The sequence below is a fragment of the Mycetocola sp. 2940 genome (assembly GCF_040548835.1).
In the GTDB taxonomy this organism is placed as follows: domain Bacteria; phylum Actinomycetota; class Actinomycetes; order Actinomycetales; family Microbacteriaceae; genus Mycetocola_A.
This window is the reverse complement of the sequence record NZ_JBEPSK010000004.1, coordinates 282,617-340,287: the sequence shown is the minus strand read 5'-3', so window position 1 is coordinate 340,287 and position 57,671 is coordinate 282,617. Positions and strand designations below refer to the sequence as shown.

The following is a 57,671-nucleotide window of genomic DNA, read 5'->3' as shown; positions in this document are numbered from 1 at the left end:
GTGACGCGGGGGGTGACGATCAACGGCTGCGGATCTGCGATCCGCCGTTCGGTGGTGACCAGGCCGAACGGGTCGCCGTGCGTCACCCGGAGCGGCCCGATCAGGAAGCGTCCTCGTCGCACCGACCGCAGTTCGTACTCCAGCTGGGCGCGGTAGCCGCGGAGGGAACCCGGGAGGCGACGGGGCAGTTCACCCTTCGGCGCACGACCGAACACCGACGGTACGTCATCCCGCCAGGACGCGATCGCAGAGACGTCGTTGTCGCGCGATTCGACGATGGCACGGACCAGGGTCGGCTCCCCGACCGAGACGGATGCGGGGGTGAAGGTGCGCGTGGCGGTGAGGCGGGGACGGTGGGTGCGCACGTAGACGGCAGACCCGGTGAACAGGAGGATGAGGAACAGGAAGAGGAACAGGCCTTCCCTGCGGTCGATCACGGTGGCGGCCACGAGCACGCCGGAGGCCACGAGAAGCACAGCCCAGCCGCGTGCCGTGGGACGGACGGCACGGAATCGGCCCGGCTGGGTGGCTCGCACGGTTACCTCGTGTTCGACGGCGGGACGACCGCGGTCTCCAGGATGCCTGCGATGAGTTCGGCGATGAGGTCGTCGCCACGCTGGTGGTGGCCGAGTGCCCTGCTGGTGGGCATGAGACGGTGGCCGAGAACGGGGAGCGCCAGCTCGTCGATGTCGTCGGGGAGGACGAAGTCGCGGCCGGCCACGAGGGCGAGCCCCTTCGCCGCCCTCACCAGCTGCAGCGTCGCCCTCGGGCTCGCGCCGAGGCGGAGATCGGGGTGTGCCCGTGTCGCCCGGACGATGCCCACCGCGTATTCCTTCACGCTTGGTGAGACGTACACGTTCCGTACCGACACCATCATGCGCTGCAGGGACGCGGCGGATACCACCGGTTCGAGGGTGGACAGCGGGTTGGAGGTGTCGCGGGTGGTGAGCATGCTCAACTCGGAGCCCTCGTCCGGGTAGCCCATCGAGATCCGGGCCATGAACCTGTCGCGCTGGGCCTCGGGCAGCGCGTACGTGCCCTCCATCTCGATCGGGTTCTGCGTCGCGATGACGGTGAACGGCCTCGACAACGGATAGGTGGAACCGTCGACGGTGACCTGACGCTCTTCCATGCATTCGAGCAGGGCGGACTGGGTCTTCGGGGAGGCTCGGTTGATCTCGTCACCGATGACGATGTTCGCGAACACCGCGCCGGGCTTGAACTCGAAGCGGCGGTCGGCCTGGTTGTAGACCGAGATCCCGGTGACGTCGCTCGGCAGAAGGTCAGGCGTGAACTGGATCCGGCTCACCGTGGCGTGCACGCTGCGGGCGAGGGCCTTGGCCAGCACCGTCTTACCCACGCCCGGAACATCCTCGATGAGGAGGTGCCCTTCAGCGAGGAGGACCGTCAGTGCGGTCCGCACGGCGGAGTGCTTGCCGTCGATCACCGATTCGACGTTGCGGATGATGTCGTCGGCGAGCCGGTGCGCTTCAGTGGGCGGGAGGCCGACCGCGTCCTCGACAAAGGCGGTGGAGCCGTCGGTCGGTGCGCGGGTGGGCAGGCTGGTCATGATCGCTGGAGGAACTCGGCGACAGGAGGGGGAACGAACGGGCTCACGTCGCCGCCGAGCGATGACACCTGGCGGACGAGCGAACTCGACACGTGCGCATGGGCGGGATCCGGAAGCATGAAAATCGTCTCCACTCCGGCGAGGTGTCGGTTGACGATCGCCATCGGTGTCTCGTATGCGACATCCACCTGGGAGCGGATGCCTTTCACCAGCACGGATGCCCCGACATCCGTCGCGTAGTCCACGAGAAGCCCGACGCTCCAGGACGCGACGACGATGTTGTCGCCAGAGCCGGCCTCCTCGATCGACTTCTCCAGCAGGGACACCCGTTCCGTGATCGGCAGCAGCGCCGACTTGCCCGGGTTGTGCACGACGAGGACGTGCAGTTCGTCGAACAGTCCGGCGGCACGCTTGATGACGTCCATGTGACCCAGGGTGACGGGGTCAAATGAGCCCGGAACGACGGCGATCCTCTGCATTTCTCAAGACTAGCGGGAGCATCAATCCGCGGGCCACGACCAACAGAAAACGATCAGGCTCGGCCCGGGTGCCCGTTCGGGTGACATGCCTGCTCAGTTCTTCGACAGCGCGGCTCGGGTGGACGCGTCCACTCGATGTTCGAGAGCCGCCCGGAGGACGGGATGGTCCGACAGCGCCGGGTCTGAGTCGAGCACGGCGGCTGCTTCGGACCGGGCGAGGGCGATGAGGTCGCCGTCGTGGGCGACGCGGAGGAGGCGCAGCGACGAGCGGCCGCCGGACTGCGCGCTGCCGAGCACATCGCCCTCCTGCCGGAGCTCGAGGTCGACCTGCGCGAGCTCGAAGCCGTCGAGGGTGGCAGCGACGGCATCCACGCGCTCGCGTGCGATGCTGCCCGGCTCGGCCGCGGTCACGAGCAGGCACAGCCCGGGCAGGCTGCCCCTGCCGACCCGGCCGCGCAGCTGGTGCAGCTGGGAAACCCCGAACCGGTCGGCGTCGAGCACGACCATCGCTGCCGCGTTCGGCACGTCGACGCCGACCTCGATCACGGTGGTCGCCACGAGGATGTCAATGCCGCCGGCCGCGAACTGGCGCATGATGGAGTCTTTCTCGTCGCTCGGCATCCGCCCGTGGAGTGCGGCGAGCCGGAGCGAGCGGGTGGCCTCGGTCGCGGCGAGCTCCGCGAGGGTCCCGACGACGGTGGCGCGGGTGCGCTCCGGCGCGTCCGGCGTCGCGGCGTTCTCGTCAACGGGCGGCTCCCCGTCGTCTTCGGGTTCGCCGACGTCGATCGCGGGGCAGACCACGAAGGCCTGCCTCCCGGCGGCCACCTCTTCGGCGACCCGGGCCCAGGCCCGGTGGATCCAGGCGGGGTGGTCGACGAGTCCGACGACGAAGGTCTCGATCCCGGCCCGGCCGGCAGGAAGCTCGCGGATGGTGCTGACGTCGAGGTCGCCGAACACCGTCATCGCCACGGTGCGCGGGATGGGCGTTGCCGTCAGCACGAGCACGTGCGGGGGCTGATGGCCCTTCTGGCGCAGGGTCTCGCGCTGTTCGACGCCGAACCGGTGCTGTTCGTCGACGACGACCAGGCCGAGGTCGTAGAAGGTCACGCTCTCGCTGAGCAGGGCGTGGGTGCCGATGACGATCTTCGCCTGTCCGCTGACGATCCGCAGCATGGCGCGTCTTCGCTCGGCGACGGGCATCTGCCCGGTGAGAAGCGTCGGCATGAGGCTCGCCGCGAGGTCGGGGCCGAGTGACTTCACGATCGACCGGAGGTGCTGGCCCGCGAGGACTTCGGTCGGGGCCAGGAGCGCGGCCTGGCCGCCGGACTCGGCGACAGTGAGCATGGCCCGCAGCGCGACGAGGGTCTTGCCCGAGCCCACCTCGCCCTGCACCAGGCGGTTCATCGGTACCGGCTGACCCAGGTCGCGGGCGATCTCGGCGCCGACCAGCTGCTGGTCACCGGTGAGCGTGAACGGCAGGGCGGTGTCGAAACGTTCAAGGAGTCCGCCGGGTGCCGGGATCCTCGGCGTGGTCTCCTCGAACCGCGCGATCTGCCGCTGCTGGAGCAGCGCGGCCTGGAGGAGGAACGCCTCTCGGTGACGGAGGGTGTCGCGGGCGACGTGCGCGTCGGCATCCGTCTTGGGCCGGTGGATCAGTTCGATCGCGTCGCCGTAACCGAGGAGGTTCTCGCGGGTGCGGACGTCTTCGGGGATGGGGTCGGGGAGCGGCTCGAGGCCGTCGAGGACGACGGCCATGGCCTTGGCCACCTGCCAGCTCGCGATGCTCGCCGTTGCCGGGTAGATCGGGATCGGGGTCATCGCCCAGGCGCGCGCGGATTCGGCACTGGTGCCCTGCTCGGCGGCCTCGAACAGTTCGTAGTCGGGGTGGGCGAGCTGGAGGACGCCCTTGTAGTCGCCGACCTTGCCGGCGAAGATGCCGCGCGTGCCCGGCGACAGCTCTTTCGTGCGCCAGGCCTGGTTGAAGAAGGTGAGCACGAGGATGCCCTGGCCGTCGGTGATCCGCACCTCGAGGATCGAGCCGCGCCGCGCTTTCATCGGCCGTTCCTGCACGGTGAGGACCTCGGCCACGATGGTGACGCTTTCGCCGACCGGGATGCGGTTCAGCGCCGTCAGTTCTCCGCGTCGCGCGTACCGGCGCGGGTAATGCTCGAGGAGATCCCCGACGGTGACGATGCCGAACGCGCGCTTGAAGGCAGCGGCGGTGCGTCCGCCGAGCACACCGTCGAGCTTTTTGGCGGTCGGGTCGGTCGGCATACGTCGAGTCTAGGCATGGCCGGTGACCGAGTCGCCTGATCGTCTCCTCAGGGCCGGTCGCAGCGGTACTGTTGGGCGGGTGACGAGAATCGTGTCCGGGTTCGCCGGTTCCCTGGCCCTGAAGGTACCGAAGTCGGGAACCCGGCCGACGAGCGACCAGGTGCGTGAGGCCATGTTTTCCGCGCTCGACGCGCGCGACGCCGTCGATGGCGCCCAGGTGCTCGACCTGTATGCGGGATCGGGAGCGCTGGGCCTCGAGGCCGCCAGCCGCGGAGCTGTCGAAGTCGTCCTTGTTGAGCGGGCTGCGCCCGCTGCGGCGGCGTGCCGGGCGAACGCCATCGCCGTGCAGAAGGCATCCCCCCGCAAGCTCGTGGTGACGGTGGCCGCCCGTTCGGTGCAGAGTTACCTCGACTCGGCCGTCGGCACCTTCGACCTGGTCTTCCTCGACCCGCCGTACGACATGCCGGAGCCGGAACTCACCGCGAACCTCGCCGCGCTTCCCCGCGTCCTCGCCGACGACGCCCTCGTCGTCGTGGAGCGCAGTTCCCGCACGCCGGAGCCGTCGTGGCCGGAGGGACTCACGTCGATCCGCTCGAAGAAGTATGGCGAGACCATGGTCTGGTGGGCGGTGCCGTCTGGGCCGGAGTAGTCCAGCTCGGGCGTCCGGCTCGAGGCGGTGCGGTCGGCCCCTGACGCGCAACTCCGCCAATCCGAGTCAGCGGCCAGCTCAACCCGCGCCCGCCCGGCAGCCCCGCGCACTTTGCCGTCGATCTGGCGGAGTCATGCGCAACCCCGCCGGCAGCTGAGCAGGCGCGGCCGTGCCTCCCTTCGCGCATAAGTCCGCCAATCCGTGGGTTGGGCGTCTCGAGCCTGCCCAGTCACGGCATCCCGGCCGCAACCCAGCCCGATCTGGCGGAGTTGTGCGCAACCTCGCCGGCAGCCGAGCAGGCGGGGCTCAGCCGGCCTGGCCGTCCCAGCCGACGTAGGGGTCCCAGCCGAGGACGCCGCCGACGGCATCCCCGTCGAGGGTGACCCCGTTCCCGTGGAGGACGCGACCGATCGGCCGGAACCCGGCGGGGAGCGCTGCATCCGGGCCGAAGGTGGCGAGCAGCGCGTGGTCTTCTCCCCCACGGAGCGCCGACTCGACGTCGTCGCCGAGTGCGTCCCGGTGAAGGTCGAGGCACACGCCGCTGGCACGGGCGATCCGGGCCGCGTCGAGCGCAAGCCCGTCCGACACGTCGAGCATGGCGGTGGCGCCGGCGACGGCGGCATCCACCCCGGAGGAGATCGGCGGCGTCGGCGCCAGCTGCGCCCCGACCCTCTCTGGCTCGCGGGCCCGCAGGGTGGCTGCGGCCGCGGCATCCGGGTGACCGTGCTCGTCGACCCCTTCGGCGAAGAGCAGGCGGAGCCCGGCGGCGGCCTTGCCCGCGTTGCCGGCCAGGGCGACGACGTCGCCGACGCGTGCACCGCTCCGCAGGACCGGTGCACGGCCTTCGAGATCGCCGAAGGCGGTGATGGCGAGGGTGAGGGTGTCTGAGACGGACATGTCTCCCCCGACGACACCGCAGCCCGGCGCGAGAAGCGCACAGGCGTCACGCAGGCCGGCGGAGATCCCCTCGAGGACGCTCACCGGAGTGTTCGGGGTGGCGGCGATGGCGACGACGAGGCCGGTTGGCCGTGCACCCATGGCGGCGACGTCGGCGAGGTTCGACGCGGCGGCTTTCCAGCCGAGGTCGTGCGGCTGCGACCAGGCCAGCCGGAAGTCTGGCCCATGGACCATCATGTCGGTGGTGACGACGAAGCGGCCGTCAGGGGCGGCGAGTACTGCAGCGTCGTCGCCGGGGCCCAGGAGCTGGCTGGCGGCAACCGGCAGGAGCGGGAAGATCCGGTCGAGCACCGCGAGTTCGTGCACCTCTCGCACGGTGTCCGGTCGCGGCTGCCGTTCAGGCGTCTCAAGGCTCTGGCTCATGCGTTCAACGGTAGCCTGAGAGCGATGTCCTCCCGCACCGCGCTCCGCACCCTCGCCCGTACCACCGCCCTCGTCGCACTCGCGACGACGCTGCTCACCGGCTGCGTGCAGGCCGTGCCGCTCGAGCCGGCAGAGAACGCCAACGACCCGGCGTGCGCCGACGTGACGGTGCGCCTGCCTGACACGGTGGCGGACAAACCGAAGCGCGAAACCTCAGCCCAGGCCACCGGCGCCTGGGGGGACCCCGCGGCCGTCCTCCTGCACTGCGGTGTCGCCGTGCCCGGCCCCACCACCGACGCCTGCATCGCCCTCAACGGCGTCGACTGGATCGCTGACGAGTCCGACGCGGAGAACGACACCTACCGGTATACGACGTACGGCCGTGACCCTGCCGTCGAGGTGGTCATCAACGCGAATCCCGAGACCGGCGGCGTGTCAGGCACGACAGCACTCATCGACCTCACCTCGGCCGTGTCGGTCATCCCCGCCACTTCGGCCTGTCTCGCGCCGGGCGACGTCCTGGAGTAGCGGCGCCGACGAATTCACTCACTCCGGACAAACTCACCCGCTACGCCGAGTGAATCGGACCGCAACGCGTGAATCGGATGTCGCGCAGCTGCGTGGCCCGAGACGCCGCTCGCCGCCATCCGCCGAACGCCATCCGCGGATTCACTCACTCCGGACGAACTCACCCGGTGCGCCGGATGACCCGGACCGCAACGGATGACCCGGACCGCACTACCCGTCAGGCGCCCCGCCGCGCCGCCGCCACGTCGAGGAGTTCGGTGATGAGGTTCTCGTAGCTCAGCCCCGACCGGATCCAGCAGGTCGGGAACATCGAAATCGGCGTGAAGCCGGGCATCGTGTTGACCTCGTTGACGACGATGCCGCCGTCCGCGGGCAGAAAGAAGTCGACGCGGGCGAGGCCCTCTGCGCCGATGGCGTCGAAGGCACGGATCGCGACGTTCTGTAGCTTCGTCAGCTCAGCGTCCGACAGGTCGGCGGGGCAGACGAGGTCGATGCCGGGGGCATCCAGGTACTTGGCGTCGAAGTCATAGAACTCCCGACCCGAGAGCACGATCTCTCCGGCGACGGATGCTCGAGCAGGCTCCCCCGGACGACCACCGAGAACGGCGATCTCCAGTTCCCGACCCGGCACACCGGCTTCGATGAGAACCTTCGGGTCCTCGGCGAATGCCGTCGCCATGGCGGCGTCGAGATCGGCAACGGTGGTCACGCGGCTCACGCCCACACTGGAGCCGGCACGGGCCGGCTTGACGAAGACCGGCGAGCCGAGCACCTCGAGCGCCTCTGCGGCGACCGCGGGACGCGCCCGGTACTCGGCATCCGTCACCGTGCGCCAGGGCGCAACGGTGATGCCGGCGTGCTCGAGCACGGTCTTGGTGAAATGCTTGTCCATGCCGAGGGCTGAGGCGAGCACCCCGCTGCCGACATAGGGGTAACCGACGAGCTCGAGCATGCCCTGCAGCGTGCCGTCCTCGCCGAACGGTCCATGCAGAATCGGGAATACGATGTCGGGGCTCCCGAGCGACCGCTCAGCGCCGTCCGGCAGCGTGACGCGCAGTTCGCGCGACAGGATGCTGTCCGGCCAGCGCACGCGGGATCCGTTGTCGACGACCTCGGGCAGGTTCGAGGGGTCGAGGGCGAACTTCGCCGGGTCGTCCTCTTCGAGGACGAACGCGCCGTCGCGGGTGATCCCGACCGGGACCACGTCGAACAGCGACCGGTCAATTGCCTTGAGGACTCCGCCCGCCGTCGCGCAGCTGATCGAATGCTCGCTTGATCGACCTCCAAACAACACCACCACCAGGCGCTTCTGCGTCATCGTTTGTCCTTTCGCCCTGAGGCTCGTCGCTGTCTGTCGTGAGGTGAGGTGCAATGTCTTTGGGGTCGAGCGTTCCGTCGAGCACCTGCTTGACCTGCTCGACGATGGGCATTTCGACGCCGATCGATCGGGCAAGCTCGAGCACCGGCGCCACAGACGCGAGGCCTTCGGCCGTCTGCTGCATCTGCTTGACGACGGCGGAGAAACTGTACCCCTGGCCGAGCAGACGGCCGGCCGTGTTGTTGCGCGACAGCGGGGACTGGCAGGTCGCGATGAGGTCGCCGAGGCCGGCAAGCCCGGCGAGGGTCTCGGCCTGTGCGCCCTGCGCCACCGCGAAGTCGGTCATTTCGACGAGACCGCGCGTGATGATCGACGCCTTGGTGTTCTCGCCGTAGCCGACGCCGTCGACGATGCCGATCGCCACGGCGATGAGGTTCTTGAGCACTCCGCCGAATTCGGTACCGATGACATCCGTGTTGACGAAGGTGCGGAAGTAGCGGTTCCGCGCGAGCAGAGCGACGGCCTGAGCCGTCTCCATGCTCACCGACGAGACGACGGCAGCGGTCGGCTGTTCACGCGCGATCTCGAGGGCGAGGTTGGGTCCGGATGCCACGGCGATGCGCGTCGGGTCGATGTCGAGTCCCTGACGGATCACCTCGCTCATCCGCAACCCCGAGCGTCGCTCGACGCCCTTCATCAGGGAGACCACGATGGTGTCGGGTTCGAGGAACGGCCGGATGGCGACGAGGTTGTCCCGCAGCGACTGGCTGGGCACGGCGATGAACACCTGCTGCGCGCCGCGGAGCGCATCGGCGAGGTTCGACGTCGCCGTGAGGTTCGCCGGCAGCTGGATTCCGGGAAGGTAGTCGCTGTTGCGGTGCTGCTTCGCGATTTCGCGGGCCAGTTCGGGTCGACGCGCCCACATGGTCACGTCGGCGCCGCCGTCTGCGAGGATCTTGCCGAAGGTGGTGCCCCAACTGCCGGTGCCGAGCACGGCAACCCGTGCCGGGGAAGTCAGTCGTCGGCTCAAAATCGACCCGTGTCCTTCTGGTTGTGCTTGCTGGGGTCCCACGGTTCGTCGGGCGCTTTTTCGCCGCGGAGATCCTCGAGCAGCGCGGTGATCTCCTTCATCACGACGGCCGTCGCTTCGGTGAGCGTCGCGGCGTCGAGGGGCCGGTTGGCGAACGCGGAGAGGTCGACGGGGTCGCCGACCTTCACGTCGATCCGCTTGGGCGGGAAGAAGTGAATCTTGCGCGAGTAGCGGGCCATTACCTTGTCGGTACCCCAGTGCGCGATCGGGGTGATCGGGATGCCATGGGTCAGCGCGACCCGGACGGCGCCCGTCTTGCCGCGCATCGGCCACAGGGCGGGATCACGCGTGAGCGAACCCTCGGGGTAGATGACGACGCCCTGCCCTTTTTCGACGAGGAGTCCACCGGCCTGCACCGGGTCGTTGCCGCGGGTCGACCCCGCGCGTTCGACCGGGATCTGACCGGACCTGGTGAGCAGCCAGCCGACGACGGGGATCTTGAAGAGCCCGGCCTTCGCCATGAACCGCGGCGCGCGGCCCATCTTCCAGACGGCGATCCCGACGACGATCGGGTCGATCTCACTGAAGTGGTTGGGCGCGAGCACGAACGGTCCGGAGATGGGCAGTTTGTGCCCGTCCTGGACCCGGATCTTCATCATCAGGCGTGCTGGGGGCAACGCAATGGCCCCCAGCAGCCAGTAGATGGACGGCCGGGATTTCTCCGGGCTCGCTCGCCGGCGGTTGTCGCTCTTCGTCACGGCCATCAGCCTTCGAGAACGAAATCTGCTCCCAGCTGCTCCAGCTTGGTGATGAATTTCTCGTAGCCGCGGCTGATGATGCCGACGTTCGAGACCCTGGACGTTCCCTCCGCACTCAGGGCCGCGATGAGGTGCGAGAAGCCGCCGCGCAGGTCGGGCACGACGATGTCGGCACCGCGCAGGTGCGTCGGGCCCGAGATGACGGCCGAGTGGTTGAAGTTCCTCTGTCCGAACCGGCAGGCCTGGCCGCCGAGGCACTCCTTGTGAACCTGAATGGTCGCACCCATTTCGACGAGCGCGTCGACGAAGCCGAATCGCTGCTCGTAGACGGTCTCGTGCACGATCGACACGCCCTTCGCCTTGGTGAGGGCGACGACGAGGGGCTGCTGCCAGTCGGTCATGAACCCGGGGTGCACATCGGTTTCGATGATGACGGGGTTGAGCTGCGTCCCGGGGTGGTAGAACCGGATGCCGTCGTCAGCGATGTCGAACTTGCCGCCGACCTTGCGGAACACGTTGAGGAACGTGAGCATCTCGGGCTGGCGCGCGCCGCCGACGAAGATGTCTCCCTCGGTGGCAAGGGCCGCCGCGGCCCAGCTGGCTGCCTCGTTGCGGTCGAAGAGCGCCGTGTGCGAGTAGCCCTCGAGGCGTTCGACGCCCTCGATACGGATGACCCGGTCGGTGTCGACCGTGATGATCGCACCCATCTTCTGCAGGATGTTGATCAGGTCCATGATTTCGGGCTCGATGGCCGCGCCGCGAAGCTCGGTGATGCCGTCAGCCCGCACCGCGGTGAGGAGAACCTGCTCGGTCGCTCCCACGCTCGGGTACGGCAGGTGCACCTTGGTGCCCTTGAGGCCGTTCGGCGCTGACATGCGGATGCCGCTCGGCTGCTTCTCAACGACGGCTCCGAACTGCCGGAGCACCTCGAGGTGGTAGTCGATCGGGCGGTCGCCGATGCGGCATCCGCCGAGGTCGGGGATGAACGCCTCGCCGAGGCGGTGCAGCAGCGGTCCGCAGAACAGGATCGGGATTCTGCTCGAGCCGGCGTGCGCGTCGATGTCGGCCATGTGGGCGCTTTCGACGTTGGACGGGTCGAGGTGAAGAACACCTTCCTCGTCGCTTGTGACCTTCACGCCGTGCACGTCGAGCAGGCCGCGGACGACCCGGACGTCGCTGATGTCAGGAACGTCGCGGAGAACGCTCGGAGTTTCCCCGAGAATGGCAGCCACCATCGCTTTGGTGACGAGGTTCTTGGCTCCCTTCAGTTCGATACGACCGCGGAGCGGACGTCCACCGTGGATCGTGATTGTGTCGCCTTGAAGGCCCACGCTGGCTCCCGCCCGTGAAGCATCCTGAAGAAGTGAACTCAAATGTATTACCTGCGCTGCCTGTTACTTGATGGGAAGAGTCTTGGGTCGCCATGACTCTCTTGAAGCCTCGAACTGAGTAATCTGTGCTTCGTTGCGCAGGGTGAGGCCGATGTCGTCCAGCCCCTCGAGGAGCCGCCACCTAGTGTAATCATCGATCTCGAATGAAACCGTGAGGTCACCGATAGCAGCAGTCTGTGCAACCAGATCGACGGTGATCTCTATTCCCGGCCGGGCATCGATCAGCGCCCAGATCTTCTTCGTGTCCTCCTCGGAGATCTGTGCCGCGAGCAGGCCTTGCTTGCCTGAATTGCCCCGGAAGATGTCTCCGAACCGCGGGCTGAGGATGACCTTGAATCCGAAGTCGCGAAGCGCCCACACGGCGTGTTCTCGCGATGAGCCGGTTCCGAAATCCTGCCCGGCGACGAGCACCTGGGCACCCTGGAAGGCCGACTGGTTCAGCACGAAATCAGGATCCTGCCGCCAGGCCGCGAAGAGCGCGTCCTCGAAGCCGGTCTTGGTGACGCGTTTGAGGTAGACCGCGGGGATGATCTGGTCGGTGTCGACGTTGGATCTCTTCAGCGGGGCCGCGATCCCGGTGACTGTGGTGAACTTTTCCATGGTCAGTTCGCTCCTTCGAGGTCGGCGGGGCTGGACAGGGTGCCGCGAATGGCGGTCGCCGCTGCGACGAGCGGAGACACGAGGTGGGTACGCCCGCCCTTGCCCTGGCGTCCTTCGAAGTTGCGGTTGCTCGTCGAAGCACAGCGTTCCCCCGGCGCGAGCTGGTCCGGGTTCATCCCGAGGCACATGGAGCAGCCGGCGAATCGCCATTCCGCTCCGAAGTCGGTGATGATCTTGTCGAGACCCTCAGCTTCGGCTTCGATCCTCACGCGCGCGGATCCGGGCACGACCATGACGCGAACGCCGTCGGCCTTTTTCTTGCCCTCGACCACCGACGCGAAAGCGCGGAGGTCCTCAATGCGGCTGTTGGTGCACGAGCCCATGAAGACCGCGTCGACCGGGATCTGCTTCATCGGCGTACCGGCCGTGAGGTCCATGTACTCCAGGGCGCGTTCGGCCGCGGCGCGTTCGTTCGGGTCGGCGATGGTGTGCGGGTCGGGCACGGCGTCGCTGAGCGACACGCCCTGGCCCGGGTTGGTGCCCCACGTCACGAACGGGTCAAGGGTGTCGGCGTCGAGGGAGACCTCGGCGTCGAAGACGGCGCCTTCATCGGTGGGCAGCGTCTTCCAGTATTCGACAGCGGCGTCCCAGTCGGCTCCCTCCGGAGCGTGCGGGCGACCCTTCAGATAGGCGTACGTCGTCTCATCCGGTGCCACCATGCCTGCACGCGCCCCGGCTTCGATCGACATGTTGCAGATCGTCATACGGCCCTCCATGGAGAGCGCGCGGATGGCGGAGCCGCGATACTCGAGCACGTAGCCCTGGCCACCGCCGGTGCCGATCTTGGCGATGACGGCGAGAATGATGTCCTTCGCCGTGACACCGGGACGGAGCGTGCCCTCGACGTTGATGGCCATCGTCTTGAACTGCTTGAGCGGCAGGGTCTGCGTGGCGAGCACGTGCTCGACCTCGCTCGTGCCGATGCCGAACGCCATGGCGCCGAAAGCCCCGTGGGTCGAGGTGTGGGAGTCGCCGCACACGACGGTGATACCCGGCATGGTCAGCCCCAGCTGGGGACCGACGACGTGGACGATCCCCTGCTCGATGTCACCGAGCGAGTGCAGTCGCACACCGAACTCGACGGCGTTCTTGCGCAGGGTCTCGATCTGCGTGCGGCTGGTGAGGTCGGCGATCGGCTTGTCGATGGCGAGGGTCGGCGTGTTGTGGTCCTCGGTCGCGATCGTCAGGTCTGGTCGGCGCACGGGGCGCCCGGCGAGCCGGAGCCCGTCGAATGCCTGCGGGCTCGTGACCTCGTGCACGAGGTGCAGATCGATGTAGATGAGATCGGGCGTGCCGTCTTCGCCCTTGGCGACGAGGTGGTCTTCCCAGATCTTCTCCGCCAGCGTCCGCGGCTGAGGCGCGGGAGCGGCGTGCTTGGGGTGACCGGAGCGCGTGCCACGTTCAGGCACGGCATTTTCAGTGGGTACGGTGTTCTGCTGCATCGGTTTCCTCGCAAGAAAGGGTGGATCAGGCAGGACAAACCCCGCGACGGGGAGGCCTGGATGTTAGGCCCCGTCGCGGCAACTAAGAAGCAGCCTGAACAGCACGCGTTCAGAATATCACCCGTGCACGCCAGTGCCGCAGCAGCCGCCGCCGGCACCCCCACCCGAACCTGCTCGAGGAGCCCCTCCGCGGACCGACTCGCCGGCACGCCGACCCGCCACCACCCGAAGCGGCGAGTCGCGGAAACCGTCCGTCTGAACCACGAAAGGCCCTCCCGCCAGCAGAGCTGGAGGCAGGGCCTTTCGATGCGTGTACGGCCACGCGGCATCCGTCAGTCGACCGAGATGGATTCCTTCTTGCGCTCGTCCCGACTCGATTTGACCAGGCTGGCGACGGTGGAGACGATCATCGCGCCGACGATGACGGCGAGCGAGGTCCAGGTGTTGATCTCGGGCGCCCATTCGATGTGCTGCCCGTTGTTGATGAACGGAAGTTCGTTCTCGTGCATGGCGTGCAGCACGAGCTTGACACCGATGAAGGCGAGGATGAAGGCGATTCCGTACTTGAGGTAGTGGAGTCGCTCCAGCAGTCCGCCGAGCATGAAGTAGAGCTGGCGGAGACCCATCAGCGCGAAAATGTTCGCCGTGAAGACGATGAACGGGCTCTGTGTGATGCCGAAGATGGCCGGGATCGAGTCGAGCGCGAACATCACATCGGTGGTGCCGATCGCGATGAACACGATGAGCATCGGCGTCCAGACCTTCTTGCCGTCGAGCATCGTGCGGAGCTTGGAGTCGTGGAACTCCGGAGAGATGCTGATGTGGCGCTTCATGTAGGTGATGAGAGCGGTCTCGCCGTCCTCAGCATCCTCGTTGTGGCCGAACGCCTGCTTCCAGGCGGTCCAGAGCAGGAAGACACCGAAGATGTAGAAGACCCAGCTGAAGCTCTCGATCAGCTGTGCTCCAAGAACGATGAAGATACCGCGGAAGATGAGGGCGATGATGATGCCCACCATCAGGACTTCCTGCTGCAGTCGCTTCGGCACCGAGAACCGGGCCATGATGATGACGAACACGAAGAGGTTGTCGATCGAGAGGCTGTATTCGGTCAGCCAGCCTGCAAGGAACTGCCCGGCGTATTCACCGCCGGCGACGAGGAACATCAGCCCGGCGAAGACGAGCGCCAGCGTGACGTAGAACACCACCCAGAGCGTGGATTCCTTCATCGAGGGGATGTGGGGCCGCTTGACGACGAGCAGAAGGTCGGCAAGAAGAATGAGTCCGAGAACGACGTAGGAGCCGATTTCGAACGCAAGGGGCAATTCCGGGTGCATCCGGGGCCTTTCCGTAAGGGGTGGGTGGGTGCGGCAAACACCCGAAAGTCTCTCCCGCCCGGCCACATGGCCGTGCCACGACGCCCGGGGTCTCATCGATGTGACCCGTGATGACGGATGCCGTGCTGAGGGATACTCCCCTTCGCTGATTCCACTTTAGCCGATGAACGAGGCCGCCACGGCCTGACGGGAACTCGCAGCTTCGCCGCCCTAGGATTTACCCGCGCCTTTTTCGCACTTCATCCCGTTGATCTCACAGCCAGGAGCCTCCGTGTCCTCTTCCCCGACTCCTCCCGCACGCAGTTTTGCGGTGTCCGGCATCGGCTACATGATCTTCCTCAGCCGCTGGCTCCAGGCGCCGCTCTACCTGGGGCTGATCGTCGCCCAACTGATCTATGTCTGGGTCTTCATCCAGGAGCTGTGGCACCTCGGCGACGAGGTTATCAACCACTCCGCCGACGTCACAGAGGCGAGCGTCATGCTGGCCGTCCTCGGCCTCATCGACGTGGTCATGATCGCCAACCTGCTCATCATGGTGATCATCGGGGGCTACGAAACGTTCGTTTCGAAGATCAACCTCACCGACCACCCGGATCAGCCCGAATGGCTGTCCCACGTCAACGCCAACGTACTCAAGGTCAAGCTCGCCATGGCGATCATCGGCATCTCGTCGATCCACCTGCTCAAGACCTTCATCGAAGTGGGCAACATGACGGATGCCGGCTCCGGCAGCGACGTGACCGGGGAGAGCTACACCCCACTCGGAGTCTTCTGGCAGGTCGTCATCCACATGGTCTTCATTCTCTCGGCGGTCGCGCTGGCTGCTATCGACAGGATGTCGAGGCACGTCGCACCTCCCGCCCCGGTCATGGCCGAGGTAGCCACCGGCGGCGCCGCTCCCCACGGCAGCCGGGAGTACGTCCTCGCCGACCCGCGAGTCGAGCACGACACGATCGCCCGGGCTGCCTCGGAGCGAGACACCGCCCGGATCTGATCGCGGCGGATCAGCATCCGCCAACTTGCTTCGAAAGGGCTTCGGATCGAAGCGCAGATGGCACACTGAATCTGTGGCCATGGGAATCGAAGACTATGCACTGATCAGCGACTGTTACACGGCCGCGCTCGTTGGCCGGGATGGCAGCATCGACTGGCTGTGCATGCCTCGGTACGACTCGCCATCGATGTTCGGAGCGCTCCTCGGTACCGAGGATCACGGACGGTGGAAGCTGGCGCCCGTCGACGAGCGGGCGACCTCCACCCGTCGCTATGACGGCGACTGCTTCACCCTGATCACCACCTGGACCACACCGTCCGGCGTCGTCGAAGTCATGGACCTCATGCCGCGCGGCGACCACAGGGCAGACCTGGTCCGTCGCGTGCGGGGAATCTCCGGCCGGGTCGAGATGCACCAGCAGCTCCGGATCCGATTCGGTTACTCGGCCGCGATGCCCTGGGTGCGCAAGCTGCACGACCAGTACGGCACCTCCCTCCTGGCAGTCGCCGGGCCGGACGCCGTCGTCGTGCGCGGCCCCGAGATGTTCGCTACCGACCATGAACACGCCGGGTCCTTCGTCGTCGAAGCACGAGAGACGGTCGACGTCACCATGACCTGGTTCCCATCGCATCGTGAACCACCGGATCCCGTGCACATCGACGAGCAGCTCGCCATGACCGAGAAGTGGTGGCATGACTGGGCGTCCATCCTCGAACAGCACGGGGCATACGCGGACGTGGTCGCGCGGTCGTTGCTCGTGATGCGGGCGCTCACCCATGAAGAGACCGGCGGAATCGTCGCCGCGGCGACGACGTCGCTGCCCGAGAACTTCGGCGGCAGCCGCAACTGGGACTACCGTTACGTCTGGCTTCGCGACGCGTCCCTGACTGTCACCGCCCTGGTCTCGTGCGGTATCACGGAAGGCGTGGACCGCTGGCGGCTGTGGCTGCTCCGGGCGATCGCCGGTGACCCGAAGGACGTTCAGATCATGTACGGGATCGGCGGGGAACGCGACCTGCCGGAGCGTGAGCTGCCGGCGTTTCCTGGTTACCGCCGATCGGCGCCCGTGCGCATCGGCAACGCGGCGGCCCTGCAGTTCCAGTCGGATGTCATCGGTGAGGTGATGGTGGCGCTGCACGACGCCCGCGTGGCCGGCGTCGTCGAGACCGCGTTCTCCTGGGCGCTGCAGCGAGCGCTCGTCAGCTTTATGGAGACGCACTGGCAGGCGCCCGACCAGGGCATCTGGGAGATCAGGGGCGTCCCGCGTCGGTTCACGCACTCTCGCGTCATGATGTGGGCGGCGTTCGACCGCGCGATCAAGGCCGTCACCGAATTCGGCCTGGAGGGGCCCGTCGACCGCTGGATCGAGCTCCGCGCGCTGATTCGCGAAGAGATCGACACCGAGGGCTATGACCCCGAACGCAACACGTACACCCAGTACTACGGCACGACCGAGGTGGACGCATCACTGCTCCAGCTCGTCGACGTCGGCTTCTGCCGGGCGGACTCCCCACGGATGCTCGGGACGGTCACAGCGATCGAGTCGGACCTGCTTCGCGACGGCCTGCTGTTGCGGTACCGCACCGAGGCCGGCGTCGACGGTCTGCCGGGCGACGAGCATCCGTTCCTCGCCTGCTCGTTCTGGCTGGTCTGCCAGTACGCCCGCACCGGGCGGCTGGACGAGGCCCGCGCCCTGATGGACCGGCTGGTCGGTTTCTCCAATGATGTCGGGCTGCTCAGCGAGGAGTACGACGTCACTCATGGGAGGCAGGCCGGCAACATGCCGCAGGCGTTCTCCCACCTCGCGCTGGTGCTCGCCGCGAAGGCGATCCGGGCCGCCGAGGCAGGCGAATACGCCTGAGGAAGGTCAGCGCTTCACCGCCAGCCTGGTGAGCAGGCGCTCGAGCGGCCCACGCCCGAGGAAGTACCGCCACAGACTCGCCCCGAGCAGCGAGGCAACGGCGAGCCCGATCAGGAGCGGCCAGCCGGGATAGTCGGGACCCCCGGTGTCCCGCTCGCCAGCGACCATCGCGAGAACGAGAATTTGGGCCGTGTAGACGGTGAGAGCCAACGCTCCGGCGGCCCCGAGGGGCCAGAGCACGACCCGGGGCACCTCTGCCGAATCGTCCAGTGGTCGTGGCGATGAGGAGCAGGCCGAGAATGGCGAATGCGGTGCCGCCTGAGCCGAGGATCTCCGGGGTCGACCCGGAGTGCGCCTCTGCGGTGACCCCGGGCAGGATCAACGCACTTCCATAGCCGGCGATCGCTGCGGCGCACCCCGCTCCGACCAGCCAGGCCTGCGTGCGCCGCCGTTCCAGCCCCGACCGGGCAGCGACCAGCCCGACGAGGAGAAGCGGCAACCACACGAGGGCCGGGTAATACCCGGTCAGGAGATATTCCCGGAGCACGTCGAGAACGGATGCCGGCTCACGGCTGCCCGGATCGACGAGGCGGGCCAGAGCGGGCGCCGCGACGAGCACGACCGCCGCTGTGACGAGAATCACGGCTCTGCCGGCGAAGAGCAGCGGGAGCACGAGCAGGAACATGACGGCGTAGTAGTCGAGGATGATCGCGATCTCGCTGCCGAGCGTCCACAGCAGCACGCCGAGCAGGAACACGAACAGAGCCCGCACGACCACAACCCGTCGCACGGCTGAGCGGCTGCCCGGCTCCGGCGGTTGTGTTCCCCCGGAGAGCAGGCCGAGCGAGACGCCGGCCAGGGTCGCGAACAGGATCGACGACCGCCCGTCGACGAGGAGCTCGCCCTCGTCGGCCCTCGGCATCGCATGGGCGATGAACATGCCGAGAATGGCGAGCCCGCGTGCGATGTCCACGGCCGGGATGCGAGGCGGCGCTATGGTTTCCTGGCCGGTCACCGCGTTCACGAGGGATCCGGTTCAGGCGGTGGACTCGGACGACCGCAGGTCAGCGAGAAGCCGGCGACGTTCGGCCTGGGCGACCGGGTCGGGCACCGGGAGGGACGCCAGCAGTCGCTGCGTGTACGGGTCTTTCGGTGCTCCGAGCACCTCTGCGCCCGTACCTTCCTCGATGAGCTTGCCCCGGTAGAGCACCGCGATACGGTCGGAGAGGATGTCGACGACAGCCAGGTCGTGGCTGATGAACAGCGCCGCGAAGCCGAGATCCTTCTGCAGTTCCGCGAACAGTTCGAGCACTCGCGCCTGCACCGAGACATCGAGCGCCGATGTCGGTTCATCGGCGATGAGCAGAGCCGGGTCGAGCGCGAGGGCACGGGCGAGGCTCGCGCGCTGGCGCTGGCCTCCGCTGAGCTCGTGCGGGTATCGGCTGCCGAAAGCTTTCGGCAACTGCACCGCCTCGAGCAACTCGCCCACGCGCTGGGTCACCCCGCGCTGGTCCATGCCTTTCCTGTGAACCTTGAGCGGTTCGGCGACGCACTCTGCGATGGTCAGCAGCGGGTTGAAGCTGGAACCCGGGTCCTGGAAGACAAAGCCGATCGAACTCCGAAGCGGACGGAAGCGCCGCTCCTTCACGCCGTTCATTTCAGTTCCGAGCACGGTCAGCGAGCCGCCGGTCACCGGGGTGAGTCCAGCGATGGCGCGGCCGATGGTCGTCTTTCCCGATCCGGACTCCCCCACCAGTCCGACGACTTCTCCCGGCGCAATGGTGAAGTCCACACCGTCGACGGCCACGAATCCAGGACGGCCGAGGCGGCCGGGGTATTCGATCCGCAGGTTCTCGGCACGCACAACAGGGACGGCAGTCGTGTCGACAGGTGCCTTGCGCTCGGCGGCCTCGATCTTCTGCCCGATGCGAGGGACGGCGGCGAGGAGCTTCCTCGTGTAGTCGTTCTGCGGGTTCGCGAACAGGGTCACGGCATCCGCCTCTTCGACCACGCGGCCCTGGTACATCACGGCCACACGGTCGGCAATGTCGGCGACGACGCCCATGTTGTGGGTGATCAGAACGATCGACGCGCCGAATTCGTCGCGACACCGGCGCAACAGGTCGAGGATCTCGGCCTGCACCGTGACGTCGAGGGCTGTCGTCGGTTCATCGGCCACGATGAGGCCCGGGTTCAGAACGAGGGCCATTGCGATGACGACACGCTGCTTCTGTCCGCCCGAGAACTGGTGCGGGTAGTAGTCGACGCGTGACTCAGGCTCCGGAATCCCGACCTTGGTGAGGATCTCGACGGCTCGCGCGCGGGCATCCTTCCGTTTCAGTTTCGGATCGTGCGCCCGGAGGCCTGCCGCGATCTGCCACCCAACGGTGAGCACCGGGTTGAGCGCGGCAGACGGTTCCTGGAACACCATGGAGACGTCTGCGCCGCGGATCCGGCGAAGCTGTTCCTTCGAAACGGTGACGATGTCGTTCTCAGATTTCCCGTCCCTGCTTCTCAGGAGAATGGCGCCGGCGCGGGTCGCGGTTTCAGGCAGGAGGCCGAGGATGGTCTTCGCCGTGACCGTCTTGCCGCTCCCCGACTCGCCCACGATGGCGAGCACTTCCCTCGGCGCAACGGTGAGGCTGACCTGGTCGACCGCTTGAATTGCACCGGCATCCGTTGCGAATGACACGTCGAGGTTGCGGATCTGCAATACGTCGCTCATGAGCGTCCTTCGTTCTCGAGGCCGGCGAGTCCGCCGGGGCCGGCAGTCAGCGTCCCACCGGGAACGACGGATGTCTCGGCGACGGTTCCCGAGGCCGCACCGACGGCCCGTCGCCCGCGGAGTCGGGGGTCGGCGAGGTCATTGAGGCTTTCGCCGACGAGCGTCACCCCGAGCACGGTCAAGAGGATCGCGAGGCCTGGTGGAATGGACGTCCACCAGATGCCGCTCGATACGTCGGAGAGCGCCGCCTTGAGGTCGACTCCCCACTCTGCGGCCGATGTCGGTTCGATGCCGAAGCCGAGGAAGCCGAGGCCCGCCAGCGTGAAGATCGCTTCCGACGCGTTGAGGGTGAAGATCAGCGGCAACGTGCGGGTGGCGTTCCGCAGCACGTGGCGGAACATGATGCGGACGTTGCCCGTGCCGACGACCTTCGCCGATTCGACGTACGCCTCTGACTTGATCCGCACCGTTTCGGCCCGGATCACCCGGAAGTATTGCGGTATGAACACGACGGTGATCGCGACCGCGGCGGCGAGGATGCCGCCCCAGAGGCTGGACTGCCCACCCGAGATCGCGATCGACACGACGATCGCGAGGAGCAGCGTGGGGAAGGCGTAGATCGCATCGCAGACCACGACGAGCAGGCGGTCGAGCCAGCCGCCCAGGTATCCCGAGACGAGCCCGAGTGCGACACCGGCGAAAATGGACAGGACCACAGCGATGACGATGACACCCAGCCCGGTCTGGGCGCCCCAGATCGTTCGGGACAACACGTCGTATCCACCCACGGTCGTGCCGAGCAGGTGCTCCGGGTTTGGCGGTTGTTGGGCTCCGAACGGCCCATCGGCGTCACGGAGCTGGGCATATCCGTACGGAGAGAGCCAGGGAGCGAACATCGCCGTGAGGAGAAAGAGGGCGGTCAGCACGAGCCCCGCAACGAGCATTCCGCGCTGGATGCCGACACTCTGGTGGAGCTGATGGACGACGGGCAACCGGCGCCAGAAGCTCGGTTGGCCGGGCGGGGTCTGGGTCGAAAGTTCGGTTCCCATGGTCAGTACCTCACTCGGGGGTCGAGAAGCGCCGCGATCACGTCGACGATGAAGTTCGTTACGGCGACGATCACGGCGAGGAGCACAACAATGCCCTGCACGGCGACGAAGTCACGTGCCTGCAGGTATTCGGTGAGCTGGAACCCGAGACCCTTCCACTCGAACGTCGTCTCGGTCAGCACGGCGCCGCCGAGAAGGAGCGCGATCTGGAGACCCATGACCGTGATGATGGGGATGAGTGCGGGCCGGTAGGCGTGCTTTGTGACCAACCGGTACTCGCTCACCCCGCGTGACCTTGCGGCGTCGACGTAGTCGGTGGAGAGGGTGCCGATGACGTTGGTCCGGACGAGGCGGAGGAAAATGCCGGCCGTGAGAAGCCCCAGCGTCAAGCCTGGCAGGACGGCGTGCCCGAGCACGTCGCCGAGGATCCCGGCGTCGCCGATGCGGAGGGCGTCCCAGAGGTAGATACCCGTCTTTCCCTCAAGCAGTTGCATCTCGAGCTCGGTGTTGGTCGTACCGCGGCCGGAGACCGGCAGCACGCCCAGCCACACCGAGAAGACGAGCTTCATGAGCATGCCCGCGAAATACACCGGAATGGCATAGAACAGCACCGCAAGGATGCGCAGGAGAGCATCCGGGACTTTGTCCCGGAAGTAAGCCGCGACCATGCCGAGCGGGACTCCGACGATGAAGGCGACCACGAGAGCGTAGAACGCGAGTTCCAGCGTTGCAGCGCCGTAGACCCACAACACTTCGAGCACCGGGCGGTTGTCGCTGAGTGTCGTGCCGAAATCCCCGGTGAAGACCTGGCCGAGGTACTCCACGTACTGAACGAATACCGGGCGATCGTAGCCTGCGGCAGCGATGCGTTCGGCGAGCTGATCGGCGGTGAGCCGATCTCCGAGTGCGGCAGTGATCGGATCACCTGTCGTGCGCATGAGCACGAAAACGAGGGTTACCAGTATGAAAACAGTCGGGATGATCAGAAGGAACCGGATAACGAGGTAACCCCAGAGGTGGCTGCCCGGTAGTTTGCGGGAGCGGGCGGGTGCCGGCTTCGCCGCTGGTGTCGGGGTCTCGTTCGCGGGGAGGGTGAGGGAACTCAGGGGTCGACCTGCCAATCACAAAGGGTGTGCAGGGCGACCGGTCTCGCGACCGATCGCCCTGCACGAAGGGACCGAAGGTGAGTTCGGCCGGGTACTTACTTGGTCAGTGGTGCGAAGCGGAACTTGAACGACGCGTCGAGCGTGACCCCGCCGATGTCAGCGCCGGCGACCGCGACCTGCGCACCCTGGAGGTACGGAACGGTCGAGAGGTCCTCGGCCACCTTCGCCTGAATCTCTTCGAATGCGGCTGCGCGCTCGTCTGGGTCGACGATCGACGGCTGCGCGAGGATCAGGTCGTTGACTTCCTGATTCTCGTAGTGGTTGGCGAGGAAGTTCTTGATCAGGAAGAACGGCGTCAGGTACGTGTCGCCATCCGAGTAGTCCGGGAACCAGCCCAGCTGGTACGCCGGGTACACGTCGCTCGAGCGGTCCTTTGAGTACTGCACCCATTCAGTGGTCTGCAGGTTGACCGTGAAGAGTCCGGATTCCTCGAGCTGCGACTTGATCAACGCGTACTCGTCGCCCGAAGACGGACCGTAGTGGTCGTTCGAGTACTGCAGGTTCAGCTCGACGGGCTCGGTGATGCCTGCGGCCTCGAGACGCTCAGCGGCCTTCTCCTCGCTCGGACCGCCATTTCCGTCGCCATACAGATCTTTGAGGACCGTCGTTGCGCCGGTCAAACCCTCGGGCATGAACGAGTACAGCGGCGTGTATGTGCCCTTGTAGACCTCTTTCGCGATCTCCTCGCGGTCGATCAGATCTGCGACGGCCTGGCGCACAGCGAGCGCTTTGGCGGGGTCGGCCTCGTCAGTGGTCGCACCGAACGGCTGGGTGTGGAAGTTGAAGACGATGTAGCGGATCTCTCCACCCGGCCCCTTGTGGACCTTGACCTCGTCGTTGCCCTCGAGGTCGGCGACATCCGTGGCGCTGAGGCTGCGGGTCGCCACGTCGATGTCGCCCTCCTGGACAGCGAGCTTGAGGTTCGACGACTCGGCGTAGTACTTGAGATTGACGGTCGTGTTCTCCGCCTTTCCGAGCAGACCCTGGTAGTCCGGGTTCGCCTTGAACGAGATCAGGTTGTTGAAGTCGTAACTGGCAATCGTGTACTGGCCGGCGAATGCGTTGGCGTCGACGATCTCTTTGTCGGGCGTGACGGCGTCAGCCGCGAACACTTCCTCGTCGACGATCGGGCCAGCAGAACTCGTGAGGATCTGAGCGAAGACCTGGTCGTTCCCTTGCTTGAGGTTGAACACCGCGGTGAGCTCGTCGGGTGTCTCCACGCTCGCGAGGTTGTAGAGGAGCGACGACGGTCCATTTGGATCGGCAATCGCCAGCTGGCGGTCGAACGAAAACTTCACGTCGGACGAGGTGAGCTCGTTCCCGTTGGCCCAGGTCAGGCCTTCCCTGAGCTTCACCGTGAACTGGGTGGGCGTCGTGAACTCGGCCGACTCGGCCATGTCCGGTTCGACGTCCGGGCTCCCGTACGGGGTGGTCATCAGGAACGGGAAAACCTGGTTCTGCACAGCGAGCGAACCATTGTCGTATGAACCGGCCGGGTCGAGAGTGGTGACCTTGTCGGTCGTGCCGACGGTGATCGAACTCGCCTCGCCGTTCGATGAATCGTCGTCGTTGCCGCCTGAAGTGCCTGCGCAGCCGGAGATCGCGAGAGCTGTGACAGCGAACGCTGCGGTGACCGTTGCGATTCGCCTGCCGTTGGTGGATGCGGATGCCATATCCGTCTCCCCTTCTGTGAATGTGCGGACAGAGGGCGCGCAGGGGATGTGCTGCGACGCCGCAGTGCTTGGTGTGTACCTTTACTAGCACAGGACTTCGCAGGAGGTGACGGTTTCTCGTCAGAAACGCGCGGGATTTACGCTTTCGCAACAATGAGGCGCAGAAGCTGCGGCGTGTGACGCAAACCGGCACGAGCCGCGGGCGGCGGCTTAATGCACGAAACCCTCGCAACAGGAACCTGGTGCGAGGGTTTTTGTGAGTTGTGACCCCAACGGGATTTGAACCCGTGCTGCCGCCGTGAGAGGGCGGTGTCCTAGGCCGCTAAACGATGGGGCCGGAAACAACGTGTTTGAGTATGGCACACGAATCGGCGCCGATCAAATCAGCGGTGGAGCAAGGACGCGGAGGCTGTCTGGGAGCACCTCGACCTCGATCGGAAGCGACCCGATTCGCTCTCCGTCGGCATACGCGACGATGCCGGGCGCGTCGATTCTAACGCGGCGAAGAGTGCGGAACGACACGACATCGAGTCCTGTATGCGTTCCCGAGAATACTCTCGGAAAGAACCTCAGGAGCCGCAGTCGTCCGAGGGGCGCGACAGTGAAGAGGTCGAGGAATCCGTCGTCCATACGGGCGTGAGGGACGATCTTCATCCCGCCTCCGAGCGACACGTTGTTCGCGACCGAGAGCAGAACGGCGTCCACGGTCACAGCCGCGCCGTCGACCGTCAGCTCATAACGGCGTGGGGTCAGGGCGACGAGTTCCCGAAGCAGGGCGAGGGTGTATCGGCTCCTCCCCCTCGGCCGTCGCCAGAGATTCGCCCGGTCGTTGACCAGGGCATCGAAGCCTGCCGAGACGATGCCCAGGAATCGGGTCTCCGTGATTCCGTGGTGCACCAGTCCCACGTCGAGAATGCGCGGCGGCGCGTCGAGGGCGTCGCGGAGCACCTGGATCGCCGCGGCGGGGTCTTCAAGAGGAATACCCAGGCCGCGAGCCGTGTCGTTGCCTGTGCCGGTCGGCACGATGCCGAGGGGAATCCCCGTGTCGCCCAGTTCATTGACGGCAAGACTGACCATGCCGTCTCCCCCGACGACGACGAGCGCGTCGACGGGTTCGGTGAGCGCCGAGCGGACGGCAAGGCGAAGCAGCTCAGCGTTGGGTTCGCTCAGTGCCGTCACCAGGCATCCGTCGTTCGACAGCGCGGCAACCACCGCCGACCCCACCTGTCGGGAGCGGCCGAACGAGGCCGCGGGGTTGATGGCTACGACGATGCGGCGCGTGATCGGGTTCACGGTGCACAGTATGACAGTGCCGATTACCTGCGCGTCCGCTTGAAAGCGCTCCCCGGAGGGTATTAGCTCGGTGTATGCGACTGACCAAGCTCGAACATGCGGCCCTGATCCTCGAAGACTCCGGAAAGAAGCTGTTTGTCGATCCTGGGTCGTACACCACGGCGATCACCGAAGCCGCCCAGGCCGTGGCCATCGTCATCACGCATGAACACGCCGATCATTGGACCCCGGAGCAGATCGATCGCATCCTGTCCCGGAACCCGGACGCCCGGATCCTTGCGCCCGCGGGTGTGGCCGCGGCTGCCGGAGCGCTACCGGTGGAGGTCGTGAAGGCGGGCGACGAGATCGAGGTCGGCCCTTTCACCCTGACCTTCTTCGGTGAGAAGCACGCCGTCATCCACGAGTCCATCCCGATCGTCGACAACGTCGGGGTCCTCGTGAACGGGACCGTCTATTACGGCGGTGACTCGTACTCGATTCCCGAGGGCGTCGAGGTGGACGTCCAGGCCGTCCCCGCCGGCGCACCGTGGCTGAAGATCGGTGACGTCATGGACTACGTGCTCGCCGTGAAACCGCGGCGGAGCTTCCCCACCCACGAGATGACACTCTCGAAGGCGGGCAAGGAGATGTCGAACGCCCGGATCAAGTGGGCCACCGAGCAGAACGGCGGCACGTTCCATCCGCTCGAGCCCGGCGACACGCTCGATATCTAGCGCACGCCTGCCGTCGCCGCTTCCTGCGGCAGGCGGAGGGTGAAAACCGTTCCCTCGCCCTCGACGCTGGTCACGTCGAGCTCTCCGCCGTGCGCCCGCACAATGGCCTGGGTGATGACGAGGCCGAGCCCGATACCCGGCACCGCGTTCGCGGTCGCTGTCGTCGCCCGGAAGAACCGGGTGAAGAGCTGGTGGAGCTCAGCCGCGGGAATTCCCATTCCGGTGTCAGTGACGGTGATTTCGAGCTGACCGGCGGGGTCGGCAACGAGTCCCACCCGAACGCTCCCTCCTCGCGGCGTGAATTTGATGGCGTTCGAGACGAGGTTGTCGATTGCCTGGCCGAGCCGCCGCCGATCACCGGGGAACGGCTGAGCGTCCGAATCGACCTCGGCGGAGAGCTGGATGCCTGCGCGCTCGGCTATCGGAAGCGCGGAGTCGAGAGACCCGCCGATGAGCTCGCTGGGGGTGACCGTCTCGATTGCCAGGGGGAACCCGCCTGAGTCTGCCTGCGCTGTGAACAACAGGTCGCCCACGAGGCTGAGCAGCCGGTGGGCGTTGCGTTCGGCAACCCCCAGGTACAACTGCTGCTCCTCGGAAAGGGGCGCTTCCTCGTCGTCCTGCATGAGTTCGAGGTAACCGAGGATTGAGCTCAAGGGGGTGCGCAACTCGTGCGAGACAAGCGCAACGAACTCGTCCTTGAGCCGGGAGACCTCCACGGACTGCGTGATGTCTGTGGCCACGAAGATGTACCCGGTAGTGGTGCCTGACGCGTCCACGCGGGGACTGACCGCGACCTCGACGGGGAACTGGACGCCGTCGCGATGGGTGTACGTCCAGTCGTGGATTTCGGGGATACCGAGACGTGCCGACTCGACGAGCGCCGAAAACCCGGGGTTGAGCACTGTCGCACCAGGCGGGTAGTTCAACTCCCGCGACCGGTCCTCGAGTTCGTCTTCGAGGTGGAAATCCAGAATGGATGCGCGACCGACGACCTCGGTCGCACTCCTGCCGAGTATGGATGCCGCACCGGGGTTCCAGACATCGATGCGGCCGACGAGGTCGGTTCCGATGATCGCCTGCATGGTGACCGAGTCGAGCACGCTCGACGTCAGCCGGTTGGCCTCGCGCAATTCGAGCTCTGACCTCCGCAGCTGGTCCGCCTGCTGTTCCAGCTCGGCCAGGCTTGTTTCGCGGGCCTCGGCCAGCGAGCGGATTGCCTCGAACTGGGCCCTCCTCTGCCGGGAGATCTCGTTGATGATCGCCGCGACGAGGGTGAATACCAACGGCGCGATGAAGCCCCGAAGCCACTCGACCCGGTCGTCAGGAACATCGCCGAGAACAAGGAAGGGCAACATGATCGCCCCCGCTGTTCCCAGGCCCGCGACGACGACCCAGCGCCTGCCCTCTTCGGTGGCGATCCAGATCACCGGAAGGATGATGAGCGATGAGAACAGCGACCCCGCCCCGCCTGTGCCCACCCGGAGCAAGCCGATGGCGAGAAGGGAGACGAGTGGAACGACCATCACCCACTGGGTCTCCGGTCGTCGCGAAAACCATGCGGCGAGAACGACGGATGCCGCCGCGACGACGATGAACGAGAAGAAGGCGACCGGCTGGGTGATCGGGGCACTCGGAACGAGAAGCGGGATTACGATGGCGATCGTCATCGCGAGAGTCGTGGGAAAGTGCCTGAGCAGGGGGCTGGTCTGGTCGAGGTCGATCCGTCGCCTTACTGCTGCGAAGAGCGCGCTCACTCCGCGCTGCCGCGACCGTGGGACAGGGCCACCAGTTTCTCGCTGAGACGCCTGGGGCTGAACGGCTTCGGCATGAAATCGTCGGCGCCGGCCTCGAGACCCGCCTCACGGGATGCGCCGCTCACCCCGGCAGAGAGCAGAAGAACAGGGGTTTCCGCGAAGGCGGGGTCGCTGCGGATGAGACGGCAGACGTCGAGGCCGTTCATGCCGGGCATCGCAACATCGAGGACGATGAGGCCGGGAGCATGGTCCCGGATCAACTGCCAGGCTTCGGTGCCGTCAGCGGCAACCGCCGCGACGACGAGGCCGGCCTTACGGACGGCGATCTCCACGAGCATCCGCATGTCGGCGTCGTCGTCAGCGATCACAACCTGGACGGGGACCGCCTGTTCAGTCATCGGCACGCCAGTTCGGGAGGCAGTTCTCGAGTACCCGCTCGACGTGTGCGCGCGTGAACGGCTTGGGCAGCACGTCGTCTGAGTCGGGAAAGTCTGCGGGGTCGAGCACACTCGTCACGACGATGGCGCAGGTCGGACGCTCGTCTTTCAACTGGGCGATGAGGGACGCCCCGTCCATGCCGGGAAGCAGAAGGTCGATGACGACGAGGTCAGGGCTGGAGTGCCGGTAGGCAACGATCGCTTCCTCCGCCGATTCGGCGAGGACGACGGAGCATCCCGCACGTTCGAAGTTGCGGCGGAGAAGATCCAGCTGGTCGGGGTTGTCCTCGACGATGAGCACGCGCGGCGGGACGGCGGTCATCCGAAGAACACACCCCGCGGACGTGGCGAATGGCCGGCCATGTGATGCACTCCCCCGACATCTCTGTCCTCTGCCACGGCGCGTGAGCGCGGCGGTGCTTATCCATGCACGCGTTCCAATGAGCGTACACACAGAGAACACTATCCGACCGGCCATGCCGTCGATGGTGCGGACACCCCGCTTCGTCCGACGGATTGCGGCGCGTTCGCCGAGTGCTCGATACACCAGAGAGGCCCCACACACCAACGTTGTGTCTCCTTTACCGTTCGTCAGCGATTCCGAGGCATACTCGTGCTACCGAGTGTGGGACTTATCGACGTTTCCCGCGCTGATCGGAACAAGAGGAGCGCGACAGGATGACTGACGAAGCCGAGATCGAGCCGATCGAGATCACCTATGACGAGGATCTCTATCCGGCACGACCCAAGCGGCTCCGGCCGCGCGCGAACATGCGGGCCAGCAACATCCGCCGTTCGTTCTCGGACCCCCGCTCCGCCGACGCCTCGAACCCGTCGTACATCGAATGGCTGACCCGCCAGTCGATGTTGAGGGATGCCGAAGTGCTCGGGCGCGGCCTCTCCGGCCAGCCGAGCATGTGGAGGCACCCGTACGCGCGTCCAGACGCCCGGCGCGCGATCCGCACAGCGTCGGTGTGGTTCACGGCGTACCCGATCTCCCTCATCACCGCCCCCGGGCAGTCCTATCTCGCGGCGCTCGGCGATGACGCGCTCTGGGAGGCGTTCGAGAAGATCGGCATCACCGCTGTGCACACCGGGCCGGTCAAACTCGCCGGCGGCATCACTGGCTGGACCAGCACGGCGAGCGTCGACGGCCACTTCGACCGGATCAGCACCCAGATCGACCCCGCGTTCGGTTCGGATGACGACTTCCGTCAGCTGTCGGATGCCGCGGATCGTCACGGCGGCAGTGTCATCGACGACATCGTTCCCGGCCACACCGGTAAGGGCGCCGACTTCCGCCTGGCCGAGATGGGGTACAAGGACTACCCCGGGATCTATCACATGATCGAGATTCCGGAAGAGGACTGGCACGAACTGCCCCCCGTCCCTGACACCCGGGATTCAGTGAACCTCGATGCCGCGACGGAAAAGAGGCTCGCGGACCTCGGCTACATCATCGGACAGCTGCAGCGCGTCATCTTCTACTCACCCGGCACGAAGGAAACCAACTGGAGTGTGACAGCGCCTGTTCTCGGCGCAGACGGCAAGACCCGCCGCTGGGTGTACCTGCACTACTTCAAGCAGGGGCAGCCGTCCATCAACTGGCTCGACCCCACGTTTGCCGGAATGCGCCTGGTCATCGGCGATGCTCTGCACTCGCTCGGAGACCTGGGCTCCAGCGCCCTCCGCCTCGACGCGAATGGTTTCCTCGGTGTCGAGAAGAGCGCCGAGGGAACACCGGCCTGGTCGGAAGGCCACCCGCTCTCCGAAGCGGCGAATCACCTCATCGCCGGCATGGTGCGCAAGGTCGGCGGTTTCTCGTTCCAGGAGCTCAACCTCACCATGGAGGACATCCGCGACACCGGCCGGGTCGGCGCTGACCTCTCCTACGACTTCATCAACCGGCCGGCCTACCAGCACGCGCTGGCGATGGGTGACACCGAGTTCCTGCGCCTGACGCTTCGCACATCGCTGTCGACCGGGGTGCAGCCGGTCGGCCTCGTGCACGCCCTTCAGAACCACGACGAGCTCACCTATGAGCTCGTGCACTGGGCGACCCTGCACCGGGCAGACCACTACCCGTTCCGTGACGAGGAAATGACCGGTGCGCAGCTGGCCGAGACGATCCGGGCGGATCTCGTGAACGAGCTCACCGGCGACGCGGCCGACTATAACCTCGTGTTCACGACCAACGGCATCGCCTGCACGAGCGCGTCCGTCATCGCGGCCGCACAGGGCCTGACGACGCTCGATGCGATCACTGACGAGCACGTCGAGAACATCAAGCGCGCGCACCTGCTGCTCGTCATGTTCAACGCCTGGCAGCCCGGCGTCTTCGCCCTGTCGGCATGGGATCTGCTCGGCATGCTGCCCCTGCCCTCCAGCGAGGTCCGCGAGCTGATCGCCGAGGGCGACACGCGGTGGGTGCACCGCGGCGCCCATGACCTCATGGACGTCGACACGCACGCCGTCATCTCGGGTTCAGGGATGCCGCGGGGGCGATCCCTCTACGGCTCGCTGCCGCAGCAACTGGCGACCGAGGACTCGTTCGCCAGTGAGGTCTCCCGCATCCTCGCGATCCGCTCCAGCCTCGGCATCGACGTGGGAACGCAACTCGACATCCCCGACGTCGCCCACCAGGGCATGCTCGTCATGGTCCACCGTCTCGACGACGGGGACGCGACGCTCGATGACGCGCGGATCCAGGTCACGGTCCTCAACTTCACCGGCGAGACGATCGAGGGCACGGTCCGCTCGTCGGCGCTGACCCCGCGGCGCACCGTGTACGACGCGACGACCGGCGAGGAGATCGGGCGGGTCGACGACCTGCAGAGCTTCACAGTCAAGCTGGAGCCGTACGCCGGCCTGTGCCTCCTCGGCCGGGACGCCGAGGAGGAGACCCCGGCTGACGATTCCGGGCACCCCTCCCCCTGATCGGTTCGCCGCTTTGCGGCGCGGCAGAAGGAGAGAGACGCGGGGTAGGGATGCCGTCGGCACGGCATCCTTACCCCGCGTCTTTTTCCTTGCGCGGCGGCGGCTGGATCTGGGGTCAACGGGGGCAGGGGCCAACGCTGCGGACGTCGGCCGAGTCGGAGGGTCGGATCGGTCAGAGAATGACGCCGCGGGCCGCGAGGAAGGGGCCGGGGTCGATGTAGACGCCGGTGCGGATCTTCAGGTCCAGGTGGCAGCCGGTCACGACGCCCGTCGCGCCGACTCTCGCGATGACGGTGCCTGCCTTCACCAGCTGACCGGCCGTCACAGCGAATGACCCGGTCTGCAGGTGGCCGTACAGGGACGCCAGACCGCTGCCGTGGTCGATGATGACTCGCTCTCCGAACGAGCCCGCATTGCCGGCAAACGTGACCCGCCCTGGAGAGACCGCCTTGACCGCTGTGCCGCACGCGGAACCGAAGTCGACGCCGTCGTGGAACGAACTCGAGCAGCCGACGGCGTTGCAGATGACTCTCCGGGGGCCGTACGGCGACGTGACCCCGGCGGTGACCGGTCGAATCCAGGGAGCGTCAGCGTCATGCATGTAGTTGCCCCCTCTGCTGGCCGGACCGGCGTTCTGGAGTGGGTCCTCCAGTGCAGCGACGGCGGTCGCTGCGGGTGCGGTGACCACCCCGTGCGCCGGGATCGCGACGATTCCGGCGAGGGCAGGAACAGCGATGCCGACGACGAGGAGCGACCGGAGATATCCGCGCCTGCGCCTGGTCCGGGCGGGGGCGGATGCCGGCGCCGTGCCGTGCAGGAGCGTACTCGGGTCGATCATGGGTGTGTTCCTGTTCGGTCACGGGTTCATCAAAAGTAGTCGAGGCGGCGCCGTGACGATCGGCGGCACGTCCACGCGGCGGAAGGACGTGCTCGCGGTCCCCCCGAATCCCGCACGCCGAGCGTACCGCCAATCGGGCCGATCCGCAGCGATTGCGCTGCAGCTGTTTTCCGGCCGGGTCATTCCTGGAACCCGAAGGATCCGACAACCGCGCCTGCGCCCGCCTCCTCCAGGTAGCCCGGGAGAGTGTGCTGCTCGCGTACGGCAGTCACCTCGACGACGACATTTCCCTGCTCCCAGTCGAGCAGGAGCAGACGCATCTCCAGGGCGGAACCCATCACATGGTGGAGTTGTGACACGCCGCCGCCGATGATCACAGGGATCGCGTGCAGCACTCCGTCGAGCGGGCACGGACTGGTCCATTCGTCACTGACCGTCAGGTCGAGGGCGATCCCCGACAACCCTCCCAGCGACACCGGGGACTCCGCGACGATGTCGAGTCCGGGCACCGTGCGGTACCACGCAGCCAACTCAGCAGAGCCCACACCGACGCCGGCCTCCGTGCCCTCGCCGCACAGCGACGGCGCCCGGACGTTCTGGTAGACACCGACGTAACTGCCGCCCCACACGCCCTCCTCCGAATCGTCGGTCCGGGTCAGGAGGACATTGCCAGGCAGGTCCTCCTCGTTGGTCCAGCCCTCTGGCACGGTATACGACAGAGTCGGCGTGAACGATTCCGTGGCGTAGGTTCCGGCGTCGACCGGGCCCAGGCAGACACCGCCGTGCGGATTCGGGCAGGTCACCTCCGCCACAGCAGGCCGGTTCAGAGTGGCCCCCTCCGGCGTCGCGACCTTCGCTGCGTCAGCAATCTCGTCGGCGTCCAGTGCTCGTGACCACGTCCGTGCGTCGGAAACGGTGCCTGCGAAGAAATCTGTCGCTTCTCCCCTGGCCTGGGCGCGGCCGAAGAGCAGTGAACCCGTCGCAGCGAAAACCGGGTCGGTTGCGACGCCGTCCACGCTCGCCGGGTAGCCATTGAGGAAGAAGTGGGCTCGTCCGTCGGCTGAGTCGTAAACGCCCGCGAGGTGGACCCAGCTGTCCGGTTCCACCTCGACGCCCGTCGCCCGGTCACGGTTGGTGACGAAGTCGTCACCATTGCCGTCTGCGGGTTTCACCGAGAACGACCACATCCCTTCCGCAACGCCCAGGAAGAATGCTCCGGCCACCTCCCCGGCCTGGCTGAGAACGGAGGCGTACTCCGCAGGTTGCCCTGCGGGACGCACCCAGGCGCTCACCGTGAAGCTGGAGTCGGTGGCGACCGGGCCTGGCGCCGTGGTGCTCGCGAACCCGGTCCCGTCGAGGCGGAGGCCGTCAGCTGTCCACTCGGCGCCGTCGGCGGCGGTGAGCGCCACGTCCCCGACGGATGCGTCAGGGCCGGTGAGGGACCAGACGTGCGCGCCGTCCTCGCCGGACAGGGCGCACGCGGGAAGTGTCAGGATCAGGAGACTTCCGATCATGGCCGCAGCGGTGTGAGACCGGCGGCGACTGAGTTGAGGTGTCGTATTCATTCCCGCATCGTCCGGCGCGGTGGTATCTGCGCGGACTCGGGCGGTATGCATCCGGTATGCAGCAGGTGGCGACGCGTTGACACGTCTCTGGGCGCTCCACGACAATGCCTCATGGGAGTATCCGTGCTCGGCGCCGTCGGCGTCGATGGCGCGCCCCGGCTCGCTCCCCGAGAGCAGGTCGTCCTCACCGTGCTCGCCATCCGCAATGGCGAGATCACGTCGACGAGTACGCTCGCGGATGCCATTTGGGGCGACAATCTGCCCGGCACGTGGCCCAAGCAGCTCCAGGCATCCGTCGTCGTGGTTCGCCGCGCGGTCGGCAGGGAGCGCCTCGACACCGCTCCCGGCGGGTACTGTCTGCGGATCGAGGACGCGGAACTCGACATCGCGCGATTCGAGAATCAGCTCGGACGGGGACGGATGCATCTGGCCGGCGGTCAGCCGGCGCGTGCGGTCTCGGAATTGAGGAGGTCCCTCGTACTCGCACCGGCTGACCCCTTTCCCGCCCTGCGCGGCTGGCCCGGTGCCACCGACGAGATCGCGCGGATCCTCGAGTTGCGGCGCGGGGTCGAGGACGATCTGCTCCGCGCCCGTCTCGCGACCGGGGACCATCCGACGGTCGCGGCCGACGCGGCACGTGCTGTCGCCGCTGAACCGATGCGTGAAGCTCGCTGGTGGGCGTTGGCTCTCGCCCAGTACCGTTCTGGGCGGCAGGGCGACGCGCTGGTGACGTTGCGTCGCGCCCGTGCGCTGCTTGCCAGCGAACTCGGCGCCGACCCGGGCGCCGAGCTTCAGGAGCTGGAGCGGGCGATCCTCCAGCAGGATCCCGTGCTTCTTGACGTTCCGACGGCGCAGGCCGATGACGATCAATGCCCGTACCCCGGCCTCGCCCCCTTCGGAATCGACGATGAGGACCGGTTCTTCGGTCGGGAGTCTGAGATCGCCGCAACCGTGGAACGACTCACACGGAACGGATTCTGCGTCATCTCGGGGGCGTCCGGGTGTGGCAAATCCTCGTTGCTGAGGGCCGGTGTGGCCCCGATCTTTCTGGCTCGAGGCATCGAGGTGGCCCTCACCACCCCGGCAAGGTCGCTGCCGTCCCTGACCGAGGGCTCGCGGGCCCTCGTCATCATCGATCAGTTCGAGGAGGCCTTCGCCGCAGGAGCGCCCATTCCTGTTGCTGAGTACTGCGCATCTGTTTCCCGGCTGGTCGACGGCGGACACCGCGTGGCGATCGTCGTCCGTTCCGACTTCCTCGACGCCTGCGCCGCCGAGCCCGGGCTCGCGCCGCTCATTTCGACGGGCCTCCAGGTGATGACGACGCCGGGAGCGAGCGCGGTCACAGCGGCCATTGAAGGGCCGGCCCGTCTGGCTCACCTGACGCTGGAGGCCGGCCTCGTCGACCTCATGGTGAGTGAGACCCTGGCGCACCCGGGCGGTCTGCCGTTGCTTGCTCATGCCCTCGCTGAGACGTGGATGCGCCGCGAAGGATCGACGCTGACCCTCGAGGCGTACCGTGAGGCAGGCGGGCTCAGTGGTTCAATCAGCCGAACCGCCGAACGGTTCTATGTCTCGCTGGCGGAACCGGACCGCCACAGTTGTCGACTCCTGCTGAGGCGGCTGGTTGTCGTCACGGTCAGCGGTTCGACGGTCGTTCGCCCCCTCCCCCTCCGTGCACTGACCGGTGACAGCGGGCTGGAAGAGATCGTTGGCCGGCTCGCCGCGGCACGCCTGTTGACCGTGGAAGCGGACATGGTCAGTCTCAGCCACGAGGCGATCAGCCGAGCCTGGCCCCGTCTGCGCGACTGGCTCGAAGCCGACCGCGATGCGCAACGCGTGCTCGAACATCTGAGCCGGGCGGCGGTTGGCTGGATCGACTCAGGCGAGAGCGACGACGAGTTGTACCGTGGAGCCCGGTTGGCCGAGGCTCGGGAACGCCTCGGAGATGTCCCGGACCAGCTGACCCTCGCCGAATCCCGCTTCCTCGGCGCCTCCAGTGAGGCTGCCGATCGGGCGGAACGTGAGCGAGGCGAACGGGCCGCGCTCGCCGAACGGCAGAACGTGCGGCTACGGCGGCAGGTCCGCACCATCGCCGGCGTCCTCGGTGTCGCGATTCTCGCGGGAATCCTCGCGATCACCGGAACTGTCGAGGCGTCGCGTCGCAGCGAAGAATCCCGGCGTGACCAGCAGGAAGCCCAGATCGAAGCGATGCTCGGCCAGTCCAGCGCGCTGCGAGCGTCGGCCAGGGATGTGGCGACGCTTCTGGCCGTCGAGGCGTATCGCCGTTGGCCGGATGACGCGCGTGCACAGTCCGCCCTCCTCGGTGTGTTCAGCACGGAACCGGGCTTCCTCGGGTACCAGCGGATTACGGGAGTGAACCGCCTGAGTGCGGTGGCGCTGCCCGACGGCGCGGGTGCGGCCGTGGTCCTCGGGAACGGGAGCGTGGCACGGTTCGACTTCGAACGGGCAGCCATGGGCGATCCGCTCGGTAGGCCGACCGACGTTTCTACCACCCTCGACGGTCCGGTCATACGGTCCAGTGCTGACGGACGACGGATCGTCGTCGCCGTGCCTGGCGACGGTTCGGTGTGCGGGTCGATGGCCCGTTGCACGCTCGTCAGCGCTTTCGATGTGGCAGGGGGAACAACCGTTCTTGCTTCCACGGCGATCGACGCGACCGGCGCCGACCTGGCGGTCGACTCGCAGGGCGGCATGGCAGCTCTTGCCGACGCTCAGACCGGGGCCGTGGCCATCTTTGAGGTGTCGACCGGGCGTCTGCGTGGGTTGATCGAGTCCGAGTTCGCCGGCCCGACGAGCGTGGCGTTCTCGGGCGCGGGGAAGCTCATCATCGGATCGAGCGACGGGTTACTCCGGGTGGCCGACTCCGAAACGGCACTCGTGGAGAATCAGCTTTCTGCACCGCCGGGCACGGTGGACGGTCGCCTCGTCGATGCCGGGAGCGGCCGGATCGTGGGAGCCGGAAACGACGGCCTTGCGGCGGTCGACCTGGAGAATCTCCGGCTCGCGTGGACCACGCCGTTCACCACCTCTCATCCGGAACCATGCCCGTGGCTCGCTGCCTCCGTTGCCTCAGGCACGGCGTACTGCGGCGATCGGTTCGGGACGATCGAGGAACGCTCGATGGTAGACGGCGGCCTGACCGGAGCACGGTTCGACCCGCAGCGCGGGGACGTGGGCGAGTTGTCGGTTTCCGCAGACGGACGCACCCTGGTCGCGATGGGCGAAACCGAGCCCGTGATCACCCGCTGGCGGCTGGACGGAAGTGGCCCCATTTCCACGCTGATCGCAGAAGGGCAAGTCACCTTCGACCGCTATGACCGGACCGGTTCCCGGCTCGTCACCGCGACACGGACCCCGGTGTCGCGAACGGCCGACGAATTCCACGAGTTCTCGATCTGGGATGCCGACAGCGATGAGCGCGTGCGCCCGCTGGGGAACATCGAAGGAGCAGGCTGGGTCGCTCCGAAGGTGATCGCTGCCTATCTCCCGGCTGAGGACGCCCTCGGTTACCTGAATGCGGTGACCGGGGAACGTGTCGCCGGCGACGATGTCCCGCTGGATGCCCTCACCCTCTGGCCTGCGGCATCCGGCGACCGGCTTCATGTTCTGTTCTCTGGCGGCGACATCTGGACGATCGAGACCGCGACGATGAAGCGGATTGAGCCGACGCTGCACGTCGTCGGCGAACCTCGTTCCTTGTCGAGCGACGCAGAGGGTCGTGTCCTCGTCTCGTCGATCACGGCGGACGGCCCCGTGATGACCCTCCTCGACGGGCTCACCGGGAAGATCCTCGTCGAGGCGGTGCCCGGTGGCGAGATCAGCGTGCTCGCGCCCGACGGTTCGGTGTTCGGTGCGAGCGCCCGAGGCCAGATCACTCATTACGATGCCGAATTGCGGGCCCTCCGGACTCTCGCCGGCGCCCGTGGAGAGATATCGACGCTCCAGATCAGTGATGACGGACGCGTACTGCTTGCCGGTGCCAACGATCAGACGGTGTCGGTCTATGACACGGCCAGCGGCATCCGACTCGGAACCCCTCTCCCTGCCGATGCGCCCTTCATCATGCCAGGCGCGCTGCGCCCTGATGGGTCGGCTGTCGCTGTCAACGGCAGGGACGGAGTCCTCGTCTGGGACCTCGACCCTGCGTTCCAGGCCGACCAGGCGTGCATGCTCGCCGGCCGGAACCTGACCCGCACCGAGTGGGCGAGCTATCTGAGTGCGCTCGGCGAATGGCGGGCGACCTGCGCAGAGTTCGAATAGGGTCCCCTCACGGAAGGCGCACCGAGGGAACATCGTCCTTCCACTCCAGGGGAAGGCTGTGCAGACCGCGGTACATCACCAGTTCGTCCCAGCCGTGGAAGAAGATCCGATCACCCTCGGACGTGTGCAGAATGTCTTGACCGCCCGGGCCGAGATACCTGCGGTCACTGGACTCCGTGGACAGAAAAGGTTCCGGCTGTTTCACGTATGGGCCGGTGAGGGCGGGGGCGGATGCCACACCGACGGCGTAGTCCTCCCCCGCGTAATCGTTGGCGGAGTAGAACATGAGGTAGGTGTCCTCGTGTTTGACGAGGACAGGCGCTTCGACCAGCTGCCCCTCCCACTCTTCGGTCTGCTGGAAGAGCTTCACCGCGGGCCCGGCCAGCTGGGTGCCGTCCGGGCTGAGCGGGGTCAGCTGGATCCAGGTCTCCATCGAGCAACAGTTGCCGTCGTTCTTCCAGACCAGGTACCGCGTGCCGTCGTTCTCGCTGAACACGGACGGGTCGATCGAGCCGCCCTCGTCGAGGGTGCAGACCAGAGGGTCGCCTCCGACCGCGCTGAACGGGCCGGTGGCGGTGGGCGAGGTGGCGGCTCCGATGCACTGCCGGTTGGACTCGTTATGGGCGGCGACGAAGTACATGATGAACCCGCCCCCGGGAAGCGCGGACACGTCCGGCGCCCAGGTACGCCCGACACTGGCCCAGTCCGGCAGCTGCGGGAGGGCGTCCTGAAGCGAGACGTCCCACCCGTCGAGGTCGTCCGAGGTCGCGAACTGGACGTTCACGCCGCGGGTGTTGGTGGCGAAGGCGACATAGCCGTCGTTCGTCTCCATGATGTCCGGATCCGGAAAGTCCTGGTCGATGAGGAAGGGCTCGAGCGCCGGAGGCTGGGCGGGGGCGGGCTTTGGTGCACATCCGGCGAGCATCCCAGCCACGACCAGCGATCCGGCCCCGAGAACCGCCAGCGTCCTCATCGAGCGGTTCATCCCTTGACCGCGGACCCCGCCACAGACTCAACGATCTGGCGCTGGGCGATGCCGAAGATGATCAGCACCGGAACCGAGGCGATCACCGCTCCTGCCATGACGATGGCGAAGTGGGTCGAATACGCGCCCTGGAGCTGGTTGAGTCCCGGCTGCAGGGTCAGGTTCTCCGGGCTCAGCAGCACGTACACCGGCCACAGGAAGTCATTCCAGTTGCCAAGGAATGACAACACGGCCAGGGTCGCCAATGCCGGCCGCGCGAGCGGGATCAGCACCTGAGAGAAGATCCTGAAGTCGCCGGCACCGTCGATCCGGGCGGCCTCCTCGATCTCTGGGGGCAGTCCCAGGAAGAACTGTCGCAGGAAGAAGATGCCGAACGCGCTTGCCGCACCGGGGACGGTGATCGCCCAGATGGTATCCAGCCACCCCAGGTTCTGCACGATGAGGTAGTTCGGGATGAGGAAGACCACGGGCGGCACGAGCAAGGTCGCGATGATCGCGCCGAACACGAGCTTCTTGCCCGGGAATTCCAGGCGCGCCAGCGCATAAGCGCCCATGGATGCCGTCACGAGGATCAGCACCGTCTGCACGGTGGCAGCGGCGAAGCTGTTCCACAGCCAGAGGAAGATCGGTTGCTGGCCTGATGTGAGCAGCGTCTCGTAGGCCTCGATCGAAAACGGGTTCGGCAGCGAGAACGGCGCCCGCACGGCATCCGCGTCGGTTTTGAATGACGTGATCAGCATCCACGCGAGAGGCAGAACGATCACAAGGGCGAGCGCAATCAGGATGACGTACAGCAACGCCTGCGCCCATGCCTTGTTCGCCGGCATGCGGCGTCGGGGAAGTACCGTGGTCATTTCGCGCCCTTCTCGACACGTTCACGCTGAAGCCGGAAGTTGAGAACACTGACGATCGCCAGAGCCGCGAACAGCACGTAGCTCATCGCCGCGGCGGGGGCCATGTTGTTCTGCGAAAGTCCCTGGTCGGCGATGTACATGATCACCGTGCGGGTTTCGGTGCCTGGTCCGCCCTTCGTCAGGAGGTAGGACTGACCGAACATGTTCGCGGAGGCGAGGATCGTGGTTGTCGTGATGAATGTCATCACCGGCCGGAGGCCGGGAATGGTGACGTTCATGAACTTGTGTCTCGTGCCGGCACCGTCGATCGAGGCTGCCTCGTAGAGGTCTGTGTTGATCCCCTTCAGGCCGGCCAGGAAGATGATCGTGTTCAGGCCCATGGTCCACCACACGGTGACGCCGACGAGCGAGACCCAGACCCACGGGACGTCGACGGTCCACGGCAGGTTGGAGGGCAGGCCGATCAGGCCCATCAGGTGGTTCAGGATGCCGGACTGCGTGTCGAGGATGTAGCCCCAGATAACGCCGATGACAGCCACGCCGAGGACATACGGCGCGAAGAAGATGGTGCGGAAGGTGGTGGCACCGCGGATGCGCTGGTTGAGCAGGATCGCGACCAGCAGCGGTACGACGACGAGAAAGGGAACGCTGGCGAGGATAAAGATGCCCGTCACGCTCATCGACTTCCAGAAGTCGGCGGAGGTGACGGTCCCGGGGGTGAACAGATCGATGTAGTTCTGCAGGCCGACGAAATCCTGCACGTCGCGGAACGGGCTCCAGTTGGTCAGGCTCATCCAGATCCCGAAGAACGCCGGGCCGACCACGAAGGTCAGGAAGAGCAGCAGGAAAGGGGCAAGGAACAGGTACGCCGTCAGTGTTCTGCGGCGCGAGGCTGGCTTGCCCCTGGAGGGGCGTGGGCCTCGCCCCCCAGCGCTGGTGCGCTGGGGGGCGACGACGATGGCTCGGGTGTCAGTCACCGTACTTGGCCTGGTTTTGCGTGATGATCTGGTTCGCCTTGTCCGCCGCATCGTCGAGGGCGGCCTTCGGGTCTTTCTTGCCGGTCAGCGCCTGGTTGAGCGCCAGCGTGATCTGCGCGTTGGCTTCGGAGATGCCGGGCGAGACGGTCTCATAGTGTGCGTACTCGAGTTGCGACATGAACGGCTCGAGGTTGGGGTACTGCTCCAGCAGCGCCGGGTCCTCACGGACCGAGTTGGCAGCAGGCAGTTCACCGGTCTCGGCCCAGCCCAGCGAGTTGTCGTTCATCCACTTCACGAATACGGATGCCGCAGCGGTCTTGTTCTTGTCCTGGCCCTTGTTCTCCGGGAAGACCCAGTGCGTGGAACTCGACCACACCGCCTTCTCGTCTCCGATCTGGGGAACGGGTGCCGCGACCCAGTCGAGGTCGTCGAACGCCGTGTTGGTGGTCTGCCAGACGCCGTTCCAGTTGAACGCGGTCTCACCGGAGATCAGCGCCTTGATGTTGCCGTCCTGGGCAACGTTCGCCGGGCTGTAACCCTTTTTCACCATGTCCGTCATCCAGGTGAGCGCCTTCACGCCCGCCTCGGAGTTGAACGTCGCCTCGGTGACGTCCTCGTTGTACATGTCACCGCCGAACTGCCAGATCAGGCTCTGGAACTCGAACGTGCCCGTGAACACATACCCGTCGACCCATTCGCCGGCTACGCCGGCGCCCTTCAGCGCTTCGAGCGCTGCGGTGTACGAGGCCTCGTCGGTGGGGATCTCGGTGATGCCGGCCTTCGCGAGCACCGTCTTGTTCACGTAGAGGCCGAGCGGGGTCACGCTCCACGGCACGGCGTACTGCGCGTCACGGAAGTTGCCCTTGTCGAAGACGCCCTTCGGGAAGTCCTCAGCCGCGTAACCCAGCCCATCGAGGATTCCGCCGGCATCGAGCAGCAGGTTCTGGGCCGCGTACGTGGCGAGGTCGTCGCCATGCAGCACGGCGACGTCAGGGCCCTTGCCCGCCTTGATCGCCAGCGGCATCTTGGCGGTGATGTCGCCCCACTCCTGGGGAACCGCCTTGACCGTGATGTTCTCGTGTTCGGCGTTGAACTTCTGGATCAGCTCAGGAACGATGGTCGGCGCAGCGCCACCGGTCCAGCCATGCCAGAACGTGACGTTCACGTCGGGGCCGGTGTACTCACCGTCTCCGGTGACCCCACCTCCCGAAGCGGCGCCGGATGCGGAGCATCCGGATGCTGCGATGCCGATCACGAGTGCGATGCTCGCACCTATCGCTCGGCGAGCCCACGGCTTGTTCATGCGATTGCTCTCCTTTGAGTGCGTCCGGAGGACGGGATCATGGCGACCGGAAGTGGCTTCCGGTCGGTGCTCGAAATTTACAGCGCTGGAATTTGCTTGTCAAGGTGTATTGTTCAATCGTTGCGGATGCAGGAGGCGGGGAGCTGATGGGCGTACGACTGCAGGATGTCGCCGACCTCGCCGGCGTGTCGATGAAGACCGTGTCGAACGTGGTCCGCAACTACGAACATGTCAGCCCGGCGACGCGGGAGCGAGTGCAGGAGGCGATCGCCGAACTCGGGTACCGGCCCAACCTGATGGGCCGCCGCCTGGCCACCGGACGCACCGGGCTGCTCGCCCTGGCGTTCTCGAACGTCACCGTTCCCTACTTCGCGGAACTGTCACGTGCCGTCTCCGCAGCAGCCGGCGCACTCGGTTACCGCGTCCTGCTCGAAGAGACGGACGGTACCCTCGCCGGCGAGCGTGCCGTCATCGCGAGTTCCGAAGCCGGAATGGTCGACGGCATCCTGTTCCAGCCCTCGATGATGTCGTCCATGGAGATCTCCCGCCACCGCGGCGACCTGCCCATCGTGATCCTCGGCGAGGGTGCGGCACCGCTGCCCGTGGACCGGGTCATGATCGACAACGTCGCAGCCGCCCGTGACGCGACGAAACACCTGATCGCTCTGGGGCGGAGTCGGATCGGGTTCGCCGGACACGAATCCGGAGAGCTCTCGGCCACCTCGATCCAGCGCATGATGGGATACCAGCAGGCTCTCGAGGAACATGGCATCCTGCCTGACCCGCACCTGCTCTTCCCCAGCGCGGAGATCTCCCCGTCTGGTGCCGTGCAGGGGGTCGGCGCAGCACTGGACGCCGGCGCACGCGTCGACGGACTCGTGTGCCGCGACGACCTCGCCGCCATCGGCGCCCTGCGGGCATTGCATGAGCGAGGTTTTCGCGTCCCCGAGGACGTCGCCGTCACCGGGTGGGACAACATCGAGTTGAGCCGCGTGACCTTCCCGAGCATCACGACGATCGCGCCCGACCTGGACCGCCTTGCCCAGCGCGCCGTTGAGATGCTGGTGGAACGTGTCGGCGGTTTCACCGGAGTCGGCCGCCACGAACTCGTGGACTACGAGTTGCTCGTGCGGGAGAGCGCCCCGTGAGCTCCTCCACCTACCGGCAGAACCGGTAGTTTACAGCGCTGCAAAAATCGGGCATGCTTGACGACATGTCCCACCTTGACCGTGTTCCCCTGCCGCTCGCGAGTGCGAACGACGGCAACTATCCACGCCCCCAGCTGGTCCGCTCGCAGTGGAAAGACCTCGGCGGTCGTTGGAAGTTCGCCTTCGACGACGACGACCGGGGGGTTCGGGAACGGTGGCACGAAAAGCCGCTCCTCGACGACTCGATCATCGTGCCGTTCCCCCCGGAGTCCTCGGCGTCAGAGGTGCACGACACCGGCTTTCATCAGGCGCTCTGGTATTCCCGGGTGCTGACCGCCGGCGACCTCGCCGCCGCCGGGCACGAGACCGGCCGCCGCCTCATGCTCCGCTTCGGGGCGGTGGACTACCGGGCCATCGTCTGGGTCAACGGCCAGCAGGTCGGTTCCCACGAGGGCGGTCACACCCCGTTCTCCTTCGACGTGACCGACGCGGTGAATCCGGACGGCGACAATGACCTCGTGGTGCGCGTCGAAGACGACCCGCTCGACGTTGCTCAACCGCGCGGCAAGCAGGACTGGCGCGAGCATCCTCACGTCATCTGGTACCACCGCACCAGCGGGATCTGGCAGCCCGTCTGGCTCGAATCCGTTCCGACGGTGGCCGTCGAGTGGATCCACTGGCGTTCTGACCTGGCGGCGGCGCACGTCCACGCCCGCGTCGGGCTCACCGCTGCGTCCGTCGGCGGTGCCTCCGTGAACATCGAACTCCGACACGGCGACACGATCCTGGCTCGAACAACGGTGCACTCCGAGGCTTCCGAGGTCGAAGTCGTGCTCTCCCTGAGCGGCCAGACGAACGGGCAGGCGTACGAGGAACTGCTCTGGTCGCCTGAGCACCCGCGCCTGATCGACGCCCGCATCGACGTTCGGCACGATGCCGGATCGGACTCGGTGGCATCGTACCTGGGGATACGGTCAACCGCGGTCGAACGGCGGCTCTTCCTGCTGAACGACCGCCCCCGTTACGTCCGGTCCGTTCTCAGCCAGGGTTACTGGCCGGAGTCCCACCTGGCGGCACCCTCGGCTGACGCTCTGCGCGACGAGGTCCAACTCATCAAGGACCTCGGTTTCAACGCCACTCGCGTGCACCAGAAGTTCGAGGACCCCCGGTTCCTGTTCTGGGCGGATCGGCTGGGCCTGATGGTGTGGGCGGAAGCACCGGCCACGTTCACCTTCACCCCGATCGCCGTGGAGCGGACAGTCCGTGAATGGCTTGACGTCGTGCACCGCGACTTCTCGCACCCCTCCATTGTGACCTGGGTGCCGTTGAACGAAAGCTGGGGCGTGCAGCACATCGCCCACGACCACCGCATGCTCTCCTTCGCCCGCGCCCTCGTGCACCTCACCAAAGCTCTCGACCCCACCCGCCCTGTCGTGTCGAACGACGGGTGGGAACAAGCCGACACAGACATCCTCGCCATCCATGACTACGAGGGGGACGGCGACGTGATGCGCGAGCGTTACCGCGACCGCGCCACCGTCGACGAACTCGTCTCAGGTGTCGGACCGGCAGGGCGCAGGCTCGTGCTCAGCGGCGACGTCAGCCAGCTCCCCGTCATGCTCACCGAGTTCGGCGGGATCTCCTACGACGTTCACCGGACCGAGGACGCCTGGGGCTACACCGCCGCGAGGTCATCGACTGACTTCGGCGCGCGCTTGCGCTCGCTGATGACCGCAATCCACGCCAGCGGGGCCCTCGCCGGATACTGCTACACCCAGTTGACCGACACCCTGCAGGAGACCAACGGGCTGGTCGGCTCCGACCGGGTGCCGAAGCTGCCGCTGCAGGAACTCCGCGAGATCATGGTCGGTCCGCGTGCGAACCGACCGTGGGAATGACCGTGGGAATGACCGTGGAGCTCACGGTTGACCCGGCTCGCGGACTTCCCTCGAGGTGAGTCCAGCGACTGCTCGAAGCGCTGCGAGGCCCTGGGGGGTGCCGGGCCAGTGCCGCTCCAGTGCCTCTGCACCCGCACGGCGGGTCACAGAGCGGAGAATCACTGCGACAACGATTGCATCGTCCAGGTATCCGATCACCGGAATGAAATCCGGAACCAGGTCGATCGGCAGCAGTAGATAAGCCAGGAGAAGGCCGAGCCAGATGCGTACGCCACGCGGAATCGAAGAGTCGGCCGCCAGGCGCCGGGTCAGACGCACGACGTCGGGTACCAGTCGGAGCCCGTCGAGAATCCTGATCTTTTCCGACTGTCCGCGCGACACCCACGCCAGTGCGGCGAGCATGGCCAGCCAGAGGAGCAGGACGCCACCGGCGACGGCCAACACGACGCTCCACCACTCCATGACCTGAACACTACCGGCGCTCGGACCGCGACTGGTTCTCCGCCGGAAGGGCGAGGGTACCGCTGCGAGGCGACCTGCAGTATTTTGGGGCGATCGCGAGGCCCGGGAGGCATCATGGCGGATCTGACGACCGACGATGTCTGGCGGGTGCTTGAGAAGCAGAACTTCATGGTGATCGGAATGGTCTCCGCGCGTGGCAAGGCCCGGACGGCAGGCGTGGTGGCATACACAGTGGACCGGACGCTGTGGTTCACCACGAGTGAGAACACGTGGACGGCTCGCCACATCGCCGTACATCCCGAGGTGTCCGTGACCGTGACGATTCCGAAACGGGTACCGCTTCTGCCATGGATCACAGTGCCCGCCGCGACCATCACGTTTTCGGGCGTCGCCGATGTCGTCCCGGCGAACCGGATCCCGGCCGTCGCGCTGGCCTCGCTGACGAAGGGCGTGAAGCAGGGCGACGAGGGCTCCGACGGCGCCCTGATCGGCGTCGCAGTCCGACCGGCCGGGGACTTCATCACCTACGGCGTCGGCGTCCCGATGATCACGATGCGCGACACCGAAGCCGCGCGGGGACGAGCCCCGAGCGGGAACTGACCCAGGCGTTACCGCCGGACGTCCGACGGTGACAGCACGGGCACCGCAGCTGTCCGGCCTGAACGGTCGGCGAGCACGATCGCGAGGACGCCGAGAACGACGGCGCAGCTCACCCGGACCAGTCCGTCGACAGTGACGACGGCGACGATCGCCCTCATGTCGGACCCAGGGCTTGCGGTAGCTGTAACGATCGCCGAGACCAGCCACGACAGTGTGAGCGCTGCCAGCGCCCATGCCGGTGCCCAGCTCCATGGGGCCGGCACGACACCGGATCGAACGATCTGGGTGACCGTGACCAAAGCCAGAGCGAACCGGACATACGGATCAACGGTACTGAAAACGGTGAGAGCCGCCGGGAGTACATCCCCTGCGAGCTCCGATCGGAAGATGGCAGACAGAACGGGGTCGAGCAAGACCCAGGCAGCGAGAACAGCCAACGCCGTGGTCCCGAGAGGGCGACGCGCTGTGACGCTTCCGGACCCGCGAATACCGAACGCGAACACCAGCAACGAGGCGGCGAACAGCACAAGGCCGAGAGCACCCCCGCTGAATACGGAATCCGGGAGACCGCGACGGCGCCGAGGATCACGGTCGCCAGGAGCAGTGCTCCACCGATGAACCATGGATGCTGCACATCCAATGCTCCGCTGGGGGAGCTCCCTTTGCGATTCACCAGTGACTTCCCCTCTTCCCCGGTCGCTGGCTTCAACCTAGCGGGCAAGACGAACAGTCTGCCACCGTCCGCTCGGTCCCGGATGTCTATTCGCCGCGCCGCCGCGGCCCCACGCCCTCCGGGATACCCTCGTGCACATGGGGGATGTACACGAGTTTCTGGGTGCGACCGTCGAGCACCGTCGACTCGACGAGCTCGAGGTCGAACTCCGGCCCGTCACGGAACAGGGCCGCAGTACCGGCCCGCCCGGTGATGGCCGGGAACACCATAACCTCGAGCCTGTCGACGAGTCCGGCAGCAAGCAGGGCGCGGTTCAGAGAGATGCTGCCGTGCGAACGCATCGGGACATCCGTCTCGCGCTTGAGACGTTCGACCGTGGTCACGGCGTCCTCGCGCACGACTGTCGAGTTCGCCCACCCGAGCGGCTCGGGAAGCGTGCGTGAGAACACGATCTTCGGCAGCCTGTTCAGGCTGTCGTAGTAGGGCTCGTCGTACTCGACCACGAACGTCCTGAACTCCCGGAACGTCGTGGCACCGAACACCAGCACCTGATCCTGCGCGAAGGTCCGCACCCGGTCCTCGAGAAGCTCAGGACCTTCCTTCCCCCAATACCCGGGCCAGCCCCTCGCCGACCCGTTGCCGTCGAGGCTGCTGAAGAAGTCCACCGTGAACGACGCCATCGCCCCACGATAACGACCGGTGACGGTCTCCGGTACCCCGGTGCCGGTCGGGGCCCTTTCGCCCACTCGCCCTAACTGACGTGAATGTTGGGTCGTACTTTCGCATCTCGTTCGGCTTCCCGAAGGACTTCCCGGGTGACCGGTGCGACTTCGCCCGTTCCGAAGAACAGGAACTTCAGCATGTTGGAGATGGGGTTTCCCTCGGTCCACTCGAAGTACGCGTTCGGCACGATTCCGGTGAGGTTCCGAATCTCCAGGAGCACAGCCGCGAGCGTGTTCGGAATGTTGCCGCTCCGAACGGTGAGAACGCGGTAGCCGTGCTTCACCTTGCCCTCGACGACGAGTTCCTCTTCGAACTCCGAGGAGTCAGCGGTGAGAACCTCGAGGAAAATGATCCTCGAATTTCTCGGAATGTGGGAGTAGCGGCGTTCGGCTTCGTTCTTGCTTCGGTACTCCTGCTCGCTGCCGTCGTCCGGTTCGTTGGCGATGATCCGGATGACGCCGCGTTCGGCGTCCTCGTTGATGAAAGCCCGCGCCGCCGGGTCGAACGTCACCTCGGTCGCGCGGATCTCGAACGACCTGCGTATCCGCGAGATCGCCGAGATCAGGACGATGCCCAGGATGAAAAGCAACGCGATCTTCAGGCCGTCGGGACGCTCGACGATGTTGAGAACCGTCGTGTACATGAAGACGAGCGCGATGGCGCCGAATCCGAGCGTCAGTTTCTTCTCCCTCTTGCGGCGCGCGGACAACGTCACCGCGACGGCTGCTGAGGTGATCAGCACGAGAACGCCGGTCGCGTACGCCCCGCCCTGCGCATCCACGTCAGCGTCGAAGACGATGGTCACGAACAAGGCGATCACGGTGAACACCAGTACCAGGGGCCGCACGGCTCGCGCCCACTGCGGCGCCATCCCGTACCGCGGGAGGTACCGCGGTACGAGGTTCAGGAGGCCGGCCATCGCTGAAGCACCGGCGAACCAGAGAATGCAGATGGTGCTGATGTCGTAAACGGTGCCGAAACTTGCGCCCAGGTACTCGTGCGCCAGGTAGGCCAGTGCCCGACCGTTGGCTGCTCCCCCGTCCTGGAACTCTTCAGCGGGGATCAGGAACGTGGTGACGATGCTCGAGGCGATCAGGAATGCGCTCATGATGATCGCGGCGGATGTCAGCAGCCGGATCGCGCCGCGGATCCGACCGGCCGGGTTCTCCGGTGTGTCGGTCGGCGACCCCGAAATCTGCGGCATCACCGCAACACCGGTCTCGAAACCGGAGAGACCGAGCGCGAGCTTCGGGAAGACGATCAACGCGATGCCGACCATGACCAGGGGATTGCCGTGCTGGGTGGTCAGGGCCGTCCACCAGTCGCTGACCACGAGGGGATTCTCGGCAATGTGGGCCAGTGAGACGAAGATCACGATGAGGTTCAGGGTGAGGAAGATTCCCACCAGGGCGACGGCGATGCCGATGGCTTCCTTGAAACCCTTGAGGAAGACGATCGCCAGCAGCCCGATCAGCACGAGGGTGATGCCGACGTTGTTGCCCTCAAACCATTCGGGGGCGAACGGATTCTCGACCGCGTGAGCCGTGGCATCCGCCGCTGACAGCGTGATCGTGATCATGAAGTCGGTGGCCGCGAATCCCAGCAGCACGAGGACGAACAGTTTGCCTGCCCACCATGGGAGAAGGTGTTCGAGCATGGCGATCGACCCGGAACCCTTGAAACTCTCCCGTGCGACGCGGCGATACACCGGCAGGGCGCCCAGCAGGGTCAACAGCACCAGGACGATCGTCGCGAGCGGCGACAGCAGCCCGGCCGCGAGCGCAGCGATCGCCGGCTGGTACCCGAGGGTCGAGAAGTAGTCGACACCGGTCAGGCACATCACCCGCCACCACGAGTGTGTGTGCCTGGCGCTGCGGGCGTGCGGCCCCTGGTGCGAACCCGTGCTGTCGACCAGCCCCTCCAGCAGCCAATGCCGGAGGGGGTTACCGGCCGGCGGTGGGGAGACCGCGTGAGGCGTCTCCAGGGATGATGCGGACAAGTGGGCTCCATCATTCGTCGTCAGTTCGCTGGTCCGGGGGAACGATTCCTCGAAACCGGGATCAGGCTAACTCCGTCCTGTGGTGCCCACGGCGAGAAGTGCGGAATCCTAACGAGATCCTCACGCCGGCGCTGAATCGCCGGTGACGGCCTCCGAATCGGTCGAGTCCAGGCGCAGGCGGTAGCCCATCCCCGCTTCGGTGAGGATGAAGACCGGGTTACTGGGGTCCGGCTCCAGCTTCTTGCGAAGCTGGGCGATGTAGAGGCGAAGATACCCGGTCTCGGTGACGTGAACCGGCCCCCAGATGTCACGCATGAGTGCCTGCCGGGTGACGAGCCGCCCGGCGTTGCGAACGAGAAGTTCGAGGATCTTCCACTCAGTCGGGGTGAGCCGTATGTAGGTGGGGCCGTCCGGGCCCGACCGAATCACACTCTTGGAGGCCAGGTCGACGGTGACGTCGCCGAGCGTCACGAGCGGTTCCGCCTCCGGCGTCGCCATCCGGCGTGTGAGGGCACGGATCCGGGCGAGCAGCTCGTCGATGAAGAACGGTTTGGTCACGTAGTCGTCGGCGCCGAAGTCGAGCGCCTCGACTTTGTCGGCCGCGCCCGTTCTGCCGGACACCACCAGGATGGGGGCGTCGGTCCAGCTTCTCAACTCCGAGATGACCTGCACGCCGTCGAGCTTGGGCATGCCGAGGTCGATCATGTACAGGTCCGGGTGGTGTTCGATGGCGACGTTGATCGCCTCCCGCCCGTTCGTCGCGGTGAGGATGTCATACCCGCGGGCCCCCAGGGTGACCCTCAACGCTCGCAGGAGTTGTGGATCGTCGTCGGCGATCAGGATCTTCATGTCGTCCTCTGCTCGGTGACCGGCTTGGCCGCCGGGAGTGCGACGACCATGGTCAGTCCGCCGCCCGGAGTGGTCTCTGCCTGAAGCGTCCCGCCCATCCCCTCGGTGAATCCCTTCGATAACGCCAGCCCCAGACCCAGCCCGGTGAGGTTGTCGGTGTCTCCGAGCCTCTGGAACGGCACGAAGATGTCGTCGAGCCGTTCAGGGTCGACACCAGGCCCGCGGTCGGAGATGCGGATCTGTACCGTCCCACCGAAATTGCTCGACGACAGCCGCACTCGCTCGTTCGGCGGCGAAAATCTCACGGCATTGGCGAGGAGGTTCACGAGCACACGCTGCAGCAGTCCCGGATCCGCCAGCACGGCAGGGCCGTCCAACTCCAGATCGAGATCGACCTGAGACGGGCCGAGGTCGAGTTCGTCCAGCGCAGGAAGGACGACGTCCTCCACATCGACCGGAAGGATGGCGACGGCAAGCGCTCCGGCCTGGAGCCGACTCACATCGAGCAGATCCGTCACCAGGGACGACAGGGTGCCGAGGCTCTCTTCCGCCGTCGCGAGCAACTCGGCCCGGTCGGCATCCGACCACGTCACATCCGCCGACCGGAGGCCGCTGACCGCTGCCGTCGCCGCGGCAAGCGGACGGCGGAGGTCGTGGCTCAGGGCCGAGAGCAACGCGCTTCGAACCTTGTCGGTCTCGGCCAACGGTCCGACTTCACGTGCTACCTCGCTCAGGTCGGTGTGTTCCAGTGCCGCTTCGAGCTGGATGGCGATCACCGATAGCAGTCGCCGTTCGGATGCCGCCACGTCGGAACCATAGAGCTCCAGCGTCGCCCGCTCCCCCACCGGGATCGAGACGTGCGCGTTGTCGGGCGTCGGTTCCCCGGCGGTGCCGAGCACGGTGTCGCCTGCGGTGAGCCTCACCCCCGACAGGCTGAAGGCCTCCCGGGTGCGGGTGAGGAGCGCCTGGACTGCGCCTTCACCCCGGAGGACGCTTCCGGCGACCGTGGCAAGGAGTTCGGACTCCGCCTGGGCTCGTCGAGCGGCGCGTGACCGTCGAGCCGCCTGATCGACGACATAACTGACAAGCACGGCGTTGAGGACGTAGAGCGTGATCGCGAACAACAGCCGCGGCTCCGCAATCGTGACGGTGTAGAGAGGCTCGACGAACAGCAGGTTGAGCGTCAGTCCCGACAAGACGGCTGCGAACAGCGCAGGCCAGATGCCGCCGACGAGGGCGACGATCACGACGAGGAACTGGTAGGTCAGCACGTCGCTCGTCAGTGATTCCTCACTCCGCAGCACGATCAGAATCCAGGTGATCACCGGGCCGCCCACGAGGGCGATGGCGAACCCCGCTGCCCTCCGTTTCGCCGTGAGGGCCCCGCCCGCGAAGCGGGGAAGCACAAACCGCTCTCGCGTGGAGGACAGGTTCACGATGTGCACGTCAATGCTGCCTGATTCGCGCAGAACTGACGCACCGACACCGGGACCGGTCAGCATCGCAGCGAGCCTGCCGCGCCGACTGCTTCCGAGAACGAGCTGCGTTGCGTCGGAAGCCCTTGCGAAATCGACGAGAGCACGCGGGATGTCGTCCCCGACCACCTGGTGGTATGTGCCTCCGAGTTTCTCGACCAGTGCTCGCTGCCGCGCGAGTGCCCCTGCTGACGCGCTCCGGGAATCGTCCTGAGCAGTCACGTGAACAGCAAGAAGCTCGCCCCCCGAGGATCGCGCAGCGATGCGCGCGCCGCGGCGCAGGAGGGTGTCGTCTTCGTCAGCGCCCGTGAGTGCGACGACCACCCGCTCCCGTGCCTCCCATGTGCCGGCGATCCCGTGCTCGGCGCGGTAATCCTTCAGAGCGCTGTCGACTTCGTCCGCCAGCCAGAGAAGGGTGAGTTCGCGCAGCGCCGTGAGGTTGCCGAGGCGGAAATAGTTGGAGATTCCCGCGTCGATCCGGTCAGCCGGATAGATGTCTCCCCCGGCCAGGCGCTCGAGGAGCGCCTGCGGATCCAGGTCTACGACCTCGACCTGGTCTGCGCCCCGGAGGACCTCGTCGGGGATCGTCTCCGTCTGGATCTCTCCCGTGATCTGCTGGACGACATCGTTGAGCGATTCGATGTGCTCGATGTTCACCGTGGAGATGACACTGATTCCCGCCCGCAGAAGTGTCTCGACGTCCTGCCAGCGCTTCTCGTTCACGGAGCCGGCCGCATTCGTGTGGGCGAGCTCGTCCACCAGCGCGATGTCGGGATGCCGTGCGAGGAGCGCCGTCACGTCCATCTCGGCGCCGTCCACTTCTCCGGGCTGGACGACCGCGCGTGGAATGAGTTCCAGCGGTTCGGTCATCGCCGTGATCACGGCGCGGCCGTGAGACTCCACCAGGCCGAGAACGACGTCCTTGCCATCCGCGGCCAGTCGTCTACCCTCTTCAAGCATGGCGTAGGTCTTGCCCACCCCGGGCGCGGCGCCGAGCAGGACCCTGAGACGGCCTCTCCTCATTCTCGACCTCCACCAGATGGGCGATTCCCGACAGCCGCGCGGTCCCGGGCGGCGACCTGCCTTCTGCCGCGGTCGCACCAACGAGAGTACTCGCAGCCTGTCGCACGTGTCCCCGGTCCGGGAGTGCTCACGCTGAGCGGGCCCAGCGGGCAACCGCATCGACATAAGCGCCGGGCGCATCCCAGGTCGGAACGTGGCCGGATTCCTCGAGCACCTCGAGCTGCCAGTCGGGCCGGCGGGCGATCAGGTCGTCGACCAACCCTCTCTGGATGTGCCGTTCTCGAGCGCCCCAGATCAGAAGTGTCGGCACGCGTACCCGATCCACCGCAGCGACGGCGTGGCGCTGGTCGACCATCATGGCGGAAAGGACGGAGACGAAGGACGTCACAGCCGCCCCGGCGCGCCGGCGATCGCTGAAGCCCTCGACCGAATCGCCGAGAGCGCTGAGAAGCTCCGGTGACATCCTGGTGGCGTCGATCCCGCTTCGCTCGAACGAGCGAACGGTCCGGGAATCGGGCGGATTCTGGTGCAGCCGGGAGAGGCTACGGCGTTTGTACCGGATCGCCCAGGGCATCGCCATGCGGCCCATCGCGGAAGGCAGCGAAAGCACGAGTCGGCCGAATGTGCGCCACAGCAGACGCGAGACCGGCGGGTCCGGCCGGCGCCGCGGCGCCCATCGTACGCTGGCGTGGCCGAGGCTGACAGCCCGGCGCGTGCCGTTGTGGTCGCGGTCCGCCCGGCTCCCCCTCACTGTGGTTTAGGATTGCCTTACCTTCCCCCCATTGGACTGAAAGGTCCTTCATGCCTTTACGCCTGCGCCGCTCCCTTCTCGCTCCGTTGACCATCTCCGCACTGCTCCTCACGGGTTGCTCTGGTTCTGGCGCAGCGGACGGTTCGACGTCGGACGACGCTCTCGTCGTCTACAACGCACAGCATGAGGAACTCACCCAGGAGTGGGCCGACGCGTTCACCGAGGAAAGCGGCATCGAGGTGGTACTCCGCAACGGCGATGACAGCGAGCTCGGAAACCAGCTCGTCCAGGAGGGGTCCGCGTCGAAAGCAGACGTGTTCCTCACTGAGAACTCCCCGGCGATGTCGCTCGTCGAGCAGGCCGGGCTCCTCGCCCCGGTCGATGACGCCACTCTCGCCCTCGTCCCGGAGCAGTACCGACCTGCGTCAGGCGACTGGACCGGCATCGCCGCCCGTTCGACGGTTGTCGTCTACAACCCCGACCTCATCTCCGAGTCGGAACTCCCCACCTCGCTGCTCGACCTCGCGAAACCGGAGTGGAAGGGACGCTGGGGTGCAGCCCCCGCGAAAGCCGACTTCCAGGCCATCGTCTCCGCGGTACTCGAGACACAGGGTGAAGACGGCGCGCGTGAGTGGCTCGAAGGCATGGCACGCAACGCCACCGAGTACCGCAACAACATCGTCACCATGAAGGCCGTCAACGCCGGCGAAGTGCCGGTCGGAGTCATCTACCACTACTACTGGTACCGCGACCAGGATGCCGCCGCAGAAGACAGCGGAAACACGAAACTGCACTATCTCGGCGACCAGGACCCAGGGGCTTTCGTGAGCGTATCGGGCGGGGGCGTCCTCAAGACCGCGCCGCACGCCGACGAGGCACAGCAGTTCCTTGCCTTCATCGCCGGCGAGGAGGGCCAGAAAATACTGGGTGAGGGCTACAGCTTCGAGTACCCGGTCGCGTCCGGTGTCGCGGCGAAATCCGAACTGCCCCCGCTCGACGACCTGAACGCCCCCGCAATCGACCCGTCCACCCTGAACGGCCCGAAGGTGATCGAACTCATGACGGAAGCCGGCCTGCTCTGACCACGCTGACGACCCGGCCGCCGCGCGACACGACGCACGGGCGTCGTGCCCCCGCGGGTCTGATTGCGGTCGTCGCCGTCCTCGCCCTCGGTGCGCTTGTGCCGATCGGCTTCGTTCTCCAGGCCGCGTTCGCCCTGGGCTGGGCCGAGCTCTCGGCACTGGTGTTCCGCCCGAAGGTCGGCGAGTTGCTCGCCAACACCGTGGCGCTCGTCGTGATCGGTGTCCCGGCATCCGCGCTGCTCGGTGTCGGTGGCGCCTGGCTCGTCGAACGCACGGCACTGCCGGGCCGCCGCGTGTTCGCCGTGGCATTCGCAGCGCCCCTCGCGATTCCGGCCTTCGTCGCCAGTTACGGGTGGGCAAGCGCGGTGCCGTCGATCAGCGGCTTGTGGGGCGGCCTGCTCGTCGCGGTGACCGCGTACTTTCCGCTGGTCTACCTGCCTGCGCTCGCGGCGATCCGTGGCCTGGATCCCGCACTCGAGGAATCGGCCCGTTCCCTCGGTATGGGCTCCTGGGCGGTGTTCATCCGGGTGGTGTTGCCGCAGCTGCGGCTTGCGGTGCTGGGCGGCGGGCTGGTCGTCGCCATGCACCTGCTCGCTGAGTACGGCGCCTTCGCTTTTCTGCGCTTCGACACCTTCACGACGGCCATCGTGGTCGCCTACCAGGCGACGTTCGCCGGCCCGAACGCGGCCGCACTCGGGCTCATTCTGTTGCTGCTGTGCCTCGCGCTCCTCATCGCCGAGTCACTCGCCCGCGGTCACGCACGCTACGCCAGGGTGGGCGGCGGTTCGCCGCACCCACCCGCGCGACTGTCGCTCGGGCGTCTCACTCCCCTCGCTGTCGTCGGTGCTGTCTGCCTCGTCGTCGCCTCGACTCTCGTGCCGCTCACGAGCGTGGTGCGCTGGCTGTTTCGCGCCGACGCCACCGACCTCGGAGACCTCGCGTCGGCAACCACCCAGACCCTCGTCCTCGCGCTCGCTGCCGCGGCCTGTGCGATCGCCGTTGCGCTCCCCTTCGCCTGGCTGTCTGTGCGGTATCCGGACCGGCTCTCGCGTCTGCTCGAGGGTGCCGCGTATCTCGCCAGCAGCCTGCCCGCGATCATTGTGGCGCTCGCCCTCGTCGCGACGAGCCTCGCGTTCGCCCCGACGCTGTACCAGACAGCGTTCACCGTCGTGGCGGCATACGTTGTGATCTTCCTCCCGCGCGCGCTGGTGCCCCTGCGAGCCGGTCTGTCGCAGGTTCCCGAGTCGCTCGAGGAGGCCGCCCGATCGCTGGGCGTGACCCCGTTCGCCGCGCGATTGCGCGTGACCGTGCCGCTCCTCGTGCCTGCGGTGTGTGCGGGCGGCGCCCTCGTCGCGCTCGGCGCGGCGAACGAGCTCACGGCCACCCTGCTGCTCGCGCCGACCGGCACCCGAACCGTCGCGACAAGCTTCTGGTCGGCAGCATCCTCGCTCGACTACCCCACCGCCGCCCCATACGCGATCGTGCTCGTGCTGCTCTCCTGCCCAGCAGTCGCGCTCATGTTCGCCCACGCGACCGGACGGAGCCTCCGATGACACTGCGCCTCAGCAACATCTCCAAGGCGTTCGGCCCGACGGACGTGCTCAACGACGTCAGCCTCGAGGTGCCCGACGGCACGCGGATCGCGCTCGTGGGGTCATCAGGCAGCGGCAAGAGCACGCTGTTGCGGCTCATCGCCGGTTTCGAACGACCGGATACCGGCACCATCGCGCTGGGCGACCGTGAACTCGCAGGCCCCTCGTCGACGGTGCCGGCGCATCGACGCGGCATCGGCTACGTCGCGCAGGACGGCGCCTTGTTCCCGCATCTCTCCGTCGCCCGCAACATAGCATTCGGGATGCCCCGCGCAGCGCGAAACGTCACCCGTGTCCGCGAGTTGATGGATCTCGCCTCCCTTGACCACACCCTCGCCGCCCGGATGCCGCACGAGCTCTCGGGCGGGCAGCAGCAGCGGGTCGCCCTCGCCCGGGCTCTCACGCAGCGCCCAACGGTGATCCTGCTCGATGAACCGTTCAGCGCCCTCGACTCCGGCCTCCGGTCCCAGACCCGCCAGGCGGTGGTCGACATGCTCGAGCGCAGCGGTGTGACCGCGGTGCTCGTCACCCACGACCGGGACGAAGCACTCTCCTTCGGTCACCAGGTCGGCGTTCTGACGGGCGGTCGGCTGGTGCAGGCCGGCGCACCGGCTGGCGTGTTCGACGCCCCGGTCGATGTGCGCGTCGCCGAGTTCCTCGGTGACATGATGCTCGTCCCGGCGCGCCTCACCAGCGCCGACGCGGTCGACTGCGCCTTCGGGCGGCTTGCCGTGCGGCACGACCGCAGCGGCGGCGCCGCCCGGGTCTCTGCCATGGTCCGGCCGGAGCAATTGCGTCTGGCACCGGCCGCCGACGGCAACGCGATCGTTGTCGGCATCCGTTCGACGGGCGCCGGCGCCGATCTCAGGCTGCGGTTCGGGAACGGCGAATCCCCGACAGAGGCGACACACCGGGTTCCCCTTCACACTGCGTCACGATTCCCCGCGGGATGCCGCGTGCAGGTCGCCGTCGACGGCGGAGTCGTGCTCTACCCGAGCGACGACTAGCCGAGCTCCGTTAACCCGAGTGCGCTGCAGCCAACGCCCTGGCGGGCTCGGCAGGACCGGCTTCGACGGCTGGTTCCCGCCTCGCCGCGAAGGACGCGCGCATCGAACGGATGGTGCAGCCGACGCGTTCGCTCACCAGCGTGTAAGCGCGCCAGGCGAGAACTCCAACCACAAGCGAGAGCAGCGTTCCGAGCCACGGCGCGCTCTGCTCGAAGGACGGGTACACCTGCC

At 66.7% G+C, this 57,671-nt stretch carries 48 protein-coding genes and 1 tRNA gene (2 of these 49 running past the window's edge); 13 read left to right on the top strand and 36 right to left on the bottom strand.

Annotation, left to right across the window (positions count from 1 at the left end; translation table 11 throughout):
• The 4 genes from ABIE24_RS08575 to ABIE24_RS08560 all read right to left on the bottom strand — a co-directional run.
• A protein-coding gene (locus tag ABIE24_RS08575; protein WP_354498709.1) for a DUF58 domain-containing protein crosses the window boundary here: on the bottom strand, positions 1-536 show its beginning. It extends 802 nt beyond the left edge of the window; 536 of the gene's 1,338 nt are visible here — the first part of the coding sequence; its start codon is at positions 534-536; its stop codon lies off the left edge, out of view.
• A 2-nt stretch (positions 537-538) separates the two neighbouring features.
• Positions 539-1,570, bottom strand: a complete 1,032-nt coding sequence (locus ABIE24_RS08570; RefSeq protein WP_354498707.1) for an AAA family ATPase — start codon at positions 1,568-1,570, stop codon at positions 539-541.
• Positions 1,567-2,049 carry a pantetheine-phosphate adenylyltransferase gene (gene coaD / locus ABIE24_RS08565; protein WP_354498705.1) on the bottom strand — a complete coding sequence of 161 codons (483 nt, stop codon included), beginning with the start codon at positions 2,047-2,049 and terminating at the stop codon, positions 1,567-1,569. The genes ABIE24_RS08570 and coaD overlap by 4 nt, the downstream gene beginning before the upstream one ends.
• 93 nt (positions 2,050-2,142) lie before the next feature.
• Positions 2,143-4,323, bottom strand: a complete 2,181-nt coding sequence (locus ABIE24_RS08560) for an ATP-dependent DNA helicase RecG (RefSeq protein WP_354498704.1) — start codon at positions 4,321-4,323, stop codon at positions 2,143-2,145.
• A gap of 79 nt (positions 4,324-4,402) precedes the next feature.
• On the opposite strand from ABIE24_RS08560, the gene rsmD reads away from it, so the two are divergent.
• Positions 4,403-4,972, top strand: coding sequence for a 16S rRNA (guanine(966)-N(2))-methyltransferase RsmD (gene rsmD, locus ABIE24_RS08555; RefSeq protein ID WP_354498702.1), 570 nt, complete (start codon positions 4,403-4,405; stop codon positions 4,970-4,972).
• A 306-nt stretch (positions 4,973-5,278) separates the two neighbouring features.
• On the opposite strand, the gene thiL is transcribed toward rsmD, so the two are convergent.
• Complete coding sequence (thiL, locus tag ABIE24_RS08550; protein WP_354498700.1) at positions 5,279-6,292, bottom strand: thiamine-phosphate kinase; 1,014 nt, start codon at positions 6,290-6,292, stop codon at positions 5,279-5,281.
• 24 nt (positions 6,293-6,316) lie between these two features.
• Between thiL and ABIE24_RS08545 the strand changes: the two genes are divergently transcribed.
• Positions 6,317-6,820, top strand: a complete 504-nt coding sequence (locus ABIE24_RS08545; protein WP_354498698.1) for a DUF3515 family protein — start codon at positions 6,317-6,319, stop codon at positions 6,818-6,820.
• A gap of 217 nt (positions 6,821-7,037) precedes the next feature.
• On the opposite strand, the gene ABIE24_RS08540 is transcribed toward ABIE24_RS08545, so the two are convergent.
• The 7 genes from ABIE24_RS08540 to ABIE24_RS08510 form a co-directional block, all read right to left on the bottom strand.
• The gene (locus ABIE24_RS08540) at positions 7,038-8,138 is read right to left on the bottom strand and encodes a D-alanine--D-alanine ligase family protein (protein ID WP_354498696.1); all 1,101 of its coding nucleotides are present in this window, start codon (positions 8,136-8,138) and stop codon (positions 7,038-7,040) included.
• Positions 8,041-9,168: an NAD(P)H-dependent glycerol-3-phosphate dehydrogenase gene (locus ABIE24_RS08535; RefSeq protein WP_354498694.1), complete on the bottom strand. Its 1,128-nt coding sequence runs from the start codon at positions 9,166-9,168 to the stop codon at positions 8,041-8,043. The genes ABIE24_RS08540 and ABIE24_RS08535 overlap by 98 nt, the downstream gene beginning before the upstream one ends.
• Positions 9,165-9,926 (bottom strand): lysophospholipid acyltransferase family protein, encoded by a 762-nt coding sequence (locus tag ABIE24_RS08530; RefSeq protein ID WP_354498692.1) that lies wholly within the window; start codon positions 9,924-9,926, stop codon positions 9,165-9,167. The genes ABIE24_RS08535 and ABIE24_RS08530 overlap by 4 nt, the downstream gene beginning before the upstream one ends.
• 5 nt (positions 9,927-9,931) lie before the next feature.
• Positions 9,932-11,257 carry a UDP-N-acetylglucosamine 1-carboxyvinyltransferase gene (gene murA, locus ABIE24_RS08525; RefSeq protein ID WP_354498690.1) on the bottom strand — a complete coding sequence of 442 codons (1,326 nt, stop codon included), beginning with the start codon at positions 11,255-11,257 and terminating at the stop codon, positions 9,932-9,934.
• A 63-nt stretch (positions 11,258-11,320) separates the two neighbouring features.
• Entirely contained in the window at positions 11,321-11,917 is a 597-nt protein-coding gene (leuD, locus tag ABIE24_RS08520; RefSeq protein ID WP_354498688.1) for a 3-isopropylmalate dehydratase small subunit, read from the bottom strand.
• Positions 11,918-11,919: 2 nt separating this feature from the next.
• Positions 11,920-13,419 (bottom strand): 3-isopropylmalate dehydratase large subunit, encoded by a 1,500-nt coding sequence (leuC, locus tag ABIE24_RS08515; protein ID WP_354498686.1) that lies wholly within the window; start codon positions 13,417-13,419, stop codon positions 11,920-11,922.
• Between the two features lie 332 nt (positions 13,420-13,751).
• Entirely contained in the window at positions 13,752-14,753 is a 1,002-nt protein-coding gene (locus tag ABIE24_RS08510) for a TerC family protein (protein WP_354498684.1), read from the bottom strand.
• 271 nt (positions 14,754-15,024) lie between these two features.
• On the opposite strand from ABIE24_RS08510, the gene ABIE24_RS08505 reads away from it, so the two are divergent.
• Positions 15,025-15,747 carry a TIGR00645 family protein gene (locus ABIE24_RS08505; RefSeq protein ID WP_354498683.1) on the top strand — a complete coding sequence of 241 codons (723 nt, stop codon included), beginning with the start codon at positions 15,025-15,027 and terminating at the stop codon, positions 15,745-15,747.
• Positions 15,748-15,772: 25 nt separating this feature from the next.
• Positions 15,773-17,608, top strand: a complete 1,836-nt coding sequence (locus ABIE24_RS08500) for a glycoside hydrolase family 15 protein (protein WP_354498681.1) — start codon at positions 15,773-15,775, stop codon at positions 17,606-17,608.
• On the opposite strand, the gene ABIE24_RS08495 is transcribed toward ABIE24_RS08500, so the two are convergent.
• The 7 genes from ABIE24_RS08495 to ABIE24_RS08465 form a co-directional block, all read right to left on the bottom strand.
• Positions 17,502-18,581: a heparan-alpha-glucosaminide N-acetyltransferase domain-containing protein gene (locus ABIE24_RS08495; RefSeq protein ID WP_354498679.1), complete on the bottom strand. Its 1,080-nt coding sequence runs from the start codon at positions 18,579-18,581 to the stop codon at positions 17,502-17,504. The genes ABIE24_RS08500 and ABIE24_RS08495 overlap by 107 nt on opposite strands.
• A 63-nt stretch (positions 18,582-18,644) precedes the next feature.
• Positions 18,645-20,333, bottom strand: a complete 1,689-nt coding sequence (locus ABIE24_RS08490; RefSeq protein ID WP_354498677.1) for an ABC transporter ATP-binding protein — start codon at positions 20,331-20,333, stop codon at positions 18,645-18,647.
• Entirely contained in the window at positions 20,330-21,382 is a 1,053-nt protein-coding gene (locus ABIE24_RS08485; RefSeq protein ID WP_354498675.1) for an ABC transporter permease, read from the bottom strand. Before ABIE24_RS08485 ends, ABIE24_RS08490 begins: the two co-directional genes overlap by 4 nt.
• A 2-nt stretch (positions 21,383-21,384) precedes the next feature.
• On the bottom strand, positions 21,385-22,503 hold the full coding sequence (locus ABIE24_RS08480; RefSeq protein WP_502916256.1) for an ABC transporter permease: 1,119 nt from the start codon (positions 22,501-22,503) through the stop codon (positions 21,385-21,387).
• Between the two features lie 80 nt (positions 22,504-22,583).
• A complete protein-coding gene (locus ABIE24_RS08475) occupies positions 22,584-24,221 on the bottom strand; it encodes an ABC transporter substrate-binding protein (RefSeq protein ID WP_354498673.1) in 1,638 nt (545 codons plus the stop codon).
• 264 nt (positions 24,222-24,485) lie between these two features.
• A tRNA-Glu gene (locus tag ABIE24_RS08470) sits at positions 24,486-24,558 on the bottom strand.
• A gap of 41 nt (positions 24,559-24,599) precedes the next feature.
• Positions 24,600-25,514 carry a diacylglycerol/lipid kinase family protein gene (locus tag ABIE24_RS08465; protein ID WP_354498671.1) on the bottom strand — a complete coding sequence of 305 codons (915 nt, stop codon included), beginning with the start codon at positions 25,512-25,514 and terminating at the stop codon, positions 24,600-24,602.
• Between the two features lie 74 nt (positions 25,515-25,588).
• On the opposite strand from ABIE24_RS08465, the gene ABIE24_RS08460 reads away from it, so the two are divergent.
• Complete coding sequence (locus ABIE24_RS08460; RefSeq protein WP_354498669.1) at positions 25,589-26,227, top strand: MBL fold metallo-hydrolase; 639 nt, start codon at positions 25,589-25,591, stop codon at positions 26,225-26,227.
• Here the strand turns inward: ABIE24_RS08460 and ABIE24_RS08455 are convergent.
• The 3 genes from ABIE24_RS08455 to ABIE24_RS08445 are packed head-to-tail and all read right to left on the bottom strand — an operon-like array spanning position 26,224 to position 28,740.
• A complete protein-coding gene (locus ABIE24_RS08455; RefSeq protein ID WP_354498667.1) occupies positions 26,224-27,981 on the bottom strand; it encodes a sensor histidine kinase in 1,758 nt (585 codons plus the stop codon). The genes ABIE24_RS08460 and ABIE24_RS08455 overlap by 4 nt on opposite strands.
• Positions 27,978-28,379, bottom strand: a complete 402-nt coding sequence (locus ABIE24_RS08450; protein WP_354498665.1) for a response regulator transcription factor — start codon at positions 28,377-28,379, stop codon at positions 27,978-27,980. Before ABIE24_RS08450 ends, ABIE24_RS08455 begins: the two co-directional genes overlap by 4 nt.
• Complete coding sequence (locus tag ABIE24_RS08445) at positions 28,372-28,740, bottom strand: response regulator (protein ID WP_354498663.1); 369 nt, start codon at positions 28,738-28,740, stop codon at positions 28,372-28,374. Before ABIE24_RS08445 ends, ABIE24_RS08450 begins: the two co-directional genes overlap by 8 nt.
• 356 nt (positions 28,741-29,096) lie before the next feature.
• Here ABIE24_RS08445 and treS point away from each other — a divergent pair, with 356 nt between their 5' ends.
• Complete coding sequence (gene treS / locus ABIE24_RS08440; protein ID WP_354498661.1) at positions 29,097-31,355, top strand: maltose alpha-D-glucosyltransferase; 2,259 nt, start codon at positions 29,097-29,099, stop codon at positions 31,353-31,355.
• 172 nt (positions 31,356-31,527) lie between these two features.
• Here the strand turns inward: treS and ABIE24_RS08435 are convergent, their stop codons facing one another.
• Entirely contained in the window at positions 31,528-32,193 is a 666-nt protein-coding gene (locus ABIE24_RS08435; RefSeq protein ID WP_354498659.1) for a M23 family metallopeptidase, read from the bottom strand.
• A 179-nt stretch (positions 32,194-32,372) separates the two neighbouring features.
• The gene (locus tag ABIE24_RS08430) at positions 32,373-33,758 is read right to left on the bottom strand and encodes a LamG domain-containing protein (RefSeq protein WP_354498657.1); all 1,386 of its coding nucleotides are present in this window, start codon (positions 33,756-33,758) and stop codon (positions 32,373-32,375) included.
• Between the two features lie 111 nt (positions 33,759-33,869).
• On the opposite strand from ABIE24_RS08430, the gene ABIE24_RS08425 reads away from it, so the two are divergent.
• Positions 33,870-38,039, top strand: a complete 4,170-nt coding sequence (locus ABIE24_RS08425) for an nSTAND1 domain-containing NTPase (protein ID WP_354498655.1) — start codon at positions 33,870-33,872, stop codon at positions 38,037-38,039.
• A 7-nt stretch (positions 38,040-38,046) separates the two neighbouring features.
• On the opposite strand, the gene ABIE24_RS08420 is transcribed toward ABIE24_RS08425, so the two are convergent.
• The 4 genes from ABIE24_RS08420 to ABIE24_RS08405 are packed head-to-tail and all read right to left on the bottom strand — an operon-like array spanning position 38,047 to position 42,158.
• Positions 38,047-39,012 (bottom strand): glycoside hydrolase family 43 protein, encoded by a 966-nt coding sequence (locus tag ABIE24_RS08420; protein ID WP_354498653.1) that lies wholly within the window; start codon positions 39,010-39,012, stop codon positions 38,047-38,049.
• 8 nt (positions 39,013-39,020) lie between these two features.
• Positions 39,021-39,878: a carbohydrate ABC transporter permease gene (locus tag ABIE24_RS08415; RefSeq protein ID WP_354498651.1), complete on the bottom strand. Its 858-nt coding sequence runs from the start codon at positions 39,876-39,878 to the stop codon at positions 39,021-39,023.
• Positions 39,875-40,855: a carbohydrate ABC transporter permease gene (locus tag ABIE24_RS08410; protein ID WP_354498649.1), complete on the bottom strand. Its 981-nt coding sequence runs from the start codon at positions 40,853-40,855 to the stop codon at positions 39,875-39,877. Before ABIE24_RS08410 ends, ABIE24_RS08415 begins: the two co-directional genes overlap by 4 nt.
• The gene (locus tag ABIE24_RS08405; protein ID WP_354498647.1) at positions 40,848-42,158 is read right to left on the bottom strand and encodes an ABC transporter substrate-binding protein; all 1,311 of its coding nucleotides are present in this window, start codon (positions 42,156-42,158) and stop codon (positions 40,848-40,850) included. Before ABIE24_RS08405 ends, ABIE24_RS08410 begins: the two co-directional genes overlap by 8 nt.
• A 146-nt stretch (positions 42,159-42,304) precedes the next feature.
• Here ABIE24_RS08405 and ABIE24_RS08400 point away from each other — a divergent pair, with 146 nt between their 5' ends.
• A complete protein-coding gene (locus ABIE24_RS08400) occupies positions 42,305-43,306 on the top strand; it encodes a LacI family DNA-binding transcriptional regulator (protein WP_354498646.1) in 1,002 nt (333 codons plus the stop codon).
• A gap of 53 nt (positions 43,307-43,359) precedes the next feature.
• Positions 43,360-45,204 (top strand): glycoside hydrolase family 2 protein, encoded by a 1,845-nt coding sequence (locus ABIE24_RS08395; RefSeq protein ID WP_354498644.1) that lies wholly within the window; start codon positions 43,360-43,362, stop codon positions 45,202-45,204.
• Positions 45,205-45,225: 21 nt separating this feature from the next.
• On the opposite strand, the gene ABIE24_RS08390 is transcribed toward ABIE24_RS08395, so the two are convergent.
• Positions 45,226-45,666 carry a YkvA family protein gene (locus tag ABIE24_RS08390; protein ID WP_354498642.1) on the bottom strand — a complete coding sequence of 147 codons (441 nt, stop codon included), beginning with the start codon at positions 45,664-45,666 and terminating at the stop codon, positions 45,226-45,228.
• A 114-nt stretch (positions 45,667-45,780) separates the two neighbouring features.
• Between ABIE24_RS08390 and ABIE24_RS08385 the strand changes: the two genes are divergently transcribed.
• On the top strand, positions 45,781-46,266 hold the full coding sequence (locus ABIE24_RS08385) for a pyridoxamine 5'-phosphate oxidase family protein (protein WP_354498640.1): 486 nt from the start codon (positions 45,781-45,783) through the stop codon (positions 46,264-46,266).
• Between the two features lie 8 nt (positions 46,267-46,274).
• Here the strand turns inward: ABIE24_RS08385 and ABIE24_RS08380 are convergent, their stop codons facing one another.
• From ABIE24_RS08380 to ABIE24_RS08355, 6 genes are all read right to left on the bottom strand, one after another.
• Positions 46,275-46,703, bottom strand: a complete 429-nt coding sequence (locus tag ABIE24_RS08380; protein WP_354498638.1) for a hypothetical protein — start codon at positions 46,701-46,703, stop codon at positions 46,275-46,277.
• Positions 46,704-47,025: 322 nt separating this feature from the next.
• Positions 47,026-47,619, bottom strand: coding sequence for a dihydrofolate reductase family protein (locus tag ABIE24_RS08375; RefSeq protein WP_354498636.1), 594 nt, complete (start codon positions 47,617-47,619; stop codon positions 47,026-47,028).
• 71 nt (positions 47,620-47,690) lie between these two features.
• Complete coding sequence (locus tag ABIE24_RS08370) at positions 47,691-49,646, bottom strand: APC family permease (protein WP_502916262.1); 1,956 nt, start codon at positions 49,644-49,646, stop codon at positions 47,691-47,693.
• A 135-nt stretch (positions 49,647-49,781) separates the two neighbouring features.
• Positions 49,782-50,510, bottom strand: a complete 729-nt coding sequence (locus ABIE24_RS08365; RefSeq protein WP_354498634.1) for a response regulator — start codon at positions 50,508-50,510, stop codon at positions 49,782-49,784.
• Positions 50,507-53,008: a sensor histidine kinase gene (locus ABIE24_RS08360; protein ID WP_354498632.1), complete on the bottom strand. Its 2,502-nt coding sequence runs from the start codon at positions 53,006-53,008 to the stop codon at positions 50,507-50,509. Before ABIE24_RS08360 ends, ABIE24_RS08365 begins: the two co-directional genes overlap by 4 nt.
• Positions 53,009-53,135: 127 nt before the next feature.
• Positions 53,136-53,618 (bottom strand): alpha/beta fold hydrolase, encoded by a 483-nt coding sequence (locus ABIE24_RS08355; RefSeq protein ID WP_354498630.1) that lies wholly within the window; start codon positions 53,616-53,618, stop codon positions 53,136-53,138.
• Between the two features lie 191 nt (positions 53,619-53,809).
• Between ABIE24_RS08355 and ABIE24_RS08350 the strand changes: the two genes are divergently transcribed.
• The 3 genes from ABIE24_RS08350 to ABIE24_RS08340 all read left to right on the top strand — a co-directional run bounded on the left by ABIE24_RS08350 (position 53,810) and on the right by ABIE24_RS08340 (position 57,440).
• Positions 53,810-54,841: an iron ABC transporter substrate-binding protein gene (locus ABIE24_RS08350; protein ID WP_354498628.1), complete on the top strand. Its 1,032-nt coding sequence runs from the start codon at positions 53,810-53,812 to the stop codon at positions 54,839-54,841.
• A gap of 98 nt (positions 54,842-54,939) precedes the next feature.
• Entirely contained in the window at positions 54,940-56,394 is a 1,455-nt protein-coding gene (locus ABIE24_RS08345; protein WP_354498626.1) for an ABC transporter permease, read from the top strand.
• Positions 56,391-57,440: an ABC transporter ATP-binding protein gene (locus ABIE24_RS08340; protein ID WP_354498624.1), complete on the top strand. Its 1,050-nt coding sequence runs from the start codon at positions 56,391-56,393 to the stop codon at positions 57,438-57,440. Before ABIE24_RS08345 ends, ABIE24_RS08340 begins: the two co-directional genes overlap by 4 nt.
• Before the next feature lie 10 nt (positions 57,441-57,450).
• Here ABIE24_RS08340 and ABIE24_RS08335 read toward each other — a convergent pair whose 3' ends face one another.
• Positions 57,451-57,671: the end of an AMP-binding protein gene (locus ABIE24_RS08335; protein ID WP_354498622.1), read on the bottom strand. 2,506 nt of this gene lie beyond the right edge of the window; 221 of the gene's 2,727 nt are visible here — the last part of the coding sequence; its start codon lies off the right edge, out of view — the gene reads right to left on this strand; its stop codon occupies positions 57,451-57,453.

Coding starts and splice junctions, on each gene's coding strand:
- ABIE24_RS08435 (WP_354498659.1), bottom strand. CDS start 32,193: ATGATCGACCCGAGTACGCTCCTGCACGGCACGGCGCCGGCATCCGCC.
- coaD (WP_354498705.1), bottom strand. CDS start 2,049: ATGCAGAGGATCGCCGTCGTTCCGGGCTCATTTGACCCCGTCACCCTG.
- ABIE24_RS08475 (WP_354498673.1), bottom strand. CDS start 24,221: ATGGCATCCGCATCCACCAACGGCAGGCGAATCGCAACGGTCACCGCA.
- ABIE24_RS08405 (WP_354498647.1), bottom strand. CDS start 42,158: ATGAACAAGCCGTGGGCTCGCCGAGCGATAGGTGCGAGCATCGCACTC.
- leuD (WP_354498688.1), bottom strand. CDS start 11,917: ATGGAAAAGTTCACCACAGTCACCGGGATCGCGGCCCCGCTGAAGAGA.
- thiL (WP_354498700.1), bottom strand. CDS start 6,292: ATGAGCCAGAGCCTTGAGACGCCTGAACGGCAGCCGCGACCGGACACC.
- ABIE24_RS08425 (WP_354498655.1), top strand. CDS start 33,870: ATGGGAGTATCCGTGCTCGGCGCCGTCGGCGTCGATGGCGCGCCCCGG.
- ABIE24_RS08390 (WP_354498642.1), bottom strand. CDS start 45,666: ATGGAGTGGTGGAGCGTCGTGTTGGCCGTCGCCGGTGGCGTCCTGCTC.
- ABIE24_RS08545 (WP_354498698.1), top strand. CDS start 6,317: ATGTCCTCCCGCACCGCGCTCCGCACCCTCGCCCGTACCACCGCCCTC.
- leuC (WP_354498686.1), bottom strand. CDS start 13,419: ATGCAGCAGAACACCGTACCCACTGAAAATGCCGTGCCTGAACGTGGC.
- ABIE24_RS08450 (WP_354498665.1), bottom strand. CDS start 28,379: ATGACTGAACAGGCGGTCCCCGTCCAGGTTGTGATCGCTGACGACGAC.
- ABIE24_RS08460 (WP_354498669.1), top strand. CDS start 25,589: ATGCGACTGACCAAGCTCGAACATGCGGCCCTGATCCTCGAAGACTCC.
- ABIE24_RS08560 (WP_354498704.1), bottom strand. CDS start 4,323: ATGCCGACCGACCCGACCGCCAAAAAGCTCGACGGTGTGCTCGGCGGA.
- ABIE24_RS08365 (WP_354498634.1), bottom strand. CDS start 50,510: ATGAAGATCCTGATCGCCGACGACGATCCACAACTCCTGCGAGCGTTG.
- ABIE24_RS08415 (WP_354498651.1), bottom strand. CDS start 39,878: ATGACCACGGTACTTCCCCGACGCCGCATGCCGGCGAACAAGGCATGG.
- ABIE24_RS08570 (WP_354498707.1), bottom strand. CDS start 1,570: ATGACCAGCCTGCCCACCCGCGCACCGACCGACGGCTCCACCGCCTTT.
- ABIE24_RS08360 (WP_354498632.1), bottom strand. CDS start 53,008: ATGAGGAGAGGCCGTCTCAGGGTCCTGCTCGGCGCCGCGCCCGGGGTG.
- ABIE24_RS08490 (WP_354498677.1), bottom strand. CDS start 20,333: ATGAGCGACGTATTGCAGATCCGCAACCTCGACGTGTCATTCGCAACG.
- ABIE24_RS08510 (WP_354498684.1), bottom strand. CDS start 14,753: ATGCACCCGGAATTGCCCCTTGCGTTCGAAATCGGCTCCTACGTCGTT.
- ABIE24_RS08420 (WP_354498653.1), bottom strand. CDS start 39,012: ATGAGGACGCTGGCGGTTCTCGGGGCCGGATCGCTGGTCGTGGCTGGG.
- ABIE24_RS08540 (WP_354498696.1), bottom strand. CDS start 8,138: ATGACGCAGAAGCGCCTGGTGGTGGTGTTGTTTGGAGGTCGATCAAGC.
- ABIE24_RS08385 (WP_354498640.1), top strand. CDS start 45,781: ATGGCGGATCTGACGACCGACGATGTCTGGCGGGTGCTTGAGAAGCAG.
- ABIE24_RS08395 (WP_354498644.1), top strand. CDS start 43,360: ATGCTTGACGACATGTCCCACCTTGACCGTGTTCCCCTGCCGCTCGCG.
- ABIE24_RS08430 (WP_354498657.1), bottom strand. CDS start 33,758: ATGAATACGACACCTCAACTCAGTCGCCGCCGGTCTCACACCGCTGCG.
- ABIE24_RS08375 (WP_354498636.1), bottom strand. CDS start 47,619: ATGGCGTCGTTCACGGTGGACTTCTTCAGCAGCCTCGACGGCAACGGG.
- ABIE24_RS08485 (WP_354498675.1), bottom strand. CDS start 21,382: ATGGGAACCGAACTTTCGACCCAGACCCCGCCCGGCCAACCGAGCTTC.
- ABIE24_RS08445 (WP_354498663.1), bottom strand. CDS start 28,740: ATGACCGCCGTCCCGCCGCGCGTGCTCATCGTCGAGGACAACCCCGAC.
- treS (WP_354498661.1), top strand. CDS start 29,097: ATGACTGACGAAGCCGAGATCGAGCCGATCGAGATCACCTATGACGAG.
- ABIE24_RS08350 (WP_354498628.1), top strand. CDS start 53,810: ATGCCTTTACGCCTGCGCCGCTCCCTTCTCGCTCCGTTGACCATCTCC.
- ABIE24_RS08340 (WP_354498624.1), top strand. CDS start 56,391: ATGACACTGCGCCTCAGCAACATCTCCAAGGCGTTCGGCCCGACGGAC.
- ABIE24_RS08400 (WP_354498646.1), top strand. CDS start 42,305: ATGGGCGTACGACTGCAGGATGTCGCCGACCTCGCCGGCGTGTCGATG.